This window comes from Mesorhizobium sp. BR1-1-3 (genome assembly GCF_020165455.1).
In the GTDB taxonomy this organism is placed as follows: Bacteria; Pseudomonadota; Alphaproteobacteria; order Rhizobiales; family Rhizobiaceae; genus Mesorhizobium; species Mesorhizobium ciceri.
Map to the genome: position 1 here is coordinate 170,051 of NZ_JAIUIC010000010.1, position 53,558 is coordinate 223,608.

63 protein-coding genes and 1 tRNA gene (2 of these 64 running past the window's edge) are annotated in these 53,558 nt (G+C 63.0%); 40 read left to right on the forward strand and 24 right to left on the reverse strand.

The genetic code is table 11. The features are described from left to right. From LB559_RS22150 to LB559_RS22175, 6 genes are all read left to right on the forward strand, one after another. Positions 1-143, forward strand: the 3' portion of a protein-coding gene (locus LB559_RS22150) for an ABC transporter permease (RefSeq protein WP_013530496.1). It extends 817 nt beyond the left edge of the window; 143 of the gene's 960 nt are visible here — the last part of the coding sequence; its start codon lies beyond the left edge, outside the window; it ends in the stop codon at positions 141-143. Then, the gene (locus LB559_RS22155) at positions 140-1,027 is read left to right on the forward strand and encodes an ABC transporter permease (protein WP_013530497.1); all 888 of its coding nucleotides are present in this window, start codon (positions 140-142) and stop codon (positions 1,025-1,027) included. The genes LB559_RS22150 and LB559_RS22155 overlap by 4 nt, the downstream gene beginning before the upstream one ends. A gap of 69 nt (positions 1,028-1,096) precedes the next feature. After that, on the forward strand, positions 1,097-2,119 hold the full coding sequence (locus tag LB559_RS22160; RefSeq protein ID WP_224675031.1) for an LLM class flavin-dependent oxidoreductase: 1,023 nt from the start codon (positions 1,097-1,099) through the stop codon (positions 2,117-2,119). Positions 2,120-2,160: 41 nt separating this feature from the next. Next, entirely contained in the window at positions 2,161-2,808 is a 648-nt protein-coding gene (locus LB559_RS22165; RefSeq protein WP_013530499.1) for a ThuA domain-containing protein, read from the forward strand. A 26-nt stretch (positions 2,809-2,834) separates the two neighbouring features. Then, the gene (locus tag LB559_RS22170) at positions 2,835-3,212 is read left to right on the forward strand and encodes a hypothetical protein (RefSeq protein ID WP_224674977.1); all 378 of its coding nucleotides are present in this window, start codon (positions 2,835-2,837) and stop codon (positions 3,210-3,212) included. Between the two features lie 94 nt (positions 3,213-3,306). After that, positions 3,307-3,639, forward strand: a complete 333-nt coding sequence (locus tag LB559_RS22175; protein ID WP_224674978.1) for a hypothetical protein — start codon at positions 3,307-3,309, stop codon at positions 3,637-3,639. A 92-nt stretch (positions 3,640-3,731) separates the two neighbouring features. Here the strand turns inward: LB559_RS22175 and LB559_RS22180 are convergent, their stop codons facing one another. Beyond that, the gene (locus LB559_RS22180; RefSeq protein WP_224674979.1) at positions 3,732-5,756 is read right to left on the reverse strand and encodes an amidase; all 2,025 of its coding nucleotides are present in this window, start codon (positions 5,754-5,756) and stop codon (positions 3,732-3,734) included. A 143-nt stretch (positions 5,757-5,899) separates the two neighbouring features. On the opposite strand from LB559_RS22180, the gene LB559_RS22185 reads away from it, so the two are divergent. Further along, positions 5,900-6,175, forward strand: a complete 276-nt coding sequence (locus LB559_RS22185; RefSeq protein WP_024503933.1) for a hypothetical protein — start codon at positions 5,900-5,902, stop codon at positions 6,173-6,175. A 128-nt stretch (positions 6,176-6,303) separates the two neighbouring features. Here the strand turns inward: LB559_RS22185 and LB559_RS22190 are convergent, their stop codons facing one another. Next, positions 6,304-7,212, reverse strand: coding sequence for a Gfo/Idh/MocA family protein (locus LB559_RS22190; protein WP_224674980.1), 909 nt, complete (start codon positions 7,210-7,212; stop codon positions 6,304-6,306). Positions 7,213-7,410: 198 nt separating this feature from the next. Here LB559_RS22190 and LB559_RS22195 point away from each other — a divergent pair, with 198 nt between their 5' ends. The 4 genes from LB559_RS22195 (at position 7,411) to LB559_RS22210 (ending at position 10,680) form a co-directional block, all read left to right on the forward strand. Continuing rightward, positions 7,411-7,644, forward strand: coding sequence for a hypothetical protein (locus tag LB559_RS22195; protein WP_224674981.1), 234 nt, complete (start codon positions 7,411-7,413; stop codon positions 7,642-7,644). Between the two features lie 120 nt (positions 7,645-7,764). Beyond that, the gene (locus tag LB559_RS22200) at positions 7,765-7,962 is read left to right on the forward strand and encodes a hypothetical protein (RefSeq protein WP_013530509.1); all 198 of its coding nucleotides are present in this window, start codon (positions 7,765-7,767) and stop codon (positions 7,960-7,962) included. A gap of 401 nt (positions 7,963-8,363) precedes the next feature. Continuing rightward, positions 8,364-9,107, forward strand: coding sequence for a hypothetical protein (locus tag LB559_RS22205; RefSeq protein ID WP_224674982.1), 744 nt, complete (start codon positions 8,364-8,366; stop codon positions 9,105-9,107). Further along, entirely contained in the window at positions 9,097-10,680 is a 1,584-nt protein-coding gene (locus tag LB559_RS22210; RefSeq protein ID WP_224674983.1) for a GH3 auxin-responsive promoter family protein, read from the forward strand. Before LB559_RS22205 ends, LB559_RS22210 begins: the two co-directional genes overlap by 11 nt. A 71-nt stretch (positions 10,681-10,751) precedes the next feature. Here the strand turns inward: LB559_RS22210 and LB559_RS22215 are convergent, their stop codons facing one another. Next, positions 10,752-11,954, reverse strand: coding sequence for a cytochrome P450 (locus tag LB559_RS22215; RefSeq protein ID WP_224674984.1), 1,203 nt, complete (start codon positions 11,952-11,954; stop codon positions 10,752-10,754). A gap of 74 nt (positions 11,955-12,028) precedes the next feature. Between LB559_RS22215 and LB559_RS22220 the strand changes: the two genes are divergently transcribed. The 3 genes from LB559_RS22220 to LB559_RS22230 all read left to right on the forward strand — a co-directional run bounded on the left by LB559_RS22220 (position 12,029) and on the right by LB559_RS22230 (position 15,005). Then, the gene (locus LB559_RS22220) at positions 12,029-13,090 is read left to right on the forward strand and encodes a hypothetical protein (RefSeq protein WP_224674985.1); all 1,062 of its coding nucleotides are present in this window, start codon (positions 12,029-12,031) and stop codon (positions 13,088-13,090) included. A gap of 206 nt (positions 13,091-13,296) precedes the next feature. Further along, a complete protein-coding gene (locus LB559_RS22225; RefSeq protein WP_224674986.1) occupies positions 13,297-14,055 on the forward strand; it encodes an SDR family NAD(P)-dependent oxidoreductase in 759 nt (252 codons plus the stop codon). Beyond that, on the forward strand, positions 14,052-15,005 hold the full coding sequence (locus LB559_RS22230) for a sigma-70 family RNA polymerase sigma factor (protein ID WP_411970101.1): 954 nt from the start codon (positions 14,052-14,054) through the stop codon (positions 15,003-15,005). Before LB559_RS22225 ends, LB559_RS22230 begins: the two co-directional genes overlap by 4 nt. A gap of 99 nt (positions 15,006-15,104) precedes the next feature. Here LB559_RS22230 and LB559_RS22235 read toward each other — a convergent pair whose 3' ends face one another. After that, positions 15,105-15,674 (reverse strand): TetR/AcrR family transcriptional regulator, encoded by a 570-nt coding sequence (locus LB559_RS22235; protein WP_013530512.1) that lies wholly within the window; start codon positions 15,672-15,674, stop codon positions 15,105-15,107. A 104-nt stretch (positions 15,675-15,778) separates the two neighbouring features. Here LB559_RS22235 and LB559_RS22240 point away from each other — a divergent pair, with 104 nt between their 5' ends. Further along, on the forward strand, positions 15,779-16,594 hold the full coding sequence (locus LB559_RS22240) for an oxidoreductase (protein ID WP_127368836.1): 816 nt from the start codon (positions 15,779-15,781) through the stop codon (positions 16,592-16,594). Positions 16,595-16,659: 65 nt separating this feature from the next. Further along, positions 16,660-17,661 (forward strand): NADP-dependent oxidoreductase, encoded by a 1,002-nt coding sequence (locus LB559_RS22245; RefSeq protein WP_224674987.1) that lies wholly within the window; start codon positions 16,660-16,662, stop codon positions 17,659-17,661. A gap of 20 nt (positions 17,662-17,681) precedes the next feature. Here the strand turns inward: LB559_RS22245 and LB559_RS22250 are convergent, their stop codons facing one another. The 3 genes from LB559_RS22250 to LB559_RS22260 all read right to left on the reverse strand — a co-directional run bounded on the left by LB559_RS22250 (position 17,682) and on the right by LB559_RS22260 (position 19,944). Beyond that, on the reverse strand, positions 17,682-18,155 hold the full coding sequence (locus tag LB559_RS22250) for a VOC family protein (protein ID WP_027160885.1): 474 nt from the start codon (positions 18,153-18,155) through the stop codon (positions 17,682-17,684). Between the two features lie 43 nt (positions 18,156-18,198). Further along, entirely contained in the window at positions 18,199-19,347 is a 1,149-nt protein-coding gene (locus LB559_RS22255) for an amidohydrolase (RefSeq protein ID WP_224674988.1), read from the reverse strand. Between the two features lie 153 nt (positions 19,348-19,500). After that, a complete protein-coding gene (locus LB559_RS22260; RefSeq protein ID WP_013530517.1) occupies positions 19,501-19,944 on the reverse strand; it encodes an SRPBCC family protein in 444 nt (147 codons plus the stop codon). A gap of 435 nt (positions 19,945-20,379) precedes the next feature. On the opposite strand from LB559_RS22260, the gene LB559_RS22265 reads away from it, so the two are divergent. Next, positions 20,380-20,523: a hypothetical protein gene (locus tag LB559_RS22265; protein WP_013530518.1), complete on the forward strand. Its 144-nt coding sequence runs from the start codon at positions 20,380-20,382 to the stop codon at positions 20,521-20,523. A gap of 97 nt (positions 20,524-20,620) precedes the next feature. Here LB559_RS22265 and LB559_RS22270 read toward each other — a convergent pair whose 3' ends face one another. Beyond that, entirely contained in the window at positions 20,621-21,313 is a 693-nt protein-coding gene (locus LB559_RS22270) for a DUF2270 domain-containing protein (RefSeq protein ID WP_063168672.1), read from the reverse strand. A gap of 476 nt (positions 21,314-21,789) precedes the next feature. Here LB559_RS22270 and LB559_RS22275 point away from each other — a divergent pair, with 476 nt between their 5' ends. The 3 genes from LB559_RS22275 (at position 21,790) to LB559_RS22285 (ending at position 24,520) form a co-directional block, all read left to right on the forward strand. Further along, positions 21,790-22,311, forward strand: a complete 522-nt coding sequence (locus LB559_RS22275) for an Hsp20/alpha crystallin family protein (RefSeq protein WP_013530520.1) — start codon at positions 21,790-21,792, stop codon at positions 22,309-22,311. A 126-nt stretch (positions 22,312-22,437) separates the two neighbouring features. Continuing rightward, complete coding sequence (locus LB559_RS22280) at positions 22,438-23,172, forward strand: gamma-glutamylcyclotransferase (protein ID WP_063172682.1); 735 nt, start codon at positions 22,438-22,440, stop codon at positions 23,170-23,172. Positions 23,173-23,368: 196 nt separating this feature from the next. Continuing rightward, complete coding sequence (locus tag LB559_RS22285; RefSeq protein WP_224674989.1) at positions 23,369-24,520, forward strand: acyltransferase family protein; 1,152 nt, start codon at positions 23,369-23,371, stop codon at positions 24,518-24,520. Here the strand turns inward: LB559_RS22285 and LB559_RS22290 are convergent. The 5 genes from LB559_RS22290 to LB559_RS22310 all read right to left on the reverse strand — a co-directional run bounded on the left by LB559_RS22290 (position 24,507) and on the right by LB559_RS22310 (position 30,910). Then, positions 24,507-26,486, reverse strand: a complete 1,980-nt coding sequence (locus LB559_RS22290) for a glycoside hydrolase family 127 protein (protein WP_013530523.1) — start codon at positions 26,484-26,486, stop codon at positions 24,507-24,509. The genes LB559_RS22285 and LB559_RS22290 overlap by 14 nt on opposite strands. Before the next feature lie 14 nt (positions 26,487-26,500). Next, positions 26,501-27,358: a carbohydrate ABC transporter permease gene (locus LB559_RS22295; protein WP_013530524.1), complete on the reverse strand. Its 858-nt coding sequence runs from the start codon at positions 27,356-27,358 to the stop codon at positions 26,501-26,503. Then, positions 27,358-28,281, reverse strand: a complete 924-nt coding sequence (locus LB559_RS22300) for a carbohydrate ABC transporter permease (RefSeq protein ID WP_224674990.1) — start codon at positions 28,279-28,281, stop codon at positions 27,358-27,360. Before LB559_RS22300 ends, LB559_RS22295 begins: the two co-directional genes overlap by 1 nt. A 274-nt stretch (positions 28,282-28,555) precedes the next feature. After that, complete coding sequence (locus tag LB559_RS22305) at positions 28,556-29,803, reverse strand: ABC transporter substrate-binding protein (protein WP_224674991.1); 1,248 nt, start codon at positions 29,801-29,803, stop codon at positions 28,556-28,558. 63 nt (positions 29,804-29,866) lie between these two features. Continuing rightward, a complete protein-coding gene (locus tag LB559_RS22310; protein WP_224674992.1) occupies positions 29,867-30,910 on the reverse strand; it encodes a LacI family DNA-binding transcriptional regulator in 1,044 nt (347 codons plus the stop codon). A 458-nt stretch (positions 30,911-31,368) separates the two neighbouring features. Between LB559_RS22310 and LB559_RS22315 the strand changes: the two genes are divergently transcribed. The 4 genes from LB559_RS22315 to LB559_RS22330 all read left to right on the forward strand — a co-directional run bounded on the left by LB559_RS22315 (position 31,369) and on the right by LB559_RS22330 (position 32,322). Then, positions 31,369-31,444, forward strand: a tRNA-Cys gene (locus LB559_RS22315). Positions 31,445-31,646: 202 nt separating this feature from the next. After that, on the forward strand, positions 31,647-31,850 hold the full coding sequence (locus LB559_RS22320) for a hypothetical protein (RefSeq protein WP_027160879.1): 204 nt from the start codon (positions 31,647-31,649) through the stop codon (positions 31,848-31,850). A 5-nt stretch (positions 31,851-31,855) separates the two neighbouring features. Continuing rightward, on the forward strand, positions 31,856-32,047 hold the full coding sequence (locus tag LB559_RS22325; RefSeq protein WP_027160878.1) for a hypothetical protein: 192 nt from the start codon (positions 31,856-31,858) through the stop codon (positions 32,045-32,047). Between the two features lie 53 nt (positions 32,048-32,100). Further along, complete coding sequence (locus tag LB559_RS22330; RefSeq protein WP_027160877.1) at positions 32,101-32,322, forward strand: DUF6500 family protein; 222 nt, start codon at positions 32,101-32,103, stop codon at positions 32,320-32,322. A 31-nt stretch (positions 32,323-32,353) separates the two neighbouring features. Here the strand turns inward: LB559_RS22330 and LB559_RS22335 are convergent, their stop codons facing one another. Both LB559_RS22335 and LB559_RS22340 read right to left on the reverse strand, forming a co-directional pair. After that, on the reverse strand, positions 32,354-32,620 hold the full coding sequence (locus LB559_RS22335) for a DUF1488 domain-containing protein (protein WP_224674993.1): 267 nt from the start codon (positions 32,618-32,620) through the stop codon (positions 32,354-32,356). Beyond that, positions 32,617-32,865, reverse strand: a complete 249-nt coding sequence (locus LB559_RS22340) for a hypothetical protein (RefSeq protein ID WP_013530532.1) — start codon at positions 32,863-32,865, stop codon at positions 32,617-32,619. The genes LB559_RS22335 and LB559_RS22340 overlap by 4 nt, the downstream gene beginning before the upstream one ends. 251 nt (positions 32,866-33,116) lie before the next feature. On the opposite strand from LB559_RS22340, the gene groES reads away from it, so the two are divergent. From groES to LB559_RS22355, 3 genes are all read left to right on the forward strand, one after another. After that, entirely contained in the window at positions 33,117-33,479 is a 363-nt protein-coding gene (gene groES / locus LB559_RS22345; RefSeq protein WP_224674994.1) for a co-chaperone GroES, read from the forward strand. 33 nt (positions 33,480-33,512) lie between these two features. After that, positions 33,513-35,144 carry a chaperonin GroEL gene (gene groL / locus LB559_RS22350; RefSeq protein ID WP_224674995.1) on the forward strand — a complete coding sequence of 544 codons (1,632 nt, stop codon included), beginning with the start codon at positions 33,513-33,515 and terminating at the stop codon, positions 35,142-35,144. Positions 35,145-35,394: 250 nt separating this feature from the next. Next, positions 35,395-35,892, forward strand: coding sequence for a GAF domain-containing protein (locus LB559_RS22355; protein WP_013530535.1), 498 nt, complete (start codon positions 35,395-35,397; stop codon positions 35,890-35,892). Here LB559_RS22355 and LB559_RS22360 read toward each other — a convergent pair whose 3' ends face one another. The 4 genes from LB559_RS22360 to LB559_RS22375 form a co-directional block, all read right to left on the reverse strand. Next, positions 35,893-36,951 carry a YeiH family protein gene (locus tag LB559_RS22360; protein WP_224674996.1) on the reverse strand — a complete coding sequence of 353 codons (1,059 nt, stop codon included), beginning with the start codon at positions 36,949-36,951 and terminating at the stop codon, positions 35,893-35,895. It lies immediately after the preceding gene. Between the two features lie 137 nt (positions 36,952-37,088). Next, a complete protein-coding gene (locus tag LB559_RS22365) occupies positions 37,089-37,466 on the reverse strand; it encodes an ester cyclase (RefSeq protein ID WP_024501791.1) in 378 nt (125 codons plus the stop codon). A gap of 109 nt (positions 37,467-37,575) precedes the next feature. Next, entirely contained in the window at positions 37,576-39,021 is a 1,446-nt protein-coding gene (locus LB559_RS22370) for a sensor histidine kinase (protein ID WP_013530540.1), read from the reverse strand. Positions 39,022-39,142: 121 nt separating this feature from the next. Further along, positions 39,143-40,042, reverse strand: a complete 900-nt coding sequence (locus tag LB559_RS22375; protein WP_224674997.1) for a LysR family transcriptional regulator — start codon at positions 40,040-40,042, stop codon at positions 39,143-39,145. A gap of 150 nt (positions 40,043-40,192) precedes the next feature. Between LB559_RS22375 and LB559_RS22380 the strand changes: the two genes are divergently transcribed. Both LB559_RS22380 and LB559_RS22385 read left to right on the forward strand, forming a co-directional pair. Next, a complete protein-coding gene (locus tag LB559_RS22380) occupies positions 40,193-40,588 on the forward strand; it encodes a cupin domain-containing protein (protein WP_027160872.1) in 396 nt (131 codons plus the stop codon). Positions 40,589-40,602: 14 nt separating this feature from the next. Then, the gene (locus LB559_RS22385; protein ID WP_063172672.1) at positions 40,603-40,887 is read left to right on the forward strand and encodes a hypothetical protein; all 285 of its coding nucleotides are present in this window, start codon (positions 40,603-40,605) and stop codon (positions 40,885-40,887) included. A 97-nt stretch (positions 40,888-40,984) separates the two neighbouring features. Here LB559_RS22385 and LB559_RS22390 read toward each other — a convergent pair whose 3' ends face one another. Further along, complete coding sequence (locus tag LB559_RS22390) at positions 40,985-41,575, reverse strand: cation transporter (protein WP_063172671.1); 591 nt, start codon at positions 41,573-41,575, stop codon at positions 40,985-40,987. A 317-nt stretch (positions 41,576-41,892) separates the two neighbouring features. On the opposite strand from LB559_RS22390, the gene LB559_RS22395 reads away from it, so the two are divergent. The 11 genes from LB559_RS22395 (at position 41,893) to arsK (ending at position 50,693) form a co-directional block, all read left to right on the forward strand. Then, on the forward strand, positions 41,893-42,372 hold the full coding sequence (locus tag LB559_RS22395) for a GNAT family N-acetyltransferase (protein ID WP_024501788.1): 480 nt from the start codon (positions 41,893-41,895) through the stop codon (positions 42,370-42,372). 15 nt (positions 42,373-42,387) lie between these two features. Next, positions 42,388-42,771 (forward strand): ACT domain-containing protein, encoded by a 384-nt coding sequence (locus tag LB559_RS22400; RefSeq protein ID WP_224674998.1) that lies wholly within the window; start codon positions 42,388-42,390, stop codon positions 42,769-42,771. A gap of 160 nt (positions 42,772-42,931) precedes the next feature. After that, positions 42,932-44,365 carry an aldehyde dehydrogenase family protein gene (locus LB559_RS22405; RefSeq protein WP_063173750.1) on the forward strand — a complete coding sequence of 478 codons (1,434 nt, stop codon included), beginning with the start codon at positions 42,932-42,934 and terminating at the stop codon, positions 44,363-44,365. A 144-nt stretch (positions 44,366-44,509) separates the two neighbouring features. Continuing rightward, entirely contained in the window at positions 44,510-44,932 is a 423-nt protein-coding gene (locus LB559_RS22410) for an MbcA/ParS/Xre antitoxin family protein (protein WP_013530547.1), read from the forward strand. Next, positions 44,926-45,627 (forward strand): RES family NAD+ phosphorylase, encoded by a 702-nt coding sequence (locus LB559_RS22415; protein ID WP_224674999.1) that lies wholly within the window; start codon positions 44,926-44,928, stop codon positions 45,625-45,627. The genes LB559_RS22410 and LB559_RS22415 overlap by 7 nt, the downstream gene beginning before the upstream one ends. A gap of 70 nt (positions 45,628-45,697) precedes the next feature. Then, positions 45,698-46,024 carry an ArsR/SmtB family transcription factor gene (locus LB559_RS22420; RefSeq protein ID WP_224675000.1) on the forward strand — a complete coding sequence of 109 codons (327 nt, stop codon included), beginning with the start codon at positions 45,698-45,700 and terminating at the stop codon, positions 46,022-46,024. 47 nt (positions 46,025-46,071) lie between these two features. After that, the gene (gene arsB, locus LB559_RS22425) at positions 46,072-47,181 is read left to right on the forward strand and encodes an ACR3 family arsenite efflux transporter (RefSeq protein WP_263499119.1); all 1,110 of its coding nucleotides are present in this window, start codon (positions 46,072-46,074) and stop codon (positions 47,179-47,181) included. Then, the gene (arsC, locus tag LB559_RS22430) at positions 47,178-47,600 is read left to right on the forward strand and encodes an arsenate reductase (glutaredoxin) (RefSeq protein ID WP_063172667.1); all 423 of its coding nucleotides are present in this window, start codon (positions 47,178-47,180) and stop codon (positions 47,598-47,600) included. Before arsB ends, arsC begins: the two co-directional genes overlap by 4 nt. Positions 47,601-47,663: 63 nt before the next feature. After that, on the forward strand, positions 47,664-47,984 hold the full coding sequence (locus LB559_RS22435) for an ArsR/SmtB family transcription factor (RefSeq protein ID WP_224675001.1): 321 nt from the start codon (positions 47,664-47,666) through the stop codon (positions 47,982-47,984). A 44-nt stretch (positions 47,985-48,028) separates the two neighbouring features. Continuing rightward, the gene (locus tag LB559_RS22440; protein WP_224675002.1) at positions 48,029-49,456 is read left to right on the forward strand and encodes an NAD(P)-binding domain-containing protein; all 1,428 of its coding nucleotides are present in this window, start codon (positions 48,029-48,031) and stop codon (positions 49,454-49,456) included. Further along, positions 49,449-50,693, forward strand: a complete 1,245-nt coding sequence (gene arsK / locus LB559_RS22445; RefSeq protein WP_224675003.1) for an arsenite efflux MFS transporter ArsK — start codon at positions 49,449-49,451, stop codon at positions 50,691-50,693. Before LB559_RS22440 ends, arsK begins: the two co-directional genes overlap by 8 nt. Positions 50,694-50,703: 10 nt before the next feature. Here arsK and LB559_RS22450 read toward each other — a convergent pair whose 3' ends face one another. The 4 genes from LB559_RS22450 to LB559_RS22465 form a co-directional block, all read right to left on the reverse strand. Next, on the reverse strand, positions 50,704-51,432 hold the full coding sequence (locus LB559_RS22450) for an amino acid ABC transporter ATP-binding protein (protein WP_031213610.1): 729 nt from the start codon (positions 51,430-51,432) through the stop codon (positions 50,704-50,706). A 56-nt stretch (positions 51,433-51,488) separates the two neighbouring features. After that, on the reverse strand, positions 51,489-52,163 hold the full coding sequence (locus LB559_RS22455; protein ID WP_127368920.1) for an amino acid ABC transporter permease: 675 nt from the start codon (positions 52,161-52,163) through the stop codon (positions 51,489-51,491). Next, a complete protein-coding gene (locus LB559_RS22460) occupies positions 52,160-52,831 on the reverse strand; it encodes an amino acid ABC transporter permease (RefSeq protein ID WP_013530557.1) in 672 nt (223 codons plus the stop codon). The genes LB559_RS22455 and LB559_RS22460 overlap by 4 nt, the downstream gene beginning before the upstream one ends. A gap of 105 nt (positions 52,832-52,936) precedes the next feature. Further along, on the reverse strand, positions 52,937-53,558 hold the 3' portion of the coding sequence (locus LB559_RS22465) for an ABC transporter substrate-binding protein (protein WP_013530558.1). The gene runs 185 nt beyond the window's last position; 622 of the gene's 807 nt are visible here — the last part of the coding sequence; the start codon falls outside the window, past its right edge — the gene reads right to left on this strand; it ends in the stop codon at positions 52,937-52,939.

Consider the following 53,558-nt stretch of genomic DNA (forward strand, 5'->3'; position numbering starts at 1 on the left):
TGAACGCGGCCAAGGCCCGTGATTTCCCGATGCTGGAGGCAGGCGTATTGGTGATGGCGGCCATCTTCGTGCTGTCGGCGGCGGCCGGCGACCTCTTGCTGGCGCTGCTCGATCCGCGGCAACGCCGCCGGACCTCGCCATGACGGATCTGGCCGAGTTTCCCGCACTGCAGCGCGCCGTGGCGGGCTTTTCGGCAGTGCGCCGGATTCGCAGTGCTTTCGCCGGATTGCCGCCGTCGGTCGTGGTCGGATTGCTGCTGCTTTTGTTCTGGGTCGCTTGCGCCATAGCAGGCAACCTCTTCGTTCCCTACGATCCCTATGCCGAGGATTTCCTGGCGACGCTGACGCCGCCCGATGCGCTGCACTGGTTCGGGACCGATCAGCTCGGCCGCGATGTGCTGTCCCGCATCATCGTCGGTTCGCGCGACATCCTGCTGGTTGCGCCGCTGGCGACGCTGGCCGGGGTTGCCGCCGGCAGCATCATCGGCCTGGTGCTCGGCTATTTCGAGGGCCTCACTGATGCCATCGGCGCGCGGCTGCTCGATACGCTGATGGCGTTTCCGTTCATCGTTCTCGTCACCATGACGCTGGTGGCGATCGGCCCGTCGAACCTGACCGTCATCCTGGTGATCGGCATCGCCTACGCGCCGCTGGTGGCGCGCACCGTTCGCGCCGCCGTGCGTGAGCAGAAGCAGCGCGACTATGTCAGCGCCGCGCGGCTTGGCGGTGAAGGCCCGCTCGCCATCATGTTCCTGGAGATCCTGCCCAACATCAGGGAAACGATCCTCATCGAACTCGTCACAAGGCTGGGCTACGCGTTCTTCTCGATCGCGACGCTGAGCTTTCTCGGCCTCGGCATTCAGCCGCCATCGGCCGACTGGGGACTGGCCGTCGCCGACGGCTATGGCTTCCTGACCGGCGGAAAATGGTGGGTCGTCGTCTTCAATTCCGGGGCAATCGTCTCGCTGGTGATGGCGACCAACCTGATCGCACAAGGCATTGGCGCCTTCGAGAATAGCGATGCATGAGCCTTGATCCGGGCGCCAAAAAATCTCTTTTGCATTGAAGCCTGACGCGCATCCTTATATCGCATGACTATGAAGAAAATCGGTTTCCTGTCGTTCGGGCACTGGACGCCCTCGTCGCAATCGCAAGTGCGCTCGGCTTCGGACGCGCTTTTGCAATCCATCGACCTCGCCGTCGCCGCCGAGCAACTGGGCGCGGATGGCGCCTATTTCCGCGTGCATCATTTCGCCCGCCAGCTCGCTTCGCCGTTCCCGCTGCTGGCGGCAGTCGGCGCCAAGACCAGCCGCATCGAGATCGGCACCGCGGTCATCGACATGCGCTACGAGAACCCGCTCTACATGGCCGAGGATGCCGGTGCCGCCGACATCATCGCCGGCGGGCGCCTGCAACTCGGCATCAGCCGTGGCTCGCCCGAGCAGGTGATCGATGGCTGGCGCCATTTCGGCTACGCGCCGCCGGAAGGCAAAAGCGACGCCGACATGGCGCGGCATCATGCCGAGGTCTTCCTCGAGACGCTGCGGGGCGAGGGGTTCGCCCAACCCAATCCGCGGCCGATGTTCCCCAATCCGCCCGGCCTCTTGCGCCTCGAGCCGCATTCGGAGGGTCTGCGCGAGCGGATCTGGTGGGGTGCGGCCACCAACGCCACGTCGGAATGGGCAGCCAGGCTCGGCATGAACCTGCAGAGCTCGACGCTCAAATTCGACGAGAGCGGCAAGCCGTTCCACATCCAGCAGGCCGAGCAGATCCGCATCTATCGCGAGGCCTGGAAGGCAGCCGGCCACAAGCGCGAGCCGCGCGTCTCGGTCAGCCGCAGCATCTTCGCGCTGGTCGACGATCGCGACCGCGCCTATTTCGGCCGCGGCAATGAGAGCCGCGACCAGATCGGCTTCATCGAGGAGAACACCAAGGCGATTTTCGGGCGCAGCTACGCGGCCGAGCCGGATGTGCTGATCAAGGAATTGGCGCAGGACGAGGCGATCGCCGAAGCCGATACGCTGCTGCTCACCGTTCCGAACCAGCTCGGCGTCGACTACAATGCGCATGTCATCGAGGCGATCCTGACCCATGTCGCTCCAGCGCTGGGCTGGCGCTGACGCCGGATCGATCAGGGCCGAGTTTTCCAGGGAGGTACACAATGCCAAAGAAGGCCTTGATCGCCTGGGGCGGCTGGGAGGGCCATACGCCGGAGCAGAGCGCGAAGCTCGTTCGCACCTTGCTTGAGCGAAACGGCTTCGACGTCACGCTCGGCGAAGGCACGGCGATGTTCGCTGGTCCGGAGCTTGCTTCCTTCGATCTCATCGTGCCCGTCATCACGATGTCGACGATCGAAAAGGCCGAGTTGCAGAACCTAACGCTTGCGGTTCGCGGGGGAAGCGGGCTCGGCGGTTTCCACGGGACGATGGGCGACAGTTTCCGCAATGAGCCCGACTATCAGTTCATGACCGGCGGCCAATGGGTGGCGCATCCCGGCAACATCATCGACTACACTGTCGCGATCACCCGGCCGGACGATCCGATCACAAAAGGCATCAGCGATTTCGCCTACCGGTCGGAGCAATATTACATGCATGTCGACCCAAGCAATGAGGTGCTGGCGACCACCACCTTCACCGACGCGCATTTTCCGGGGATAGGCGGCGTTGTCATGCCGGTCGTCTGGAAACGGCGCTATGGGGCGGGGAAGGTTTTCTACAGTTCCCTTGGTCACACGGCGGATGAGTTCGCGGTGCCGGAAATGGCGCTGATGGTGGAGCGGGGTTTGCTTTGGGCGGCGCGGGGGTAGAAGCAGGCGAAGTTCGTGAAAATCTGATGGAATTCACAGGAAATCTACGGAGATATCCAATGAATGATTCCAGTTGGTCCGCTTCCGAAAAGAAGCTCGCCCGCCACGCCTTCGATAAGGCTCTTGAGGCGGCCCTCGCAAAGACGATGGCCGAATTCAAGAGCAAGGCCAGTGCGGTGACGGTTCCCTCCCAGATGTGGGAGCTGGAAGCCTATTTGCGTGAACAGCGGCGGGATATCGATCGGACGTTCGACTACCGCTATTCGCAGCTCCTTTATGTCTTCACTCATCTCATCCGAGCAGGCTGCCTCGATGAAAAGCTGCTTGCCGGTCTGTCGCAAGACAAGCGGGATGTCATTCGGCGGGACCTTGCCTTTGCGGCGGGACGCTCGGCCAGCGGATGACGACGGCAGGGAGTGCGGCCGCGTCCCAATCCCTGCCATGCTGGAAAGCGGCCGTTGTCGTACTACCATCCCGTCACATGGCGAGGGGGATGAGATGGACCATCAGCGTACTGTTTTTCTGATCGGAGCAGGTTCCGTTGGTGACGACGAGCAAGCCGTGTTCACGCTGCACGTGAACGGCGCTGCATGCAATCTGAAATGCAGTTATCGGGACAAGGTGATCGAGGCAGAAGAGGAAGATTTTTTCGAGGGCTCTGTTCCAAATCCGTCAGGCACTCGAAGTCGATGGCCTGCTACCCTTCTGTTACGGAGCAAGCGCCAATGTTTATCCGGAAAATACCGTGATGGAGAAAAGTCGCGGATTGATAGCCTGCAAGGTGAAGACGGGGCAATTTCCGCAAGAGAGCGATCTGGTCGACATATTTGATGATGGCGTCGACGTGGTTCCGGTTTTCGTCCATATGCAGCAGGAATTTTGGGAAGAATGGCTGACTTCGCTGCCTTCCTAGCTGCTGGCGTTCATCCAATCCCGCCCGTAACCAGATAGGCGCCGGCGCTGCGCCCATCCTCCAGCCGCACAATAGCCGTCACGATCGAGCCATACGAGCCACGCCAGACGCTGTGGAACCGCTGGTGCTCTGCGGCCGGAACCAATGCCTGTCCACAGCAGCGCGCTCCGCTTCGCTGGATGGCGACAGGCTCGCCGTTGACATGCACCTTGACGCTGGCGTGTTCCGCCTCGGCGTCGATCGGCAGGTCGAGGGTGATGGTGATCTCGTCCTGATCGCCGGTCGTGCGCGTCTCGGCGGCAAGCGCGATGACGAGCGGAGGTGCCTTGCCGTTACCGGTTTGCGTGGGCCGGCGGGAAAATACATCTTCAGTCAGTTCCGGCGTGCGTGGGGGCAGGGTGCGGCGCCGGGTCGACAGTTCGTAGTCGCCGGCCATGCGCAGCAGCCTTTCGTCATCATAGGCCTTGCCGGCGAAAGTCAGGCCGACCGGCATGCCGATATCGGCCATGGTTCCCATCGGCACGGTGACGGTGGGGATGCCGAAATGGCGCCAGACCAGATTGCCGTTGGCGACCCAGGTGCCATTGCGCCAGGCAAGGACGGCGGACGCCTCGTCGATGTCTGCATCGGCCGGTCCGACATCGGCGGCGGCGGGCAGCACCACGGCGTCGATGCCATGGGCGTCCAGCCAGTCCTCGAAATCGATCCGCCTTGTTGCTTCGAGGCCCTTCAGTCCGTCTTCCAGCGTTGGAATGTCTGCGAACGGCGTGACGCCGGACCGCGCCCACTCGACATATTCCCTCAAGTCGAAGCCGCCTTCATATCGGTCGGGCAGCGTGCCGGGAGGTTGCGGGAAGATCTTTGGGCCGTCGACCGAGACGAGATCGGGCACGGCCGGGTCGGCATTGGCGCGCAAAAAGTCGTCCCAGCCCCAGATGCTGAGATCCCAGAGTTCGCGCTCGGCGAAGTCCTGCGGCACCAGCCCGCGCTCGACCATGGTGCGCGCCCCGGGGCGGTCGCGCTCGTAGTTGGAGACGACGGGGAAATCGACCTCGATCACCTCGGCGCCAAGCCGCTTGAGATCGGCCGCTGCCTGCTCCCACAGGGCAAGCACCGAGGCGCGGGTTTCGATCGGCGCATCGGCCTCGCTGTCGCGGCCGATATACATTCTGGGCACGCCCAGGCGCTTGCCTTTCAACGACCCCGCCAGTGCGAGATCGGTATAACGGGGCGGCCGCACATCGGAGCTTTTCGGCAGCTTGACCCAAGGCTGCGCGCGCCAGAAATCGCCTCGCGCCTCGGGATCGTCGGCGACGATCACATCGAGCAGTTCGAGCATGTCGGGCACGCTGCGCGTATGCGGCACGACGACATCCATGGTCGGCACCAGGGGCCAGTTGCCGCGCACAGAAATGACGCCGCGCGACGGCGTGTAGGCGACCAGCGCATTGTTGGTGGCCGGCGCGCGGCCGGACGACCAGGTTTCCTCGCCAAGCCCGAAGGCGCAGAAGCTGGCCGCTGTCGCCGTGCCGGAGCCATTGGACGAACCCGATGCGAAGGCGGCGGTGAGATAATCGCCATTGTACGGACTTTCGGCGCGGCCATAGACGCCGCGCTGCATGCCCCCATTGGCCATTGGCGGCATGTTGGTCAGCCCGATCAGCACCGCACCGCCGGCGCGCAGCCGGGCTATGGTGAAGGCATCCTCATTGGCAATGAGATGCTCGAAGGCCGGCGAGCCGGCGGCCACCGTCAGGCCTGCAACCTTGTAGCTGTCCTTGGCGGTGTAGGGGATGCCGTCGAGCGGTCCGAGCACGGCGCCGTTGCGGCGGCGCTGGTCGGAGGCCGCCGCCTGCTCAAACATGTCAGGGTTGAGCACTGGGACGGCATTGAGGCTGATGCCGTGCCGGTCGAAATGCGCGATACGCCTGAGATACGCCCCGACCAGTTCGACGCTGGTGACGGTGCCGTCATCGAGCGCGCGGCGCAGTTGGTCGATCGTCGCTTCGACGAGGTGAAGGCTGGCGTCGGTCATCACGGATCCCACATTTCCACGCACCATGGATGAGCGAGGCCGCAGGCTTCGGCAAGAGCCTATCGGGGTCTTCTCGGAACTTTTGTCCGGCTGGCGGTTTTGGATGTATGGTGCGATTCCGGAATGGCCAGAAGGGTGTGCCGATGACCACGAAATGCGTTGCGATCCTAGCTCTCGCGGTTGCTACGGGCGCGAGTCTTTGCGCCCCGGCCTTGGCTGGCGACCGGCATTACGACCGCCGGGTCCACTCCGAACGCTACGTTCCCGCCGAAGGCGATCTCATCGATATCCTGTTCGGCGGTCCGCACTACTACGATCAGCAGTTGGTGACGACGGCGGCTGGCGCGTGCTCCTACCATCGCGTTGGACCCGACGCGAATGCATTGAACAAGATCAACGATCATCACTGCGGGAAATAGGGCAGTAGGGCAGTAGGGCAGTAGGGCAGTAGGGCAGTAGGGCGCGCCTCAACGCTGGCCGCTCTCCTTCATACGCTCGATGATTTCGGCCATCAGCGCCAGGTCGCGGCGGGAATCGGCGAGGTCGGTCAGCGGCTTTGTTCCTTCGGCGATGTGGCGGTGGAAAATCTCGAGTTCATTCGAGAAAGCATCGCCGTAGAGAGGGCCGAAGGCTTCGTCACCGGGCCGAGCGGGCCGGCATCGGTGACCTCCAGCCGCGTCGGCAGGTTGCGGATGTAGGGCGTGTCGTAGATGATGCGCACGCGCCTGGTGTTGGAGCGCACCTCGATCATTGCGTCGAACAGGCCGAGATCGTCGACCACCGCGTCGTAGAGACAAGCGAAATGGCCGTAGTCGAAGGTGACCGATATGTTGGCGCCGCCATTGGTGCGGTGCGCGGCCAGCACGCGCGCCGGCTCGCCGATCAGCCCGCGCATCGCTGAAATGTGGTGCGAGGAAAGCGCCGTCAGCCCGCGATAGGCGCGCACCAGGTCGGCCGGCGCGTCGGCACCGACGACTTCGCGGATCAGCGCGTCGCGCTCCTTGGCGCCACGCGCCAGCAGGGCCGGGTCTATGTCGTTGGGATAGAGGACGTTCTGGCTCTTCTTGAGGAAATGCCGGCCCTCCGAGATCAGGTCGAAGATGCGGACATGGGTGATGTCGGCGAAGGCCGGCAGCTCGTCCCTGGCGGCCAGATATGCCGGCGCGTAGCGGCGCATATAGCCGACGAACAGGGTCTTGTCGTAGTCCGGCATCAGCGCCAGCAGATCGTCGATCTCGCGCACCGTCAGACAGGCGGGCTTTTCCAGCAGGATGTGCTTGTTGGCGGCAATCGCCGCGTGCACGAAGCGGCTGTGGGTGTCGTCGGATGACAGCACGAACACCGCGTCGATGTCGGGTGACGCTATTAGCGCCTCGGCCGTCTCGAAGGTTCTTGCCGTCGGGTGTTGCGAGGTGCACAGCGCCACCAGGCTGGGCGACACGTCGTACACGCCCATGCCGGAATTTGCGCATGTTTATAAAAAATTGACACGCGTCAAGATTTAAAATGTGCATAGCGATTTTTGATTGCGCGCCCTGCGGGCATGACTGTCCTGCCGGCATGCGCTACAACCAAGGCGCGAAAAAACTGCCGGCCTAGGGAACCACTAGGGGATGTCCGCGTTGGTCGCTACTTTTGTGCAGAGAGGTTTAGGGTGCGGCGTTTCGAAATCGTGGAAGAGCCAACGGGTACGTTTTCGATTTTCGACACCGTCACGGAATTGCCGGCAACGGCCAAAGGGGGCGTGTGCATTGGGCTTTATCGGCACGAAGTGCCGCTGGCACTGCTTGCAGCGGTTGAAACGGTCCAGCCCGGCCATTTTTCGCTGCTGCCCTCATTGTCGGTGTTGAACGACTGGCGGGCTCATCGAGACGATCTGCTGGCATGAGCAAAGCTGCCCGATGTCGCATCAAAAATCATACGGTATGGGAAATCACGCCCTGTTGTCGAAAGCGGTGGTGAGGCATGGAAAGCAAGGGGAGGTTGCAGTGCGTTGGGAGGTGAAGCAATGTCTGATCAGGACGACCTGATCCGAGCTGCCATCGGACGGCTGCTCGCCGAGAAGACAGGCGCCGCCGTCATATCGATGAGAGAGAGCGTCACCGAGCTTCTGGCGCTGACCGGTGCCGCACTGGACGAAAGACTCCAAGACCTGCTGCTGGAAATGGCCGAAGTCCGCGGCATGATGGTCGCTCTCGACTTCTGAACATATCCGGCTGGGATGCCGCTGCATGCACCGGCAGCGCTTTCATCGCCGGCAGCCTCTAACCTTGCTGCGTCCAATATCGGGCATCGCATTTTAGGCCGAAAGCGGACAGGCAGCTTTGGACTTCCTATGAAGATAGCTGACCAAAGCCGAGAGTAGCGGTCGAACAATTCGCGGGCGACCGGCAGTGTGATCGCCGACCGCTGTCCAACGCACTATGCCATGGCGGCCGAATGCGGCCGCTTTGACCGACAGTGTCGGGTGAGACGGCGAACTCGCAAGGTCCATTGCCCGCAATGCCGAGACAAATGCTCATAAAGATTCGGGTTGGTGCGGGTTGAATTATCGAGCCCATGACTGATATTCGGTTTGTTGGGGTCTGACATGGGCGGCAAGATTGCGTGCAAAGTACTGCGGATGAGATCGGTTCCATTGGCTCGACAATCACGCCGGTGCGGGAACTGACGCCTGCCGAGCGCGACCGGATGTTTGCCTTGTATGAGACCTACTACGAGGCAGTCGATCGCAATGTTTTCGAACGCGATCTCGCCGAAAAGGATGCTGTCGTGATCATCCGGTGCGACCGGGAGATTATCGGCTTTTCGACTTATCTTGTCAGGCCACTGACCGTGGGCGGCCAGACTGTCCACTATCTCTTCTCCGGCGATACCGTCCTCCATTCCGCGCGTTGGGGCGACCCCGTGTTGCTGCGCGGTTTCTTTCGCGCGGCCGGCGCCGCCAAGGCCGGGGTGGCGGGCCGGTTGTTCTGGTTCTCCATCATCGGAGGGCATAGGACGTTCCGCATTCTCCCCAATTTTTTCTGCGACTTCGTTCCAGCCGTCGATGGTCCGGTTTCGGCCCGCCTGCAGACGATCCGCGATGCCATCGCAACTGCCCGATACGGGCGTCAATTCGAGCCGTCGACCGGACTGATAGACTTCGGCCTGTCGCAAGGCCACTTGCGGGAACAGTGGGCAGATGTCGAGGAAACAGCATTCCGCAACCGTTTTGCCGCCTTCTTTCTCCAGGCCAATCCCTTCTACTTCCGAGGTGTCGAACTTGCCTGCCTCGCGGAATTCGAACTCGGCAATCTGAAGCGCTACGCCGCCGCGAGTTTCGCCGAAGGGCTGCAAGATGGGCGCTGAAGCCTGGGCACGGATTGCCGGCGCGACCGCTGCCGGGGATGCCGGTTTTCGGGCGCGGCTCGATCAACTTGAGGCCACGCAGCGCTCCCTCTTGCGGCGGCTCCTAGAAGCCAATCCTGCGACTGTGTTTGGTGGTGACCACAACTTCGCCAACGTCGCTTCGGCCGAGTCCTTTCGCGATCTCGTGCCGATCCGCGGCTACGAGGCCTTGTCGCCATACATCAATCGTGTCGTCGCCGGAGAGGAAAATGTGCTGACTGCCGAGCCGGTCCGGTTTATCGAGCAAACCGGCGGCAGTTCCGGTGGCGCGAAATACATCCCTTATACCGACACGGGCCTGCAGGCCTACACCGATTGTCTCTATCCCTGGATGTCGGAACTGATACGGCGCCGGCCGGGCGTTGCGCAAGGGCACAGCTATTTCGCGCTAAGCCCGGTAGGCCGCGGCGCAAGCGAGCGCGTCGGTGCGCGCAGGTTGGGCAGTCCCGTTCCTTTTGCTTATTTCGGCGCCTTGCGCGATAGCCTGATCCAAGTTTCGGCGGTGCCGATGGATTTGAGGCTGCTCAGCGATTTCGCCGAGTGGCAAAGGCAGACCTGCCTGCACCTGCTGGCGGCCGAGGATCTGAGCCTGATCTGGGTCTGGAGCCCGACCTATCTCACCGAAATCCTGCGCGCGATGCAGCGCGATGCCGAGAGCCTGTTGCCGGAGCTCGCGGACAGGCTGGGCGCCGTGCGGCCGGCGGACGTGGTGCGCCGCCGCATTGCTGCGCTGGAGGGCGCGCTTGGAAGTTCGCAGCTGTCGGCGATCTGGCCTCGCCTCGACACGATCAGCTGCTGGACAGACGCTTCCAGCAGTGGCTTTGCCGCCGCATTGCAGGCGCAATTTCGGCATGTCTTCATCCAGTCCAAAGGGCTGATGTCTACCGAAGCTGCCGTTTCATTTCCCTATGGCGACGGGTCCGGGTGCATCCTGGCATCGCAAAGCGGGTTTTTTGAATTTGTCGATGACAGCGGTGCCAACTATTTCGCGTGGCAGTTGGAGGCAGGCCTGACCTACCGGCTTATCGTGACCACCGGCTCCGGCCTCTATCGCTACGATACGCAAGACATGGTCGAAGTCACCGGGTTCACCGGCGACACGCCGCGCCTGCGTTTCAGCGGGCGTATCGGCGTGGTGTCCGATCTCTGTGGCGAAAAGCTCACGGAAGCCTTTGTCGTGCGGTCGCTGGCCGAGGCCGGTCTCGATCATCGTACCTATTCGCTGCTGGTGGCGGTCGCGACGCCGCACCCGCACTACCGGCTTTTCGTCGAGACCGGTCCGGGGCCGGCCGTTGAGGTGCTTGGCGGTGGCCTCGACCATGCGCTCAAGGCCAACCCGCAATATGAGTATGCCCGCCGCATCGGCCAGTTGGGGCCGCTGCGGACGACCGGCGTGGACGACCTCTATGGCAGGCTGAAGCGCCACCGCATGAAGGGCGGCACGAGCATTGCCGGAATGAAGGCGCCGGTTCTGCTCACTCGATCGGACGCAGCGCTTCTCGCGGCGCTCGGGGCGGACAAGGAGGACGCTTAGGATGATGCGGCATCCCGTGTCGCGGAAATGGGTCGCGCAAAGGCATGAAAACCGGACAAGCGACCATCCGGTCAGGCTGTCAGCCGCAACGCCAGCGCATCCAGGCCGCGGATCGAGGAATTGTCCATCCAACGTGCAGCAACAGGCTCGATGGTTCTCCAGTGGGTGAGTGCGGCTTCCAGCACCGCGACACCTTCCATTTCGGCCAGCGCCCTGCCGATGCAGACATGCGCGCCCCGGCCGAAGGCCAGGCTCTGCCTGCCGGCCCGGCCGAGGTCGAAACGCGATGCGTCGGCAAACTGGGCCGGGTCGCGGTTGGCAGCGCCGACAAGCAGCACCATCAGCCGGTTCTTTTCGATTTCCTGGCCGCCGATGATTACAGGCTCGAGCGGCCAGCGGCAGATCTTCTGCACCGGGCTTTCCAGCCGCAGAGTTTCGGCAACGGCACTGGCAGCAAGCCGGCGGTCGGCCCGCAGGGCCGCCCACTGGGCGGGCTGGTGAGCAAGATGGAACAGCATGTTGCCGATGAGGTGCACCGTGGTCTCGTGGCCGGCGAAGGCCAGGAAGGCGATGTTGCGACCGGCAGCCGTCAGCCCCAACGCATCGACGAGGCCGGCCAGCCCGGTCAGCAGCGGCGGCATTCGCCCAGCGGCAAGCAGATGGCGCAGATGCTCGACGAAGTAGCAGGACATCTCGTCGGCGGAGTTGGCGCCGCCGAACGCATCATCGAAACCAGTATCGAGAAGGGCGCGGATCGAACCCGACCATGCCCGGACCATCGGCATGTCCTGGTCCGGTACGCCAAGCAGGCGGCAGATGACACGTTCGGGCACGGCGCGCGTGAAGGCGGCCACGACTTCGGTCGTCCCGGACAAGCCGGAATCGCCCATGAGGTCTTCGATCGTTTCAGCTACAATGAGACGCAAAGCCGGCATGCCCTTGCCGACAAAGGGCTGCTGCAGGGCCTGGCGCAGGGCGGCGTGAGCGCTGCCCTCCTGATAGATCAGCCAGTCGCGGATCGCGGAATCCGAATCCGCCATTACATCGGCCGGCGGCACGTGCGAAAGCTTGCGATTTGCGAGGCTGCTCGAAACGAGATCGTAGCCGGTGAGATAGACATCGCCCCACGGCGCCTGCCAGACCGGAGCGTGCCGTCGCATTTCATCGTGGATAGCATAGGTGTCCGTGGCACCTTCGAAAGCACCGGCGCGAATCACTTGCCAGGGATGCCGGCCGGATTTGAACAGAGCATTGGAGGGGAATTCGGTATGCATTGCGTTGGGGGAAGTCCAATCTTGTCGGCTAAGACAGTCGTGTGTCATGCATGCCAGGATATCGACGCCCGGCCATGACCAACAATCAGGGGCCGATCTACTATTTCTGCACACGCCAACACGCTTACACGATGGGCGTACTGCTTGGCTATTACCAGCATGGGCTTGGTGATCTTGTTCGGATCATTCCCTACGAGCTGGCCGCGAGGCTCGGGCCCCTCTCTCCGGGCACCTTCGTCTTTACGGATTTTGAACGGCTGGCGCCGGCGCAATTGCAGGCGGCGGTCTCTCTTCATGAGCGCATCGCCTCGCTCAATCCAGGCCTGTTGCTGCTCAACGATCCAGCAATCGTGCCAAGTCGCTTTGACTTGCTGAAACGCCTGAAGGCCGCGGGCCTCAACCATTTCGATGTGCATCGGCTGGGTGAGCGCAAGTCCGTACGCCGCTTTCCAGTTTTCGTGCGCTGGGAAAGCCAGCATGAGCCGCCGCTGACCGGGCTGATCGACGCCGCGGATGCGCTGGAAGCAGCGATTGCCCGTCTGCCGGGTCATGTCCGTCAAGACCCGGACCTGATGATCGTCGAATACGGCGCGGCTCCCTCGGCCGATGGGCGGTTCCGCAAATACTCGGCTTACAAGGTCGGCCCAACCGTCTATCCGCAGCACTGCTTCATCAATGAGAACTGGTACATCAAGTTTCCGAGCACCCGCTTCACCGAAGCCGATAGGGCCGAAAGCCGCGCTTACGTGGACGACAATCCGCATGCCGAGCAGATCGGGCGTGTCTTCGCCCTGGCCGGCATCGACTATGGGCGCATCGATTACGGCATCGTCGACGGCCAGGTCCAGACCTTCGAAATCAATAATAACCCGTCCGTTCTGACGCGGCCGCCTGGCTGGGACGCGGGGGTGGATTACAGCCGCTACGCCGAGATGCACGAGCGGGCTCTGCGTGGCATCATGCGCCCGGTCTCGGGCCCCAACCTTTTACTCGGCAACGGTACCATGAGCGTCGATGCCATCCACGCCGATGCCATGCATGCGGTGCGGCAGAGGATTGCGGGATTCTCCCGGCGTCGGCGCCTGTCCCTGCGACCGCTCAAGAAGCGGCTGGCGCGGCTGTTTGGCTGGGGGTGACATGAGCGCAATTGGGCTTCACATTTAATGCAATGCAGCCCCTAATCGCTCCACTGCCCACGCGGCGGCATCATGCTTCTTCCGCCCTATCGCCAACATTGCCGGCATGTCGCGGATCGTCGCCGCGACAGCGCGCCTCGCCAAACCTTGGCTCTTTTTCCGACCCTCAAACGTCTTAGCTACAGTGAAGCTAAGGAGCAGGGTCGATGAGCCTCAGGAACAAAGAAATCGTGGTCACCGGTGGCAGCCGTGGGCTTGGCCTCGGATTGGTCGAGGCGCTGGTCGAACAGGGGGCCAGCGTGACCGTCGTTGCCCGTGGCGTCGAGGCGCTGGATGCGGTCGGTGCGCGGCTTGGGGTCGCCACTATCCGCGCCGACGTTGCGGAGGAGGGCGCGGCCTATCGCATTCTTAGCGAGATTCGTCCTGACGTCGTGGTCCTGAATGCTGGTGCCACGCCCCGGATGGGCCGGTTGGACCAACTGAGCTGGGAAGATTTTTCAATCGCCTGGGAAACCGACGTCAAGGCCGGGCTATACTGGCTGCAGGCGGCGCTCAACCTGCCGCTCAAGCCGGGCAGCCGTGTTCTGGTGGGATCGAGCGGTGCCGCCGTCACCGGGTCGCAGATGTCGGGGGGCTATGGCGGCGCCAAGCGCATGCTGTGGTTCATGGCGAAGTACGCCAATGGCGTTTCGCTGGAGAAGAAGCTCGGCATCCGCTTTCAGGTGATCGTGCCGCGGCTGATGATCCTCGGCACCGGAACAGGCGATGCGGCGGCCGGCGCCTATTCCGGATCCATGGGCATCACGCCCGAACAATTCGTCACCCGCTTCGGTGCGCCGATGCCGCCCCGGACCTTCGGCGACAGGGTGGTTTCCGTGCTGGAAGACCCGCAATATGCGGAGGGCATCGTCTTCGGCCTCAATGGCGACGCGGGCGTAACCGTGATGGAGGGGGCTGCGGCTTGAGCGAACGAGATCCTGCCGTGGACCGCGACCGACGGGAAGGGCTGCTTGCCCTTGCCGCCGCGATGCGGCCAGAGCTGCACCGCTATTGCGCGCGCCTGATGGGCTCGGTCATCGACGGGGAGGATGTCGTGCAGGACACGTTTGCGCGAGCCTTCGTTGCGCTGAATGAGCTGGGCGAGGTGCCGCAGCTCAGGCCCTGGCTGTTCCGCGTCGCCCACAACCGTGCGCTGGACCTGCTGCGCAGCCGCGCGATCCGCGCGGCTGAGCCTATCGAGGCGGCGCTTGAAATTGCCGACGACACCAAAGCCGACCCGGTGGAGATGCTGATGCGCAGGCAAGCTATACAGACCGCAGTGTCGCGCTTCGCGGAGCTTCCGCTGCTCCAGCGCAGCGTCGTCATCCTCAGAGATGTGCTCGACGAGCCGCTGGCCGAGATCGCTGCTTTGCTCGGCATCACCGTCGATGCGGTGAAAGGGCACTTGGCGCGCGGCCGCGCCCGGCTTAGGGAAGTCAGTGCGCAGGCCAGTTCGGCTCCCGATGCGCGTATCGCGTCGGCCGCCGTGGTCCGTTATGCGACCCTGTTCAACCAGCGGGATTGGGACGGCTTGCGCGCCCTGCTTGCCGACGACGTCAGGCTTCATCAGTCCCTGCATGCGCCGCGCTCGGGTGCGGCGGAGGTCGGCATGTTCTTCACGATCTACGCCAAAAGCGACCGCGTGTGGCTGACGCCGGCCTGGCTCGACGGCCGCGAGGTGATCGCTGTGTTCGAAAGCCATGCCGACCAGAAACCGCATCATTTCATGTGGCTGGAGTGGCGGGAAGGTCAGATCAGCTTCATCCGCGACTATCGCTATGTCAGCTATGTTACCGACGATGCCGAGCTGGTGCTGGCCAAGGACGCCAGGTCCTTCGGTCGCGCACCGGGCACTGAAGAGCGGGCGCGCATCTGACCATCATACGGGCGGTGCTGTTCCTGCCAAGGGGCCGATGCGGGGCTGGGCGTCATACCGCATGAGAATGACTTTGACGTGCCCACGCGTGGTACGCCCTTAACTCTGCTCGATCAGCGCGCGCGCCGCAGCTTTCCCTGCCGCAAGGATACGATCCGACAATTCCGTTCCCTCCACGGCACGGGCCAGCTGAAGCGTGCCAATGAGGGTCGCAAAGATAGCGAACGCAACGCCCTCCGGATCAGGAGTTTGCGGCGGCAGCTCTACCGACACCTGGTGCACCTGGGTCAGCAAACGCTCGGTATAAAGCTGACGCGTTTCGGGTGGCTCACGGGCGATTTCCGCCAGCAAGGCGGCAGAGGCGCAGCCCTTCCCGGGGTTATCCCGATGCGCCGCCGACAGATATGTGTCTATGGCCATTGCCAAGCCGCCGGAGGCCAATGCTTGCCGTATCTCGTCGGACTGATCCTCGAGAGCTGCAGCGACCGTTTCACGGACAAGCGCCGCCTTTGATTGAAAGTGGGGATAGAAAGCCCCGTTCGTCAGCCCGGCGTCGCCCATGATGGTTGCCAGTCCGGACGCCGCTATGCCGTTTTTCCGAAAGCGTTCCGCGGCGACCTCCAGGATCCGGCCGCGCGAGGCGTCCTTCCTGCCCTTTTCGTAGCGCATGGCTGCTATTCCTTTCTGCTATTGCATTATGGTCATAATCTGATATTACGACTGTAATTTAACGGATGAAAAAAAGCTAGCCCCCCATGAGTTTGGAGCACGAAATGAAAACGAATGCCGGAAAAACCGCTGTTGTGACCGGAGCCTCTTCGGGCATCGGCCGCGCCAGTGCCGAAGCCCTTGCGCGGGCCGGGTTCACCGTCTTCGGAACCAGCCGGCGCAAGGCCGGCAACGATCCGGACGGGGTGACCATGCTGATCTGCGACGTGACCGACAGTGAGGCCGTTGCCGCACTCGTTTCGACGGTGCTCTCGCAGACCGGCCGGATCGACCTCTTGGTCAATAATGCTGGGGTCGGCCAGCTTGGAGGCGCCGAGGAATTCTCAATTGCCCAGGTGCAGGCTCTGTTCGACGTCAATCTGTTCGGCGTCATCCGCATGACCAATGCGGTGCTGCCGTCGATGCGGCAGCGTGGCGAGGGGCACATCATCAATATCGGCTCTGTGCTGGGACTGGTGCCGGCGCCGTATTCAGCGCATTATTCGGCGGTCAAGCACGCGCTCGAGGGCTATTCGGAATCGCTCGACCACGAGGTTCGCGCCTTCAATATCCGCGTTTCGGTCATCGAGCCGGCATTCGTTCGTACTGTCTTCGACCAGAACGGGATCCAGCCGGATTCGCCGTTGCAGGAATACGATCAAGCCCGAGCTACGCTGGAAGCGCTGCTTCGCGACGTGATGCCTGTCGCCGACCGGCCGGAAGTGGTGGCGCAAGTGGTCGTCAAGGCAGCGACCGATGCCCGTCCGCAACGGCGCTACACCGCCGGCAAGGCTGCGCGCCAGGTCAGCCTGCTGCGTCGCTTTGCTCCCGCGGGGATATTCGACAAGAGCCTGCGGAAACAATTCCGCCTGCCCGTTTGAACGCAGCGAGCAGAGGATTTCACGCACATGCGACACACCAAAATCACTCTCAGAAAGTCACTGCCATGAAGGCATTCGTCGTCGACAAGTACAGCAAGAACGGCACTCTGCGGCTAGCCGAAATGCCGGAGCCGAAACTCGGGGACAGCGATGTCCTGGTCGAGGTCCACGCGGCGGCGGTGAACCTGCTCGATTCCAAGGTCAAAACCGGAGAGTTCAAGCTGATCCTGCCCTATCGCCGGCCCTTCATCCTGGGTCACGACGTGGCCGGGAGGGTTGTGCGCGTGGGATCGAAAGTCCGCAAATTCAAACTCGGCGACGACGTCTATGCGCGGCCGCGCGATGGCCGGATCGGGACGTTCGCCGAGTTCATAGCCATGGATGAAGCCGACGTGGCCCTGAAACCCGGGAACCTCAGCATGGAGGAGGCGGCCTCGATCCCGCTGGTCGGCCTGACCGCCTGGCAGGCGCTCGTCGAAAGGGCCAAGCTGAAGAAGGGACAGAAGGTCTTCATTCAAGCCGGTTCCGGCGGCGTGGGGACATTCGCCATCCAACTGGCAAAGCATCTCGGCGCGACCATTGCGACCACCGCCAGCGCGGCGAGTGCCGGTCTGGTCAAGGGGCTCGGCGCCGATATCGTCGTCGACTACAGGAAAGACGATTTCGAGAAAGTCCTTTCGGGCTACGACGTCGTCTTGAACAGCCAGGACGCCAAGACACTTGAAAAATCACTGAATGTGCTGAAACCGGGTGGCAAGCTCATCTCCATCTCCGGCCCACCGGATCCGGAATTTGCCAGGGAAAAGGGACTGAACGTGGTGCTGAGGCTGGTGCTTCGCCTGCTGAGCCGCGGTATTCGAGCGAAAGCCAGGCGCCGTGGCGTGACGTTCTCGTTCCTTTTCATGTGGGCGCAGGGCGAGCAGCTGAGCAAGATCGCATCGCTCATCGAATCCGGCGCGATCCGCCCGGTCGTCGACCGGATATTTCCCTTCGAGGCGACCAATGAGGCGCTGGCCTATGTCGAAACAGGACGCGCCAAGGGCAAGGTCGTCATCAAGGTCAGATAGCAACTCAGCCCCGATCGAGGTCAGCCGCGCCGGGCTGCGTCGATCGCCGCGACGTCGATCTTTGTCATCTCCATCATCGCATCAAAGGCGCGTTTGGCTTCCTCGCCGCCGGCCGCCATGGCCTCGGTCAGCGTGCGCGGCGTGATTTGCCAGGACACGCCCCATTTGTCCTTGCACCAGCCGCACACGCTCTCCTGGCCGCCATTGCCGACGATGGCATTCCAGTAGCGGTCGGTTTCCTGCTGATCGTCGGTGGCGATCTGGAACGAGAAGGCCTCGTTCTGCTTGAATGTGGAGCCGCCGTTCAATCCGATGCAGGGAATGCCGGCGACGGTAAATTCGACCGTCAACACGTCGCCTTTCTTGCCGGACGGAAAATCGCTCGGCGCACGGTGAACGGCGCCCACGCTGGTGTCGGGAAAGGTCTCTGCGTAGAAGCGCGCCGCAGCCTCGGCGTCCTTGTCGAACCAAAGGCAAATCGTGTTCTTCGGTATCTTTGGCATTGCATGTTCCTTTCGGCGTTGGAGTTGGCGGAGGTCAGCCCAGGAGATTGCGTGCCGTGCGCATGAAGATCCTCGACCCGATCGGGATCAGGTCGTCGGGAAAGTCATAGTCGGGATTGTGCAAGGCGGGGTGCCGCTCGCCCGCACCGAGGAAGAACATCGCCGACTTGGCACTATGGCCGAACAGGCCGAAATCTTCCGAGGCGCGCATCGGCAGGGCCTCTTCGCCGTGCGATACGCCCTCTTCATCGAGCGCGCGCCGCAGATGCTCCACCGCGTCCGGCGCGTTGACGCTGGCGACGAAGATCTCGTGATAGTCCCAGCGGGCGGTAAGGCGATGCTCGCCGGCGATCCTGGCGACCAGTGCTTCGGCAGCAGCACAAAGGTTCGCCATGCGCTCGTCACGCCGGGTGCGCAGCGTTGCCCAGACCTGCGCATGAGCCGGCGCGATGCCGAACACGGCCTCGCCCATCGCGGCATGGGTGACGGTCAGCATGGAGAAGTCGTCGTCGGCGAAGGTTCCGCGCCCGAGCGCCGGCAGCGCCGGCATCAGCTCACTGATCGCCAGCATCGGCGAGGTGCCGGTCTCCGGCATGGATGAATGGGCGGTCTTGCCCTCCAGCACGATGCGCATGCCGCGTGACGCACAGTTGACCACGCCGGGCTTGAGCCGCACCTCGCCGAACGGCACGCCAGGCAGGTTGTGCAGCGAGAAAGCGAAATCCGGCGCGATCTCGCCGAAGCGGGGATCGGCAACGACGCCGGCTGCGCCATTGCCGGTTTCCTCCGCCGGCTGGAACATCAGCACGACGCGGCCACTTGCAGGCCGCTCGCGCCCCAACTGCCGGCCGAGGGATGCCAGGATGGCGGTGTGTCCGTCATGGCCGCACATATGCGACTTGCCCGGCACGCGCGACGCATGCGGCACGCCTGAAAGTTCTTCGATAGGCAAGGCATCGAGTTCCGAACGGAACAGCACCGTCGGCCCTGCTTTGCCGCTGTCATATGTGACCGCGACGCCGTGCCCGCCGAGCTGTGTCAGCACCTTGTCCGGCCCCGTATCGGCGAGGAAGGCGACGACCTCCTTTGCCGTCTTCTCCTCTTCATTCGAGATTTCCGGGGCCTGGTGCAGCTGGCGCCGCCACGCCGTCAACTCGACGATGTCTCGGTTGGTCAGAGTCATGCTTTTTCAACCTCCGCTGCATTCTTCATCGACACGTCCAGGCACAGGGGTGCCGCAATGATGAATTGCTAGCGACAAAGGGCAGTTCCCGCCACAGTCCAAGTTTCAGGCTTCGGCAGGCCAGAAACGGCCGTTCTCCCGGCCATCCGCAGCCTACTGATTGATCTCGGGCTCGACGAGCTTTGCCAGATTTCTGAGCGATTCCTGCCAGCCGAGATAGCAGGCCTCGACCGGAATGACGTCCGGAATGCCGGCCTGGGTGATGTCGATTTCAGTGCCGACCGACACTTTTTTCAAGACCACGGTCACCCGTATCTCGCCGGGCAGGTTGGGATCGTCGAACCTGTCGGTGTAGAGCAGGCGCTCGCCCGGAACGAGTTCAAGGTATTCGCCGCCGAAGGCGTGGCTGTCGCCGGTGGTGAAATTGCGGAACGACATCTTGAACGTGCCTCCGACCTTTGCCTCGAAATTATGGACCGTGCAGGTGAAGCCGTTTGGCGGAAGCCACTTGGCCAGCGCGTCCGCTTCAACGAAGGCGCGATAGACCTTTTCCGGGCTGGTCGTCAGAACGCGGTGCAAACGTACGGTGCCGGGCATTGCTGGATCCTTTCATGAATGCCTGTTCGATACCCCAAGGACGGACGAAGCCTAGCCAGTCCGACATTGGTTTGCGAATTTTTTGACGGGAGGCGGCCTGCCTACGCCGCGGACATGCGTTCGACCCCGAGCTATCAACACGAAGCTCGGGCGAGGCGGCGGATGAACTGCACCGGCTTCGGAGCTGGCGCTCACCTGCTAAATCGAGCTCCTGAGCCATCTTGTTGTTCGGGCGTGTTTTTGTCGATTGCCGCGAACGGCCGCGCGTCCCCGTCAATGCTTCGAACGCCGCCAAATAGGGCAGCGCGTCTTTGCCGTCCATGTGCCGATCATTAGAATTTGCATCTGATCAGAGTTGATTTCCTATCAAGCCGTTAATGCGGCCATGCTGTTAATCAGCATTTGCTAATGAGTCTTTCGAACCTGAGGCAAGCAATGACCAAGAATCTCGGCAATGCACGTCATACGCCGGCGAAGGACCCGCAGGTCTCCCTTCTGGGCAAAGCCGCGCCGGCGCTGTTTCCGCTGGTCGTGGCGGCACTGGGTTACATGGTTGGCAAGCAGTTCTTCGGCATCTAGGCGCGAAGTTCCGTTCCCTCAAACGTCTCGGCGGACCGACCATCTCAGCGCGCGGGCCGCCGTTTGCGTTGCAGCGGCGTGTTGCCGGGTATCAACGTCAAACATGCACGTCGCCAAAGGACAGTTCGCCGTCGTTATCGGCCGTGAAAAAGACGATGGCAAGCAACCCGACATAGAATGCGGCCACGACAACCACGATCGCCACACCGGGAACGGGGCCAAGGGCGGCGCTGTCTACGGCTTCGCGAAGCGAACCGGCAAAGCCGGTCCTGACGCCCACGGTTTGAAGGCTGGGCGTGGATATCTTGAGCACCCAGGCCAGCAAGAGGATCAGGAACAGGTAGATGTAATTTCGCCGCAGCCGACGGGCTAGCGCGACGCGCTGCGACAGCAGGAACTTCGGCGCGCGTAGGCCTTCCCCGACGATGAGCAGCCAGTCCGAGGCAAAGTCGGGCTGTGGGGAAAAGATCTGCGCGAAATAGTGGCGCTCGAACTGGCGTACGCGCGCCCTATAGAAATCGAAGAACCGATATCGGCGGGCCTCGATCCATAGCAGCAGCAGGATCAGCAACATGGCGAACAGCAGAACGCCGTGATGCGCACTGGCCGTCGACAGCGATACCGAAAGCAGCGCCGCCACCACCGTGATTGCCCAGTTGGTTGTCCTGTCCAGCCGGTCGCGCCATCCCGCCATGCGAGCGATCTCGGCGCGGTGAAAATGCGACAGCGTGTTGACGCGCTCCGCCGATGAAAGGACGGGGCCAGCGGGCTTTGCCGACGCGTCGTTCATGGCATCCTCCGGCAAGGAACAGAACGGCCTGCCAGCGGCATTGTTCCCTGTCCTCGAGACCGCCGATCCAGCCGACCAGCCGCGCGTTGAGGTCGAGGCGGCTCCGGTCCAGCAGACACCAAGCTGGCGGTTGACCACTGTTTCGCGAAGTGCCGATCGAAGGGCACGACTGATGTGGACAGCACCGGTGACGCAGGCACCTGCATGCACCAATCACATTACATTACGAGGTCTTGACCCACCCGCGACGGAGTCCAAAATCCTCCGCACCAGTGCCGACGAGTCGCCGGCTTCACGGGCGCCGCGCGGGTCAGGGGCGGTGGCCTTCGGGCAGGCTCAGGTGCGCGAGCCCCCGCCACTGATCCAGGCGTTTCCAACTGGACCGGAGCGCCAATGGCGCAGACGCGCATCGTCCGAGCATGGCAACCAGAGCATGCAAACGAACGATAGACAGGATCAAGAAAGGAGCAAATGCAATGACCATTCGTGATCTGATGCCATGGGGTCGCGATCCGAACCAGGTTCAGACCCTCTCAGGCGACCGCGATCAGGACCCATTCATGAGCCTGCATCGCGAGATGAACCGCCTTGTTGACGACATGTTCCGCGGTTTCGGTTCACGTCTTCCATCCTTGGGCAGGCTCTCTTCGGCGGGCGGTGGCTGGCCTAGCGTGGAAATCTCGGAAACGGACAAGGAAATCCGCGTGACCGCCGAGATACCCGGCATGGAGGAAAAGGACATCGAGGTGTTGCTCGATGACGGCGTCCTGACGTTGCGCGGTGAAAAACACGCCGAAACCGACGACAAGGAACGTCAGTTCTCCGAGCGATTCTACGGCCGCTTCGAACGTCGCATTCCGATCGGCTTCGAAGTCGAAGAAGACAAGGTCGCTGCCGATTTCCGCAACGGCGTGCTGTTCGTCACCTTGCCGAAATCCGAGAAGGCACAGAACAAGATGAGGCGCATCCCCATCGGCGGCAAGAGCACCAAGCACTAGAATGATTGGATGCCGGGCGGGAGGGTCACCCGCCCGGCATCGCCCGTTGAATTTTGCGCCGGTCACATGGACCCTTGAGAATCCCTCTGCCTTCGGCAACATGACGGCGACGGTAGAGGGTATGAAATGAACCAGCCGATTTCTGCCATATCGCCGCGCAAGTCCGTGCCGCGCAACACGCCGATGGCGCTGACCGAGGCGTTGGTCGCGCGCACTATGCGTGCTGTCGAGGATGCCGGGCCGACGCCGGGCATGGTTCACATGACCGATGCCGACTATGCGCGCATCCGCGACGAGGTGCTGGCCGGCGCTCCGGCCGGGCCGCTGAAACTATTTGCCTATGGCTCGCTGCTGTGGAAGCCCGCCGGCGAGGTGAGGGGCGGAGAACGCGCGGTGGCCAGCGGCTGGCATCGTTCGTTCTGCTTCACGGTGCAGCGTTTTCGCGGCACGGTCGAGCAGCCCGGCTTGATGATGGCGCTCGATCGCGGCGGCCAGTGCCAGGGCGTGGTGTTCGAGATCGCGGAACCGGTGGCGGCCAACCTCGAAGCGCTGCTGCGCCGCGAAATGACCATCCTGCCCGCCGTCAACGTGCCGCGATGGCTGCAGGTCAGGACCGAAGGCGGCCCATGTCGCGCGCTTGGCTTCGTCGTCGATCCCGCCAATCCGCGTTATGCCGGCAAGCTCGACAAGCAGGCGATCGCGGCGACGCTGGTGACAGCCGTCGGTCATTGGGGCTCGGGCGCGCAATATCTATTCGAGACGATCCGCCACCTCGAAGCCTGCGGCATCCGCGACCGCAATCTGTGGCGGCTGCAGGAACTGGTGGCGGAAGAGATCGGGCTGACCGTCGCCCAGAAGTGATCCGCCCAGAAGTGATCCGCTCAGACGCGGCACGCTTCAGTCGTGTTTGGCTCCGGATGCTTGCAGGCCACAGCACCTTGCGAAGCAAATCTCTGATTTCGGAAGTCTCCGCAGTGAAGGTTTAATGAATTGAAAACAGTTCTGGGCCAACGATGACCTGAACACCGGTGCAGGACACGGTGCGCGTGGGCCAATCATGAAATCCTCGACCGGAGAGCACTACCCAGCGCTGGATCATGTTCGTGGCCTGGCGGCCTTTCTTGTCTTTACCTGGCATTTCCTTCATGCTTCTCCTGAAGGCCCCGTGCCTTATGATTTCGTGCCGGCTCTTCCTATCTTCAGCGTTCTGGATGAAGGGCATACTGGCGTTTCCCTGTTCATGGCGCTTTCCGGCTACCTGTTCGCCAAGCTGCTCGATGGAAAGCAGATCAACTATCTGCCCTTCTTTGCCAACAGGGCCCTCAGGCTGCTTCCGCTTCTCCTGGTCGTGCTATGCATCGAGGCCTGCCGCAGGTACGTGGCCGGCCAGTCCCTCGACGGGTATTTCACGGGCGTCGGATTGGGGCTTCTTTTTCCCACCCTCCCGAATGGCGGCTGGTCGATAACGATCGAAGCGCACTTCTACCTGTTGCTGCCGTTCTTGCTGATGGTATCCAGGCGGTTTGTGTTCGCGCCCTTGCTGTTCATCGCGGCAGCCATTGTGCTGAGGTCCGTCCTGTATGTGCAGATCGGCGAAGTGCAGTCGGCGGCGTCCGCAACCATCATAGGCCATGCGGATCAGTTCCTGGCCGGCATTCTTGCCTTTCACCTGCGTGCCCACGCGAAGAACCAACACTGGCTGGCGCTGGCCGTTCTCATGGCTTTTTCGGGGTTCTTCTGGTGGTTCGATGCAGCCGGCGGATTTTACCAACTGGGCCGCTATCCGTCGCCTCATTGGATATGGATCATCCTGCCGACCCTGGAGGCGGCAGCCTATTCATTCGGCATCGCCTACTACGACACGAGCTTTTCGAGAAAGCGAACAAGCCCGCCGTTCAGGGTACTGGAGAAGGCTGGGGCCTACAGCTATTCGATCTATCTTCTGCACCTGTTCTTCGTCATGCAATTGGCAGCGTTCATAGACACGAATGTCATGAGCATCAGCAATTTCTACGTCGCATGCCTCTGGTCCGCATTGTGCTTCGTGGCGACGATCCCGATCGGCTATCTCAGCTATACCTGCGTCGAGGCGCCATTCCTGCGCCTGCGTCTGCGCTATATGGACCAAAAGCCCGAAACCGCGGCATCGACCGCGGCTGAGCTTGGATCGGTCATCGCCGATACACCGACCTCGTTCAGCCGTCCCTGAGCCATACCAGCATCTCGCCGGGCTCGCGGTTGTCCCAGGCGAAATAGGGAATGGCGGTCAGGCGCGTCTCGGCGGTGGCCGGCGGCTCGGGCCTGTAGAGCCCGTCCTGCCAGCCGTCGGAGACATCGGCAAGTGCCGCGGTCGACAGCGTCACCACGCCGCCGAGAAGTTCCGGCCGGTGCTGCGCTTCGATGGTGGCCGTCCGCGGCAGCGTCAGGCGATGCGGCTGGCTGTCATTGTCTGATGCCTCGACGCAATAGATCAGCGGGCCGCGTGACAGCGCGACGCGGCCAGCATCCTGGCGCACCTGCGGGTTGGCATAAAGCCGCTCGATCGGCATTTCGAGATCGAGCCGGACATTGTCGCCCTTTTTCCATGTCCGCTTGATCGCGGCGTAGCCGTCGCTGGTGATATCCGCCAGCCTGATGGCTTCGCCGTTTATCTTCAACCCGGCACTGGCGCTCCAGGCGGGAATGCGCAGGTGCAAAGTGAACTCGACCGGCGCCCGCGGTTCGAGCATGATGTCGACGGCGCCGTCCCAGGGATAGCTGCTGACCTGCGTCAGGCTCACCGGGACGCCCGATATATCGAAGCGCGCGGTCGAGTCGCCATAGAGGTGGACGGCCAGCGCATCGTCGGCCAGGCTGTAGAAATAGCTGCCGATCGAGGCGACCATGCGCCCGATATTGGGCGGGCAGCACGGGCAGCGGTGCCACTTCCACCTGTTGTGCTTGCCCCGGCTTTCCAATGGATTCTCGTAGAAAAACAGCGAGCCGTCGAGCGACAGGCCCGAGATCGAACCGTTGTAGAGGGCGCGTTCCATCATGTCGGCGTAGCGCGCGTTCGGGCCCATGCCGAGCATGCGGCTGGCCCAGAACACCAGGCCGACCGCCGCACAGGTCTCGGCATAGGCGCTTTCGTTGGGCAGGTCGTAGTCGCTGGTGAAGCCCTCATTGTGCGCCGACGGCCCCAGTCCGCCAGTGATGTAGAGACTCTTGGTGGTGAGATCGTCCCACAGAAGGTCGAGTGCTGCTCGCAGCGTATCATCGCCATATTCGGTCGCGATATCGGCCATGCCGGAATAGAGGTACATCGCCCTGACAGCATGGCCGACGACCTTGTTCTGTTCTCGCACCGGGATATGCGACTGGCTGTATTCATAGGTCTTGAAATGATAGGCCTTCGGGTCGGCGCCGCGGGCGCGGGCCTCCTCGTCGAAATAATGCGGCTGCTGACCGCGCTGGTCGATGAAGTATCTGGCCAACTCCATATATTTCCGCTCGCCGGTCACCCGTGCCAGCTTGACCAGCGCCAGCTCGATCTCCTCGTGGCCGCAATAGCCCTTCTTCTTGCCGGGCTCCGGGCCGAGTACCGACGCGATGTGGTCGGCATAGCGGCACATGATATCGAGCAGCTTGCGTTTTCCCGTCGCCTGGTAGTAGGCGACCGCGCCCTCGATCAGATGGCCGGCGCAATAGAGCTCGTGGCAGTCGCGCAGATTGGTCCAGCGCTTGCCGGGCTGGATGCGTTGGTACCAGCTGGAGAGATAGCCGTCCTCCTGCTGCAGCCTGCCATACATGTCGATGACGGCGTCGATCTTCTTCTCCAGTTCGGGATTTTTGCGCCGGTACAGCGAATAGGCCGCGGTCTCGATCGTCTTGCCGAGATCGGAATCCCAGAACATCTGCGTGGTCACCGTCGATCCGGTGAATTCCGCGCCCTGGCGGTCGGCTTCGTCGGGAGAGGGCGAGTGGAAGGGGATGACTATGCCGGGCGAGGGACGGTCCGGATCGATCTGCTCCAGCATGCGGGCCTCCACGCAGCGCTCGTAAAGGATATCGGCGGTGCGGGCGGCGACAGCGTCGGCGCGATCGCCCCAGAAGCCGTGCACGTCGACCTGCGGCACCGGCAGCGGGCGGAAGGCGAGCTTCGGTTTCCCGGTTTTTGCGGATGGCGATGCGGTCATGAATTTACTCCATTCTATTTGACGGCCCCGGCCATCAGGCCGCGGATGTAGAAGCGCTGCAGCGCCAGGAACAGGATGAGGCACGGCACCATCATCACGGTGACGCCCGCCTGCACCGCGCCCCAGTCGATGGCGCCGAAGCGGCCCGACTGCAGTGCGGTCATCATCACGGGCAGCGTGAATTTGGATTGATCGGTCATCAGCACGAGGGCGGCGAGGAATTCGTTCCAGGCGCCGAGGAAGGCAAACAGGGCGATGGTGACGACGCCCGGCCAGACCAGCGGCAGCATCACCTTCCAAAGCATGGTGAGATTGCCGGCACCGTCCATGCGGGCGGCTTCCTCGATCTCGCGCGGCACCGCGTCGAAGGCGTTGCGCATCATGAAGATCGAGAACGGCAGTTGCAGCGTCACATAAACGCCGACCAGGCCGGTCAGCGTGTTGTGCAGGCCAAGCTTGGTCAGCACCAGGAAGATCGGCGTCAGGATCGACTGGAACGGGATCATGATCGTCGACAGGATGAGGATGAAGAACAGGTCCTTGAACGGAAACCGGAACCGCGAAAAGCCGTAGCCGGCCAGCACGCTGACGGCGACCGACAGCACGACGGTCATCACCGAGACGTAGATGCTGTTTTGCGCCGAGACCCACAGCCCGTCGCCGAAGCTGTTGAGCGTGGCGTAGTTCTCCAGCGAGAAGCCTGATGTCGGCCAGGGCGGCAGCGGCGGCAGGCGCGCTTCGGCCGCCGGCTTGAACGCCGACAGCACCGCCCACACGATCGGCGCGGCAAACAGCACCGAGGCGACGATGCCGGTCGAATGCTCGCCGATGCGGCTCAAGAGCCGGCGGTTGCGGGAAGCGGCCTGCGCCATCAGTCGAGCCCCTCCGGCTTGCGCAGCAGCCACAGCTGGACGAGGCTGAGCGCCACCAGGATCACCAGCAGCACCATCGACAAAGCCGCGCCGTAGCCGAGCTTGAACGACACGAAGGACTGGTTGAAGATCCAGTAGACCGCCGTCAGCGTCTGGTTGCGTGGGCCGCCGCGCAGGATGATGTAGAACTGGTCGAAGGCGAGGATCGAGCCGGCGACCGACAGGATCAGGGCCAGCGCCAGCGTGCGGCGCATCAGCGGCAAAGTGATCGCCCTGAACCTGGCGAACGGACCGGCGCCGTCGATGACGGCCGCCTCCTGCAGATCCTGCGGGATCGATTGCAGGCCGGCCATCAGAATGATCATGGTGAAGCCGGCGACCTTCCAGACGACCATGGCGATGATCGACCAGAAGGCCGGCTGGAAGGTGGCCAAAAGGTTGAACTTCCTGTCGATCAGGCCAAGGTCGTAGGCGGCCGGGCTGAACAGGCCGGAATCGACGTTCAACAGCCATGACCAGAGCAGGCTGGCCGAGGCAAAGCCGACAACCGCCGGCATGAAGAACATCGTCCGGTAAAGATTGGTCACCGGCCGCGGCCGCTCGACGAACAGCGCCAGCGGAAACGCCACCACGAAGATCGCGATGGTGACGATCACGGTGTAGTAGGCGGTGAAGCGCAGCGCGTTCCAGAACCGGGTGTCGCGCAGGATGGCGACATAGTTGCCGAGGCCGATAAAGCTGTGCTCGCCCATCAGGGGCCAGTTGTGCAGCGACATCCACGCCGTCATGCCGAGCGGGATCAGGAAAAAGACGACGACCAGCGCGACAGCCGGCGCGACATAGAGCAGGCCGATCCATTGGTGGCGGCTGGCGACCTTGCGGGCGCGGGGCGGGGCAGGGGTTGCTGCGGTGATGACGGTCATGGCTGCGCGCTCGATGCTATTGGGACATTGGCAAAGAACCCCCTCACCCGGATTGCCAAACCAATTGAAGAGAGCAATTCGGGGCAATCCGACCTCTCCCCGAGGGGAGAGGAGGTTGCCGGGGATGGTGCCAGCCTCTTCTCCCCGGCGGGGAGAAGGTGGCCGCGAAGCGGCCGGATGAGGGGGTCTTTTCTCAACGCGATAGCCCTGCCGTTGGCGATGCGGTATCCGGCCACCCGCCCAGGGAGACAGGCGGGCGGCCGGCAGGCGTCCGCTACTTCTGCGGCGCCTGGTCGATGATCGACTGCATCGTTTCCTGCGCATTGGCTATCGCGCCATCGACATCGTCGCCGAAGAAGACCTCGTTGATCATCTGCGTCCACGGGCCGTTGGCGGAGTTGATCAGGTCGTTGAACACCACCGAATAGGGCGTCTTGCCCATGGCCATGGCTTCGGCGGCGATCTGGTAGCGCGGATCGAGATCCTTCAACGCGTCCTTGGCGATGTCGCCGCGCACCGGCAGGCTTCCGTATTTGGCAAGGATGGTCTGGCCCTCGAGCGAATAGGCGAAGTCGAGGAACTCCTTCACCACGGGCAGTTTCGTGGTGCCCTTGGTGACGACGAAATTGTCGCCGCCCGCAAAGGACGACCAGCCGCTGTCCTTGCCCGGCAGGAAGGTGACGCCGTAATCGATGTCGGGATACTGGGTGTTGAGCGCGCCGATGGCAAAGGCGCCGGACGGCGAGATGCCGATATTGCCGGCGGCGAAGGCGGCAAAGAAATTGGCGCCGGTGTCGGTCTGTGCGCCTGCCGGTACCAGATCCTTCTTGACCATCGAGCGGTAGAGATCGATGGCGCCGCGCAGCTGCGGGCTGTCCAGCGTCGCCTTCGAGCCGTCTTCGCTCAGGATGTCGCCACCAGACGCCCAGATCAGGGGCGTGAAGGTGAAGATGTTGCAGCCGCCGCAATTGCCGGAGAAGTAGAAGCCCTTGATGTTGCCGCCGAGCGCGTTGACCTTCTCGGCATCGGCCGCGATCTCGGCCCAGTTGGCCGGGCCTTTTTCGGGATCGAGGCCGGCCTGCTTGAACAGCTTCTTGTTCCAGATCAGCACCGAGGCGTCGGCGGAGAAGGGCAGGCCGTAAATGTGGTCCTTGTAGGTGCCGGTCTTCACATGCGCCGGCGACAGGCTGGCAAAATAGGGCAGGGACTTTGCCCAGTCGGTGATGTCCTCCAATTGGCCGGCTGCGGCGAAGGAGGGCGTGTAGATCAGGTCGAGCGACAGCGCGTCGGGCGCTGTGCCGCCGGCGGCCGCGGCACCGTATTTGGGGATGATCTCGGCATTGGGGATGATATCGAGCTTGACCTGGTTGGTGTGCGCCTTGTTGTAGGCATCGACGATCCTCGGCATGAAATTCGAACCGTCGGCGCGCACCCATATGTTGGCCGTCTCGGCGGCGGCAGTGCCGAGACCGCCGCCCAGAACGGCAGCGGCCAGGGCCAGTTTGGCAATCAGGTTCCTCATGTTCTCCTCCTCCAAGGTTGGCCGCGGTCCGCGGCTTGGCGCCGATTGCGCGGCGCTTCGTTTTCAGCCACCCGGCGGATGGCCGCATGACTGCCGCACCACCAGCCGGCACGGCAGTTTTCGAATGCCGGGCGCGGCGGGCTTGCCGCCGACCAGCGAAAGCAGGGTCAACCCGGCCTCACGCCCGAGCGCGACCAGGTTCATGTCGACAGAGGTCAGCGGCGGGCGCGTCGCCTCGGCCACGATCTCCCAATTGTCGAAACCGATGACGCCGACATCCCTGGGTACGTCGAGGCCGCGTTCGCGCAGAGCATCGATGACGCCGCGCGCGATCTGGTCGTTGCCGCAGAAGACCGCGTCGGGCCTTTCGCTTTTGCCGTCGAACAGTTGCGCAACCGCCTGGTGACCCCAGGCTTCCGACCAGGAGCCGAGCAGCGGCTCGCTGACCGTCAGGCCGTTTTCGGCGAGCACGTCGCGGTAAGCCTGAACGCGCGCGTGTACCACGGCAAAGCTCGCCGGCCCGGTGACGTGGGCGATGCGCTTGCGGCCAAGCCGGCAAAAATGCTCGACGGCCAGCCGGGCGCCGCCAACATCGTCCGAGACGAAGGCGACGGCGTCGGGGTCAGGCTGCGTGAAGGCATAGATCACCGGGACGCGCAGATTGGAGAGGTCGACGGGCAGATGGCGATCGATGCGCTTGCCAGTGGCGATGATGCCGTCAACGCGCTTGTCGAGCATGGCGTCGACATGCATCTGGCCCAGCCGCGGATCCTCCTCGACATTGCACAGGAACACCGAGACGCCATTGTCGACCAGCGCGTCCGAAATGCCCGACATCAGCGGCAGCGAGAAGCGGCCATAGGTATCGTTGGTGAGCAGGCCGACGGTGAAGCTGCGGCGTCGGAGCAGGCTTTGCGCCAGGCTGTTGGGCCGGAAGCCAAGCCGCCGGGCGGTCTCGCGAATGCGTTCGCGCGTCTCGGCTGTCATCCGGCCCTGGCTGTTGAGCGCCTTGGATGCGGTAGCGACGCTGACTCCGGCCTGCGCGGCCACGTCACGCAAGGTGACTGGCTTGGAAAAGGCCGGAACAGGCAGATCGTCCGATGGCATCGCGCCGAGAGTCCTTAGTTGGAAAAAGGTTTTCTCTTACCGATCTGAAAGAGGCCCGGCAGGTGGCCGAGCCCGACTGAAATTGTTTGAGAAAACCTTTTCTCAGCTGAGGCTAGACCAGATTGGATCGCCGTTCAAGGGAAAAGCTGGTTGGGCCTCTGCTCTCTTCCTTCGAATGCAAACGCGGGTTAAAGCAGCGCCGGCAGCACTTAGCTCAGGGGAAGAGCGCCAGTCGCAGTGCTGGAGGCCCTCGGTCGAGACGGGGCGGGCTGCCGCTTGAGGCGTGAAGGATCGCAGCGTGCGCGGGATGCGAGGTCCGGCAAAGGGTTGGCGCTGCCGGGCAGCAAATCTGGCCGCAATATGTGCTGGCGGACGGTCTGAAGATCGTGCCGAAAATTCTGAACAGTCCCTCGGGATTAACCTTTCCGTAAATATTTGGCCGCTACTTCAACAGCCATGGCCTCGTGGCGGAGCGGCTACGCTGGAGACGGCAAATCTCTGAAGCCTCGGTTCGATTCCGAGGCGAGGCCTCCAAAATTTCGCGTCGAACAGCAATCCCAATCTGCCCCAAGGGCAGTCAGTCCCCACGAATAGATTTGTGCGTTACGAAGGCGGTGCGGACCGGACGTTAAAGCAGTCCTGTCTTGCATTTGGCATGCCGGCACGCGCGAAAAGAGTGGTATGGAAGGGAGCCGAGCGTTCTTGCTTCGCTTTTTCCTGACATTCGAGGCCTTTCGTGCGTGAACCGTCGCTGCTGCCCGTCTTTGGAAAACTTGGCCTCAAGGCTCCTGCCGCCCTGGCGGCGGCACCGGCCTCGTCGGCAGGTGTGTCGCACCTGCGGAAGCTTCTGGCCGTGCATGGCGGCATGGTGCTGAAACTGTCGGTCGTCGCCTGGACGGTGCTGATCCTGGGCGCCGTGTTTTTCACGATGCAAGGCTGACCGGCATGGCCAACCGCTACACGCTGCGTATGGAGCTTCCTCAGAGCTGGAGCATCATCGATGTCTTCACCGGCCAGCCTGCGGTGGTCCGGCAAAAGGTGATGGTCGGGATGGGGCCGCGCGAGGCCGAGGACATGGTCGTGCAGATGAATGTCCGCGATGTCAAACGCCGCGAACGGGCCGAGCGCAAGGCCTGATCCGTAGCGGCCCGCCGGCGGAAGCCTGCCGCACCGCAAATCAAGGGATTCCCGTGAGAGCCAGCCTGAAGCAGAAGATACTGGAGATTTGCGACCGCAAGATCTCCGAGAAGGGGGCCGGCGTCGGCGTGTCGTTCTATGCGTTTTTCGCCAACAGAAACGACAACCCCGAACTCCTGATGGAAGCCGCCGAATGGTGGATCAGAACCCACCGCCTCGACCATTTCGAAAAGGCTGCGAAGATACGCGCGATGGTCGAGGGGATGGATCTTTAATCGTCGTTTTGAGCGACATGCAATGGACTGATCAGCCGAAATCGGACGCCGTCAGCACATACATGCTCTTGTGGCTGCGGTCGTAGGCCTTCGACGCCACTTCGCGGATGGCGCTGCTCTCGGTGTCGAATGTCTGGAGATAACCGGCTTCATCGGCCGCGGTTCCCGGCCGCATCTTGGCCATGGCGTCGGCGGCGACGGAGAACGAGATCTGGAACATGCCGTCATGGCCGACGAAACGGATGCGCTGGCCCGCTTCGTCATAGCTGCGGCTGCGGTTGGGGAAGGTGAGGCTCATGTCTTGGCCTCCGTGACTTTCTTGGTCACCCGCTTCTTCTTCGGCGTCGGGTTGAGGGCCTCGGCGACACGATCGGCCTCTTCCTTGGCCAGCCGAAGCTCCCTCAGCCTTGCCGTCTTGATCTCCCTGGCTCTTGCCTCGGACATATATTCGGCGGTCGCCTTGTTTTTCTCCGCTGTCTTCTTCTGCTTGTCGACAAAGCGGGCTTCAGCTTTTTCCATGATCGTCTGATTGCCTTCGGCCATCGAAGAAATCTCCCTTGTGCCTGAAACCGTGAAAGTGAACTTGTCCGATAAATAGGCACTCGATCGGCAAAATTCAATCTTTTGAATTATTTGATATTCTGCGGATATCACGAAACGGCCAGCCGAAATAATACTTTTGAATATTTAATGTGGCCCGCGAATAATTTTTGGCACTCCTATCTATCGAGTGCCAACGCGTCTATAGAGGAGGGGCGTGGCCGCCTGTGCCGGCCCCCAGAAAGAAAGTTCCCATGAAATTTCGGCCACTCCACGACCGCGTCGTCATTCGTCGCGCCGAAGGCGATATCAAATCCAAGGGCGGGATCATCATCCCCGACACTGCCAAGGAAAAGCCGCAGGAGGGCGAAGTCATCGCCGTCGGACCTGGCGCACGCGACGAAAACGGCGTGCTTGTTCCGCTCGACGTCAAGGCCGGCGACTTCATCCTGTTCGGCAAATGGTCGGGCACCGAGGTCAAGATCGACGGCGAGGACCTTCTGATCATGAAGGAAGCCGACATTATGGGCGTCATCGACAAGGACGAGACTGGCATCATCGACAAGGGCGAGACCGCTGCAACCGACAAGACCGTGGCCGCCAAGAAAGCTGCCTGACCTTATTTTCTCCGAACGTACTGGATAAAAATCATGTCTGCCAAGGAAATCAAATTCTCCACCGACGCGCGCGACCGCATGCTGCGCGGCGTCGAGATCCTCACCAATGCTGTGAAGGTCACGCTCGGCCCCAAAGGCCGCCACGTCATCATCGACAAGGCCTACGGCGCGCCGCGCATCACCAAGGACGGCGTCACCGTCGCCAAGGAAATCGAGCTTGCCGACAAGTTCGAGAACATGGGCGCCCAGATGGTGCGCGAAGTGGCCTCGAAGACCAACGACCTCGCCGGTGACGGCACCACCACCGCCACGGTGCTGGCCGCCTCGATCCTGCGCGAAGGCGCCAAGCTGGTCGCCGCCGGCATGAATCCCATGGATTTGAAGCGCGGCATCGACCAGGCGGTTTCCGCCGTGGTCAAGGAAATCCAGGCGCGCGCCAAGAAGGTCAAGTCGTCGGCCGAGATCGCGCAGGTCGGCACCATCGCCGCCAATGGCGATGCCAGCGTCGGCGAGATGATCGCCAAGGCTATGGACAAGGTCGGCAATGACGGCGTCATCACCGTCGAGGAAGCCAAGACCGCAGAGACCGAACTCGACGTCGTCGAAGGCATGCAGTTCGACCGCGGCTATCTCTCGCCCTATTTCGTCACCAATGCCGACAAGATGCGCGTCGAGCTGGAAGAACCCTACATCCTCATCCACGAGAAGAAGCTCGGCAATCTGCAGGCGATGCTGCCGATCCTCGAAGCGGTGGTGCAGAGCGGCAGGCCGCTGCTGATCATCTCCGAGGACGTCGAGGGCGAGGCTCTGGCGACGCTGGTCGTCAACAAGCTGCGCGGCGGCCTCAAGGTCGCGGCCGTCAAGGCGCCTGGCTTCGGCGATCGCCGCAAGGCGATGCTGGAAGACATCGCCGTGCTGACATCAGGCCAGATGATCTCGGAAGATCTCGGCATCAAGCTTGAAAACGTCACCATCGAGATGCTCGGCCGCGCCAAGCGCGTGCTGATCGAGAAGGACACCACCACGATCATCGACGGTGCCGGCACCAAGGCGACCATCCAGGCGCGCGTCGCCCAGATCAAGGGCCAGATCGAGGAGACGACGTCAGACTACGACAAGGAAAAGCTGCAGGAGCGGCTGGCCAAGCTCGCCGGCGGCGTAGCCGTCATCCGCGTCGGCGGCGTCACCGAGTCGGAAGTCAAGGAAAAGAAGGACCGCATCGACGATGCGCTGAACGCCACCCGCGCGGCGGTCGAGGAAGGCATCGTGCCCGGCGGCGGCGTCGCTCTGCTGCGTGCCCGCTCGGCGCTTGGCGGCCTGACCGGCGCCAATGCCGATGTCACGGCCGGCATCACGATCGTGCTGCGGGCGCTCGAAGCGCCGATCCGCCAGATCGCCGAGAATTCCGGCGTCGAAGGCTCAATCGTCGTCGGCAAGCTCACCGACAGCAAGGACCACAATCAGGGTTTTGACGCCCAGAACGAGGTCTATGTCGACATGATCAAGGCAGGCATCGTCGATCCGGCGAAAGTGGTGCGCACCGCACTCCAGGATGCCGGCTCGATCGCAGCCCTTCTGATCACCGCCGAAGCGATGATCACCGACATTCCGGCCAAGGATGCAGCACCTGCGGGTGGCGGCGGTGGCGGCATGGGCGGCTACTAAAACCCAGGATTTGTCCGATCTGTTGGAGATGTGAATGGCGGCCCCGATCGGGGCCCCCACGATTCTCAAGATGATCATCGCAAAGTTTACGCAGTCGCCCGGCTCAGTCCCGGGAGGCAATCATGATCTTGCGGCTTTCGAAGGGGACGCAATCCACGCTAGACTGTCCAGGCGGCCGTCTGGTTGCGGAGCTCGCCGGACTTTGGCAAGCGATCGGACGAACCGCCATTCCCGACACGGAGACACGTTCATGTTTGCGGCCAAGGCCATCGACACCTCAGACAAGCCCACGTTCTACCGCGACCTCGCCACCCAATTGAAGGCGCTGCTCGAGGGTGAGCGCGATTCGATCGCCAACGCTGCCAACACCGCAGCACTCATCTTCCAGATGGTGCCGGACCTCAACTGGGCCGGTTTCTATTTCCTGCAGTCGGACGAGGAAATGGTGCTCGGGCCGTTCCAGGGCAAGCCGGCCTGTGTGCGCATCGCCGTCGGCAAGGGCGTGTGCGGAACGGCGGTCGAACTCGGTACCTCGATGCTGATCAAGGACGTGCATGATTTTCCCGGCCACATCGCCTGCGATGCCGATTCGCGCTCGGAACTGGTGGTGCTGCTCGAGGACGATGAAGGCGTCTTCGGCGTGCTCGATCTCGACAGCCCGCTGCCCGGCCGCTTCGACAAGGCCGACCAGGCCGGCATCGAGACGCTGGCGGCGATCTATGCCGCGGCGAGTTCGTTCGAGGACTGATCAGCCTACGAACTTCACCAGCATCAGGCTGAAGCAGCCGATGAACAGGAAGGCCGAGAAGGCGAGCGCCAGCGGGCGCAGACCGCGCGAGCGCAACTGAGAGATGTCGGCCTGCAGGCCCATGGCGGCCAGGCCCATGGTCAGCATGATGGTGGTGGCGAGCGCCATTGCCGATTTCACCTCGGTGGGCACCGTGACCAAGCTGTTCAACGCCACGACAGCGACGAAGACGGCGACGAACCACGGCATGGGCGGCCGCGCCGCCACCTCACTGCTGCTCCTGCCGCGCGCCATCAGGCCGAGCGCGACGACCGTCGGCGCCAGCATGGCGACGCGGGTCAGCTTGGCGACGGTGGCGATCTCGCCGGACTGGGTGCCGTTCTGAAAGCCGGCGCCGATGACTTGCGCCACCTCGTGGATCGAGGCGCCGGCCCACAGGCCGAAAGCGTGCTGGTCGAGGCCGAGCATGGGCGCCATGAGCGGGAAGCCGAGCATGGCGACGGTGCCGAACAAGGTGATCGAGGCGACGGCGTAGGTGACGTCCTCGTCGCGCGCATCGGTGACGATGTTGGTGGCGACGATGGCCGAAGCGCCGCAGATCGAGGTGCCGGCGGCGATCAACTGCGCCAGCTTGGCGTCGACGCCGATCAGCCGGCCAAGCGTGATGGTGAAAACGAAGGTGGCGCCAAGCGTCGCCGCGACAATGCCGACGCCGCCAGCGCCGATCGAGACCACCTGGCCGAGCGTCAGCTGGAAGCCGAGCAGCACGATGGCGAAGCGCAACAGGCGCTTTTGCGAGAATGCGATACCGGCTTTGGCGTGCACGGGCGTGCCGAGCACGTTGGAGTAGATCATGCCGGCGACGACAGCGAGGATCATTGGACTGAACAGCGCGAAGCCGGAAACATTGCGCGCCGAGAAGGCGACGGCAGTGATCATCGTGACCAGCACGATGCCGGGGACGATGCCATTCCAGCTAAGGGATTTTCGCCCTTGCGCGACATCGGCAGGAAACGCGCTTTTTGGAATATCGTTCGCGAAGTGGGAAACGGAGGACAATGCAATGCTCCAGGCGAGTATGCCGGGAGAATGCCATTCCTAAACCAATCTTTCCAACGAATTATTTTCGTTAGAATGATCGATTTTTACGAACGATCCACGGACGCTGCCGCGCAGACGTCGCTTTCTGGCCTGGATTAGAGCTGCGCCTCGATCGCGGCCTTGTCGATCACCGACCAGACGTTCCTGATCCGGTCGTCGAGGAATTCATAGAAGACGTTCTCGCTGAAGGACACCTTCCTGCCGTTTATAGGGAGCCCGAAGAAGGTTCCCTTCGGCGTGCAGTTGAACTGAAGCCGGCTGGCTAGGAACGGCGGTTCGGCGATCAGCAACTGGATATCGAAATAGAGGTCTGGGATTTCCCGAAAATCGCGCTCCAGCATGTCCTGGTAACCCGACAGTCCGACGCGGTCGCCATTGTAGTGCACCTCGTCATGAACGAAGCGATGCAGCTTCTGCCAGTCCTGATTGTTGAGGCAGGCGATGTAGCCTCGATAGAGGTCGGTCACGGTCACGGCGATGGCTCCGGTGCTGATGCCCGCCATATTGCGACAGGGCTGAAGGCCAGGACGTACAATAAAAGCAACACATAGCGGGCCGTAGTCCTGTTGCCAGTGCCCAAGTTCAGGGAACAATTCCGAATTCGTGTCCGCTCATCACCTGGTCCAATGCACGCTGATCAACGTGCTCGCTGTCAACCGAGGCCTCAAGTTGGGTCAACGGTGCTTGCAGCGTCCAGGTGACACCGTGGCTATCATGCTCGAGAACACCGGTGCCGCTCACCGCGGCTGGAGCGACGCGCCGCAGCACCACGCTGCCGAAACCACCATGGCCGATCGTCTGTACTTCAGGACCATCTCTCTCTTTCCAGATCAGCTGGAACTGTTTCTGGCCGACCAGTCCGGTTACCTTCCATTGCACCGTTATCGTTCCCTCTGCGGCCGAAAGGACGCCGTATTTAGCGGAATTGGTCGCGAGTTCATGAAACGCTATGCCGAGGTACTGGACGGCATTGGGGCTCAGCGTCAGGGAAGGGCCCGACATTGAGATCCGCTCCTCGTTGCCGAACGGTTTGGCCTGCGCAAGCAGCAGTTCGAAGATCGTGGCGCCCTTCCAGTCGCCGGAAACCAGAAGGTCATGCGAGAGCGACAACGCCATGATGCGCTCGCGCACCTGACGTTCGAACTGGGCCGGCGTCGATGACCGCTTGCTGGTCTCCCGGATCATCGAGATGATGACGGAATACTGGTTCTTCACCCGGTGGTTGACCTCGCGCATCAGCATGCGGATGCGATATTCGTTCTCCTTGGCTACTGATATGTCGCGGGCGATCTTCGAGGCGCCGACGATCTGCCCGACGGCGTTGCGCACCGGCGAGATTGTCAGGGATACGGGCACAAGGCTGCCGTCCTTGCGGCGGCGGATGGTTTCGTAGGTCTCGACCTGCTCGCCTTTGCGGATGCGCTCCAATATGCGCGGCTCTTCGTCCAAATGGTCGTCCGGTATCAGCATAGTTACCGACCTTCCGATTGCTTCGTCGGCGGTGTAACCGAACAGACGTTGGGCGGCTGAGTTCCAGCTCCTGATGACCCCGTTCAAATCCTTGCTGACGATGGCATCGAAGGAAGACTCCACGATGGCTGACAGATGATGCCTGGCCTCGTCGGCATGATGGCGGTCAGTGAGATCGAACAGCATATTGACGGCGCCGACCAGTCTGCCCTGCTCGTCATGAAGCGGTGTGGGATAGGGAAGGAACGGCACACGCGTGCCGTCCGGGCGTTGGGAGATAGCCGACTGGTTTCTGACCGGCCGGTTCTCCTTTAGCGCGACAGCCATCGGGCATTGGTCATGCGGCAACACTTCACCGTCGGTCGTGAACAGCTTGTGCGTCACACACCATTGGTCTTTTCCGAGCTCGGGTTCGCGCCCAGCGAAATCTGCCGCGGCCCGATTGAAATAGGTGATCTTGCCTTCGGTGTCGGTGGTGTAGATTGCTACGGGAAGATTATCGAGGATTTGGTGGGGCAGATCAAAGGTCGAGCTCGAGGTTTTCGTCACTTGCGCCACGTATAGGAGTTCCAGTTAACCGCAGTGAACGCGGTGCCGCGGAAATGGTTCCGCGACCATTTCCGGGGATAGTCACCGCAGGCGGCGGCGAGTCAAAGCCGGGTGGAAGCTGCTCACCGACTTACTCCTTGCCCCGGTAGCGCAGCGCGTCGACCAGCAGCGAGAAGGCCGGCGTGGCTTGCCGGCGGCTGGGGTAATAGAGATGGTAGCCGGGGAAGGGCCCGCACCAGTCGGCGAGCACACGCACCAGCCGGCCGTTGGCCAGATGGGCCGTCACCTGCTCCTCAGGCAGATAGGCAAGGCCGAGGCCGGCGAGCACCGCGTTCATGCGCAGAGCGGCCGTGTTGAACACAAGCTGGCCTTCGACCCGAACCTTCAGCTCGCGTCCGGCCTTCTCGAACTCCCAGGCATAGAGCCCGCCATAGGTGGGCAGCCGCAGATTGATGCAATTGTGGGTGGTCAGGTCCTGCGGCGTGCGCGGCTTTGGTCGGGTAGCGAAATAGGTTGGCGAGCCGACCACCGCCATGCGCATGTCGGGGCCGATGCGCACCGCGATCATGTCGCGCGCCACCTGTTCGCCCAGCCGCACGCCGGCGTCGAAGCGCTCGGCGACGATGTCGGTCAGTCCATAGTCGACGATGATCTCGACCTTGATGTCGGGATAGTCGGGCAGCAGCGGGGCGATCGCCGGCCACAGGACCGCATCGGCGGCGTGCTCACCGGCGCTGATGCGGATGGTGCCGGCGGGTTTTTCCCGCAATGCGCTCAAGGCAATGAGCTCGGTCTCGATCTCGTCCAGCCGCGGCCCGACGGTGCGAAGCAGCCGCTCCCCGGCTTCGGTGGGCGACACGCTGCGCGTGGTGCGGGTCAGGAGCCGTACACCCAGCCGCTCCTCCAGCGCCCGCACCGTGTGGCTGAGCGCCGATTGGGAAACCCCGAGCTTGGCCGCCGCCCTGGTGAAGCTTTCCTCGCGCGCCACAGCGAGGAAAGCGGTTAGCTCGTTCAGGTTGTCACGTGGCATTCATGAGCCCCCTTCATAAGATCATGCTGGATATAGCACCTAATCGGCACCAATCGCAGACCCTAGATAGGCGTTATCACACCGGGCACCTCCGGCCGTCTCTAAAGCCGGGCGGTCGTGTCATGGCTGTTGCCAGGAAGGGACAAAACCATGGACATCACGCGAAACGGCTCTCAGGCCTCGGCCAAGGGATCGGCCGACTATTTCACCGGTGCGGTGCGCATCGACGCGCCGTTCAAGGGCAGCGAGCCCGCCCGGGTCGGCGGCGCCACCGTGACTTTCGAGCCCGGCGCGCGCACCGCCTGGCACACGCATCCGCTCGGCCAGACGCTGATCGTCCTCTCGGGCGCCGGCCTGGCGCAGCGCGAGGGCGGCCCGATCGAATCGATCCAGCCCGGCGACATCGTCTGGTTCGCGCCCGGAGAGAAGCATTGGCATGGCGCCGCGCCGACCACGGCGATGAGCCACATCGCTATCGCCGAAGCGCTCGACGGCAAGGTCGTCGACTGGTTGGAGCATGTCAGCGACGAACAATACGGGATTTGACCAGGTATCGGCGCGTGGCGCCGAGTTCAACGCCCGAACTCTACGAAGGAGACCACCATGACCGATGTTCCAAGGCTGAAAAGCCCATTCTCCGATATCGCTCCCGCGCTTGGCAGATACAGCCCTGGATCGTTCCGATCCCCGGCACCACCAAGCTCAATCGCCTCGAAGAGAACATCGGATCGGTCACTGTCGCGCTGACGGCGAACGATCTTGCCGACATCGAGGACGCGGTCTCGGCGATCGCCGTACAGGGAGCGCGCTATTCTCCGCAACAGGAAGCAAGGATCGATCGCTAGAGCCAGGCGCAGGCTGAGGGCACTCGACGACCGGGTAGCCATTCCGGCCGACGGCGCAGGAGTTGAGGGGATCGTGCGCGGATCGGGCGGCAGCGTTTCAGTTTGAAATTTGGCCTTCTGCGAACTCGCGTCTTGCGGCCGTGAAAACCTCGCGGGCAGCATCCGCATTCATGATGGCGATTGCCAGCCCAATGACAATATCTGGCCAGGCCGAATTCCACACAAATGCCGTGACCAGGCCGGCGACAATGATTGCCACATTGGCCAGGACGTCGTTGCGCGCCGACAGGAAGGCGGCGCGGGTGAGGCTGCCGCTGTGATGGCGATAGCGAGCGAGCATGAGCGCGCACGACAGGTTGACGAGCATCGCGCCAGCCGCTGTGAGCGTTAGCGGAACGGGAGCTGGCGGAATTGGAATGTTGAATTTCTCCCAGGCTGTCCAAAGGGTCGCCAAAGCGGGGATCAGAAGTATCCCGGCCAGCGCCATTCCGAGCCGCGCTCGATTGCGGACGGTCCAGCCCAACGCGACCATGATCAGGAGATTGACGGATGCGTCCTCCAGAAAATCGATGCTGTCCGCGAACAGCGATACCGATCCGATCCAAACGGCTACGGCAAATTCGATCCCGAAATAGGCCAGGTTCAGGATGGCCACCATCCGCACCGCTTTGTTCAGCGTCCCGGTCATAGTTCGCCCATCGATCAGCTGCCGTTGGCACAAAGCATATAGCGATTCTATGCCCTGCGGGCGCGAGGACCAGAACCTTGTCGCCATGCGAGACACTGTCGATCGAGCGGTCGCCTTGACATCGCCGCGCTTCCTGTTCCAACTTGGCGCCATGTTCGTTTTCGCGCCTGCCAACACCAAGCGACGTCGCCCCTGCACAGTGCGGAGCGGCAAGCTGATTGCGCGACGACAAAGACCGGCAGGATAGACCCGGTTCTTTCGTTTCCAGCCCCGCCCGCGAAACCGCCGGCGGGATTTTTCATGTCTGGAGCAGTTTGATGACCAACAATTCTTCCATCCGGCTTCGGCCGGCCGCGCCCGCTGACGCCGCCGCGATCCGGGATATCGTGCGCGCCGCCTATGCCAAATGGGTAGCGGTGATCGGCCGCGAGCCTCTGCCGATGCGCGCCGACTACGAGAAGGCTGTTGCCGAGCATCCGTTCGATCTCGCCGTCGAGGATGATCGGATCGTGGGAATGATTGAAACCATGCTGGCCGAGGATCACCTGTGGATCGAGAATGTCTGTGTCGCACCGGATGCGCAGGGCAGGGGGATTGGCCGGCTGTTGCTGGAGTGGGCCGAGCGCAAGGCGATCGAGTCGGGCCGCGACGAGCTTCGCCTGCTGACCAATGGCGCGTTCGAGGCGAACGTATCGCTCTACAAGAGGCAGGGCTATATCGTGGATCGGGACGAGCCGTTCATGGGCGGCATGACGGTCTATATGAGCAAGAGGCTAGCGGGATCACCGGCGATCTGAGGAAGGATTTCGATAATGGCTGCCAAGGTCAGGCTTAAGCAACTCCCGGGGTCTTACGCGGTTTCCCGGCTGGCGGCGGGCGAGACCATTCCCGGTTGGGCGGACGGACCAGGCTTCGTCAGCATCACAAGGACCGACGACGAGCTTTCGATCGTTTGCCTGCAGGACCGCGTGCCGCATGCCGTCAAGCAGGATATCGACTGGGTGGCCTTCAAGCTCCTGGGCCCGTTCGCCTTCGACGAAACCGGTATCGTGCTGTCGGTCATCAGGCCGTTGTCGGAAAACGGGTTGGGCATCTTCGTGGTGTCCAGTTTCGATGGCGACCATCTCCTGGTGAAAGCCACGGATCAGGCCGCGGCGAGGCGGTTTCTGGTCGAGGCCGGGCATACCTTGCTGTAGTCCATCCTCACCAAGCCGGTTGCTGCCCAACCGCTCTGGCTCAATCACTGCCGCACTGGCTCAACCACTTCGGGGGTTGTGTTTGACAGCGGCGTTTGTGCATCGTTATCTCCAGCCAGATATGACGGCCCGGCGCGACCATGCGGCCAAGGAGAAAACCATGTCACACAATCTGCAGTTCTACATCGATGGCGCGTGGGTCGATCCTGTTGTGCCCAACACATTGGACGTCATCGATCCCTCGAATGAGGACGCTTTTGCGCAGATTTCGCTCGGCTCAAAGGCCGATGTCGACAAGGCGGTGGCTGCCGCCAAGCGCGCCTTCAACAGCTTTGGTTTCACCGAAGTTAGCGAGCGGCTCGACCTGTTGAATCGCATCATCGCGGTCTACAAGAAGCGCAGTGGCGATCTTGCGGTTGCCGTGTCGCGCGAGATGGGCGCGCCGCGCCAGATGGCGTTGGACAGCCAGGTCGGCATTGGGCTGGCGCATCTGACCAAAATGGCCGAGACGCTGAAGGCTTTCGAATTCCGCCACGTGAAGGGCAATCATCTCGTGGTCAAGGAGCCGATCGGTGTCGTCGGGCTGATCACGCCGTGGAACTGGCCGCTCAACCAGATCACCTGCAAGGTGGGTCCGGCGCTCGCCGCCGGCTGCACCATGGTGCTCAAGCCATCCGAGATCGCGCCGCTCGACGCCATCATCTTCGCCGAGATCCTCGACGAGGCCGGCGTGCCGAAGGGCGTCTTCAACCTCGTCAATGGCGACGGACCGGGCGTCGGCCAGGCGTTGTCCAGCCATCCTGACATCGACATGATGTCGTTCACCGGTTCGACCCGCGCCGGCATCCTGGTGGCCAAGGCCGCCGCCGACACGGTCAAGCGCGTGCATCAGGAGCTTGGTGGCAAGTCGGCCAACATTCTGTTCCCCGACGTCGACCTCGCAAGCGCGGTCAGCAAGGGCGTGGCCGGTTGCTTCAGCAACAGCGGCCAGTCCTGCAACGCGCCAACGCGCATGTTCGTGCCGCGCGAGCGCCATGACGAGGCGGCCGGCTATGCCAAGGTTGCGGCGGAAAAATTCACCGTCGGTCCGGCCGACGCTGCCGGCACCAAGCTCGGCCCGGTCGTCAGCCAGGTTCAGTTCGACAAGATCCAGGACCTGATCCAGGCCGGCATCGACGAGGGTGCGACGTTGGTCGCCGGCGGCCCCGGCCGTCCGGCCGAACTCAACCGCGGCTACTATGTCAGGCCGACAGTGTTCGCCGACGTTACCCACGACATGCGCATCGCGCGCGAGGAGATCTTTGGGCCGGTACTGGCGATCATGCCCTATGACAGCGTCGACGAGGTGGTCGAGACCGCCAACGACACCGTCTATGGCCTCGCCTCCTACATCCAGGCCAAGGATATGAAGAAGGCGCGCGAAGTCGCGGCGCGCATGCGCACCGGCAATGTCTACATCAACTATCCCCAGTGGGACGCCGGCCTGCCGTTCGGCGGCTACAAGCAGTCGGGCAATGGCCGCGAATATGCCGAATACGGACTTGAGGATTTCCTCGAGATCAAGGGCATCGCGGGGTATGAGGCGGCGGAGTAGGCACCGTACAGTGTGATGCAATAAAGGGCGCGGCCTGCGGTGTGGGCCGCGCCCTTTCATTTTGCAGCCAAGCCTTGCCATCTCCGCATTCTTGCCAATTGGCAAATACATGCTATATATCTGCCAATCAGCAAGGTGAACGCAATGCAGCTTCAGTCCATCGTCACCACGCCGGCCACGTTCGGAGCCGCTATCTCGGATGAAGAAGCGGGCGCGCTGGCGCGCACCACGGTCAATCTGTTCAAGGCCTGGAACCTCACCGACCTGGAGGCCTGCATCCTGCTTGGCGGTATGTCGGCGCGCACCTGGGCACGCTGGAAGACTGGGGCGAAGGAAGGTGGCATCGGCAGGATCGACCGCGACCTGCGCACCCGCATGGCGCATCTGATGGGCATCCACAAGGGCCTGCGCTACCTCTTCACGGAGCCGGCGCGCGGCTATGCCTGGATCCGCAAGCCCAATGCCACCTTTGGCGGCCAGTCGGCGCTCGACCTGATGCTGCGCGGCGAAATCTCCGATCTCTCGGCGATGCGCGAATGGCTCGATGCGGAGCGTGGTGCATGGTGAGTGGGCTTGCGGTCCGTCGCCGCGTCGACTGGCACCAGACCTTCCGCATCATCCGTTCCATCCACCCACCGATCGACCTGTTCGAAGACATTGCCGACCCGCGCGACTGGGAGGCGCTTGCCGCCGTCGAGGCGAAGACAAACCCACGCATAAGGTTCGAGATTGGCGATCTCGGCAAGGTTTCGGCCGCAAGGCGGGTTTCCGGCCCCGGCGCCAGCTTCGTGATGGCGCCTTTCGTGCACTGTTCGACGCTGCGGCCGGGACGCTTCTCGGATGGCAGCTACGGCATCTACTATGCCGGCGACAGCGAGGACGTCGCGCTTGCCGAGACCATCCACCACCATCAGAAATTCATGCGCGCCACAAACGAAGGGCCGGGCTGGACGGCGGATTTCCGCGTGCTGATCGGCAACGTCGACCGCGATCTCGATGACGTCAACGCCGTGCCCGGCGTGCTCGACCCGGACGACTATTCCGCCTCGCAGGCGGAAGGGCGGGCGCTGCGGGCAGCAGGCAGCGACGGGCTGGTGTGGAACAGCGTGCGCATGCCGGGCGGCGGCTGCATCGGCATCTTCTGGCCCGACGTCATTGCCGTTCCAGTGCAGGGCCGCCACTACAGCTACCACTGGGACGGTGCCCGGGTGGACTTCGTGCGCCAGCACGATACGGGAAAGGTGCTTGCCGTCACATCATAGCGGCGGACATCCTTTACAGATCGTGGGGGAGTCGATATTCACGAATCCATAAATCCAAGGATTCGGATATATGAAGGGCACTTTGAACGCGCTGGCCGCACTTGGCCAGGAGACGCGGCTGGATGTCTTCCGGCTGCTCGTGCGTGCCGGCCCGGAAGGCATTCCAGCCGGCGAGATCGCAACGAGGCTGGACACGATCCAGAACACCATGTCGGCGCATCTGAAGGTGCTCGCCCATGCCGGGCTGATCCGTCCCGAACGCGACGGAAGGACCGTGCGCTATGTCGCCGACATGACCGGCTTGCGCGACCTGCTGGCCTATCTGATGGAAGATTGCTGCAATGGCGCGCCGGAGCTCTGCCGCCCGGTCATCAATGCCGTGACCTGTGACTGCTGAGGGGCTTGTGACTGTCCGCCGCGCGCCGTTCGAACAAGGAAGCCATCATGACCGATCATGCTCTGAACGCAGCTGAGGCGGTGCGGCCCGGCATCGGCTTCGTCGAGAAATATCTGACGGTGTGGGTGGCACTGTGCATCGTCGCGGGCATCGCGCTTGGCCATCTGCTGCCGGGCGTGTTCGGCGCCATCGCGTCGGCCGAGATCGCCAGGGTCAACATTCCTGTCGCCGTACTGATCTGGCTGATGATCGTGCCGATGCTCTTGCGCGTCGATTTCGCCTCGCTGGCCAAGGTCGGCACCTATTGGCGCGGCATCGGCGTGACGCTGTTCATCAACTGGGCGGTGAAGCCGTTCTCGATGGCGCTGCTGGGCTGGCTGTTCATCGGCTGGTTGTTCCGGCCGTGGCTGCCCGCCGTGCAGATCGATTCCTACATTGCCGGGCTGATCATCCTTGCCGCGGCGCCCTGCACGGCGATGGTGTTCGTCTGGTCGAACCTGACGCGCGGCGAGCCGAATTTCACGCTGTCGCAGGTGGCGCTCAACGACGCGATCATGATCGTTGCTTTCGCGCCAATCGTCGGCCTGCTGCTCGGCCTGTCGGCGATCACCGTGCCATGGGGCACGCTGATGCTGTCGGTCGCACTCTACATCGTCGCGCCGGTGATCGTCGCGCAGTTGGTTCGTGGCCGGCTGCTGGCAGCGAGGGGACAGGCCGGGCTTGAGGCCCTGCTTGCCACGCTGCAGCCTCTGTCGCTGGTTGCCTTGCTGGCGACGCTGGTGCTGCTGTTCGGCTTCCAGGGCGAGCAGATCATTGCGCAGCCGTTGGTGATCGTGCTGCTGGCAGTGCCGATCCTGATCCAGGTCTACTTCAACTCCGGTCTTGCCTATCTGCTCAACCGCCTCAGCGGCGAACGGCACTGCGTGGCTGGACCATCGGCGCTGATCGGCGCGTCGAACTTCTTCGAGCTGGCGGTGGCCGCCGCGATCGCGCTGTTCGGGCTGAATTCTGGCGCGGCCCTTGCCACTGTGGTCGGGGTGCTCATCGAGGTTCCGGTCATGCTGTCGGTGGTGTGGATCGTGAACCGCAGCAAGGGCTGGTACGAGATGAGCGGCGCCGTCCGGAATACCATGTCGGCTGAGAGGACCTCGAAATGACCATCACCATCTACCACAATCCCGATTGCGGCACGTCGCGCAACACGTTGGCCATGATCCGCCAGTCGGGCGAGGAGCCGGAGGTGATCGAATATCTGAAGACGCCGCCATCGCGCGAAAGGTTGGTCGACCTGATCGCGGCGATGGGCATTACACCGCGCGCCCTGCTGCGCGAGAAGGGCACACCCTATGCCGAACTCGGCCTTGCCGACCCGAAATGGTCCGACCAGCAGATCCTCGATTTCATGCTGGCACATCCGATCCTGATCAACCGGCCGATCGTGGTCAGTCCGCTCGGCGTTGTGCTGGCGCGGCCGTCGGAAAAGGTGCTGGACATTCTGCCCAATCCGGACATCGGCACGTTCACCAAGGAGGATGGCGAGGTGGTCATTTACGCCTCGGGCAAGCGCGCCGGCTGACGCTATTTCCATAATTTTCGAAATTGGGTTGACGGCGCGAAAAGTGCTGCGTAGCTTATTTCCATGAGACTCGAAAAAGCAGCAGCCCAACTCGAAGCGCTCGGCAATCCGACGCGGCTTCAGCTCTATCGCATCCTGGTGCGGGCCGGTGATGACGGGCTTGCCGTCGGCAGCGTCCAGGGCAGGCTCGACATTCCGTCCTCCACGCTGTCGCATCACCTCAAACGGCTGGTCGATACCGGGCTTGTCACGCAGGAACGGCAAGCGACGACGCTGATCTGCCGCGCCAACTATCCCGGCATGAATGCGCTGATCGGCTATCTCGCCGACGAGTGCTGCGCGGATGCTGTCTGCGCGCCCGCCGTCGGCAAAGCACTGGCCTGATTTTTTTGCGCTTATAATTCGAACATACCGGAAGGATCGAATCTATGGACATGATGGCAGATCTTCCCGTCGCGGTAATTGGCGCCGGCCCGGTCGGCCTTGCCGCCGCGGCGCATCTGGTCGAGCGCGGCATCCGTCCACTCATCCTGGAGCGCGGCGAAAGTGTTGGGGCCGCACTGCTCGAATGGGGCCATGTGCGGGTGTTCTCGCCTTGGGAATACAACATCGACGCGGCGGCGCGGGCGCTGCTCGACCGCTCCGGCTGGACGGCGCCGGACAGCCAGGGCCTGCCGACCGGCGGCGAGATCGTGCGCGACTATCTGGCGCCGCTTGGCCGGCTTCCGGCGATCGCCGCCAATCTGAAGCTCGGCGCCGAGGTCACCGCGATCACCCGTCAGGGGCACGACAAGGTCGCCAATGAGGGCCGCAAGGACGCGCCCTTCGTCATCCGCTACCGCGATGGCGGCGGTGAGCACCGCTTTCTCGCACGCGCCGTCATCGACGCATCCGGAACATGGTGGCGGCCAAACCCGATCGGCATCGACGGGCTGCCGGTTGCCGGCGAAGGCAAGGCGTCGGCACGCATCGCCTATGGCATTCCCGACGTGGTCGGCAAGGCGAGAGAAGACTATGCGGGCAAGCGCATCCTGGTCATCGGCGGCGGGCACTCGGCCATCAACGTCGCGCTGGCGCTGATGGAGTTGCAGGATGGCGCGCCTGGCACCGAGATCTTCTGGGCGCTGCGGCACGCCAGCATCGAGAGATTGCTCGGCGGCGGGCTGAACGACCAATTGCCGGAACGTGGTGCGCTTGGGCTGGCCGCCAGGCAGGCGATGGCGGACGGCAGGCTGAACATGCTGACGGGCTTCGCCGTCGACCGCATCGAGACGCAAGGCGAGAAGCTTGCCGTCGACGCCCACCTCGCCGGAAAGCCGTTCAGCATGGCCGTGGACCGCATCGTCGTCACCACCGGCTTCAGGCCAGACCTGTCGTTCCTCGGCGAAATCCGCATCGCGCTTGATCCCGTCGTCGAAGCGCCGCCGGCACTGGCGCCGCTGATCGATCCGAACTTCCACTCATGCGGCACGGTTCCCGCGCATGGCATTGCGGAACTCGCGCAGCCCGAACCCGGTTTCACCATCGTCGGCTCGAAATCCTACGGCCGTGCCCCGACCTTCCTGATGGCGACCGGCTACGAGCAGGTCCGCTCGGTGGTGGCCGATATTGCCGGAGACCATGCCGCGGCCCGCGAGGTGCGGCTGGTGCTGCCGGAGACCGGCGTGTGCAGTGCCGTCGGTGTCGCGACGGTATCGGAAAGCGCCGGCTGCTGTGGCGGGCCTGCTCCCGCCGCTGTCGATGCCTGCTGCGTCAGGGATGCGGACGCCAAGGCAACCGGCGCATCGGGTTGCGGCTGCGCAACCGCGCCGGCCACCGAGACGCGAGAGAATATGGCGGCCGGCGTCGATGCCTGAACGATCCGTCCTGCGCAAGGCGATCTGGGCGCTTGGGCTGACCCAGATCATCGGCTACGGCACGCTCTATTACAGCTTCTCGATCCTGGCGCCGGCAATGGCACGCGAGTTCGGGCTCACGGAAGGCTGGGTATTCGCAGCCCTGTCGGCCTCGCTGTTTGCCGGCAGCCTGTTCGCGCCGACTGCCGGGCGGTGGGCCGACCGCTTCGGCGCCGGCCGCATCATGACCGTCGGCTCGGTCGCGGCGGCTGTGGCGCTGGCGCTGTGCGCCGTTGCACCCGGCCGCGTGAGCTTCGTTCTGGGATTGCTGGCGATGGAACTGGCCTCCAGCTTCGTCCTCTACAGCGCCGCCTTCGTGGCGATCGTGCAGGTCGGGGTTCCCCGGCCGCAACGCAGCATCACCCATCTGACGCTGATCGCCGGGTTTGCCTCTACCCTGTTCTGGCCGCTGACCTCGGCGCTGCATGCGCACCTCACATGGCGCGAGGTCTACCTTTTGTTCGCCGCTCTCAATCTCGGCCTATGCCTGCCGATCCACGCCTGGCTGATGCGCCTGTCGCGTCGCCACGCAACGGTCACGCCGCATGAGCGCGGTTCCGCCCCCGATGAAGCGGGAATGCCGCTCGATGCGCGGCGCGGCCGGGCCGCATTCCTGCTGATGCTGGCGGGGTTCGCCACCGAGGGCTTCGTGCTGTCGGCGATCCTCATCCACATGGTGCCGCTGACGGCGGCCCTTGGGCTCGGCACCGCAGGCCTCTTCGTCTCGACCCTGTTCGGGCCGGCGCAGGTCGCCAGCCGGTTGATCAACATGCTGTTTGGCGGGCGGCTGCAGCAGACGCACCTTGCCGTCATTGCCGCGTCACTGCTCACGGCCGGGCTGTGTGCGCTGTTGCTGATCACGCCATGGCTGCCCGGCGCCTTCGTGTTCGTGTTCCTGTTCGGCCTCGGCTCCGGCCTCACCAGCATCGTCGGCGGCACCTTGCCGCTCGAACTCTTCGGCCGCGAAGGCTATGGCGCGCGGCTGGGATGGGCGAGCGCTGCCCGCCAGTTCACTTCGGCCTTCGCGCCGTTCGCGCTCGCCTTCATGATGGCGCGGACATCTGTCGCCAATTCCTTGTGGGTGCTGGTGGTCGTCGCCGCGAGCGGGGTCATCGCCTTCCTCGCCATCGCGCTGCTCAGGCGGCGCGGCGGCCCGGCAGCGTTTGCGATTGGCGGCAGCGCGGAAGAGGCGACCTGACCGCCCGCCGTCAGTGCCTGAGAATCTTGCTCAGGAAAGCGCGGCTGCGGTCGGTCTTGGGGTGTGAGAAGAACTCGTCGGGCGTGCCGCTTTCGACGATGGCGCCGGCGTCCATGAACACCACGCGCTGGGCGACCTTGCGGGCAAAGCCCATCTCGTGCGTCACCACCATCATGGTCATGCCTTCCTCGGCGACCGCGACCATGACGTCGAGCACTTCGGAAATCATCTCGGGATCGAGCGCCGAGGTCGGCTCGTCGAACAGCATGATTTTGGGCCGCATGCCGAGGCAACGCGCGATCGCCACGCGCTGCTGCTGGCCGCCGGAGAGCTGTGCTGGATAGGCATTGACCTTGTCGGCGAGGCCTACCTTGGCCAGCAATTCGCGGCCGGCCTTTTCGGCTTCGGCACGCGGGATCTTGCGGACATGGATGGGGGCGAGCGTGACGTTTTCGAGTGCCGTCTTATGCGGGTAGAGGTTGAACGACTGGAAGACGAAGCCGATCTCGGTGCGCAGCTGGGTCATGTTGGTGGCGGGGTCGCCCAGGCGCTGGCCGTCGACGACGAGGTCGCCGTTCTTGATCGCCTCCAGGCCGTTGACGCAGCGGATCAGAGTGCTTTTGCCCGAGCCGCTCGGGCCGCAGACGACGACCACTTCGCGCGGTTCGACGCTGAGCGTGATGTCCTTGAGCACGTTGAGCGAGCCGAACCATTTGTTGACGCCGCGAAAGTCGATCATGCCGGTTTTGGCAAGGCCCGTTTTGGTCATGTTTTCTGGACCTTTGAGGTTGGAAGTCACAACTGCACCTCGCCATGCGCCGCGCCCATGCGCTGCTCCAGCCGGCGGGCCAGCATGATCAGCGGATAGCAGACGATGAAATAGCCGGCGCCGACAAGGAAGAAGACCAGCAGGCCGTTGGGCACACGCTGCACCACCAGCCAGCCGACGCGGGTGAGGTCGGTGAGGCCGATGGCCGAGACGACGGAAGAATCCTTGATCAGCAGCACATATTGCCCGACCAGCGGCGGCAGCACGATGCGCATGGCCTGCGGCAGCACCACCTGGCGCATGCGCTGCCAGCGCGACAGGCCGGACGCCAGTGCCGCCTCGACCTGGCCGGTCGGTACCGAGCGGATGCCGGCGACGACGATCTCGCAGATGAAGCAGGCAGCCAGATTGGTCAGCGCGATGATGCCGGCGGTGAAGGCGTCGAGCTCGATGCCGAACTCCGGCAGGATGAAGAAGATCAGGAAGATCTGCACCAGGAACGGCGTGCCGCGGATCAGGTCGACCCAGGCGCCGATCAAGCCCGAGATCAGCCGGTTGCCGCCGGTGCGCAGGATGCCGAGGCCGAAGCCGAGCAGCGTGCCGAGCACCAGGCTGATCAGCGACAGCAACACGGTCATGCCGAGGCCGCGCAGGGCCAGTGGATAGGAGCCGGCGAGGCTTTGCAGTTGTTGCCAGATCATGTCCGCGCCCCCGCTGTGCCGAGCCAGCGGCTGGAGAGCCCAGCCAGTCCTTTCAGGCCGTAATAGAGCAGCAGATAGAAGGCGGCGATGGTGAGGAAACCTTCCGCCGGCATGAAGCGGTCGGAGGCGAGCAATTGACCGGCGCGCGTCAGTTCCGAAACCGAGATCAGCGACAAAAGGGCGGAATCCTTGACCAGCACGATCGCCTGGCCGAGCAGCGGCGGGATCGTCACCTTGAAGGCTTGCGGCAGGACGACAAGGCGCATGCGCTGGACATAGGTCATGCCCGAAGCGACGCTGGCCTCGACCTGGCCGCGCGGGATCGACAGGATGCCGGCGCGAATGATTTCAGCGATATAGGCGCCGCTGTTCAGCGACAACGCGAGGATGCCGACGACGAGTTCCGGCAGAACGAAGCCGAGCCGGGGCAGGCCGAAATAAAGAAAATAGAGCTGCGCCAGCAAGGGCGTGGCACGCACCGCATCGATATAGGCCTTGGCTGGGGCGCGAAACAGCCAGCCGCGCTGCAGATTCATGGCGCACAGCACGATGCCGACGATGAGCGCGCCGACAAAGGACAGCGCCGACAGCCAAACGGTCGTGACCAGGCCCTGTCCGAACAACGGCAGGTATTCGACGATGGTGCGGAAACTGAAATTTTCGAGCATCGTTGGGTGAAATCCCCAGAGCGCAGGCAACGACAGATGAAACGAAATTCCGGGCGGCTTCGCGGCGTTTAAGATGCGCGCGAAACCGCCTGGATTTATCGCTGCTTAGTGATCCTTCTTCCAGGCGTCGGAATTGACCCAGTAGTCGAGGTTCTTCTGCAGTCGGCCGTCGATAGTGACCTGGTTGAGGAACAGGTTCATCCAGATCAACAGGTCCGGCTCATCATAGCGGGTGGCGAAGGCAAGCGGCTCCTTCGACAGAAGGTCCGGCATGATGGTGAAGGTGCCGGCCGGATAGGCGGTCGACTGGCCCTTGACCGCCGAGACGTCGTTGACGCCGCAGTCGGCCTGGCCGTTGTTGACGGCATCGAGCAGCAGCGGACCGCCGCCCTTGTAGCTCTTGATGTCGGCATCGGGGAAGGCGTTCTTGGCTTCCTTCTCGCCGGTGGCGCCGAGCAGCACGGCGATCTTGGTGCCCTTGGCCTTGCAGTCCTCGGTGGTCTTGAACTTGCTGTCGGCCTTGGTGAAGACGGTGCTGCCCGTGTACATGTAAGGCGTGGTGAACGCGACCTTCATGCCGCGCGCCAGCGTCGGTGTCATGTCGGCGACCAGCAGGTCGGCCTTGCCCGACAACAGCGCCGGGATCAAACCATCCCAGTCGAAGTCGAGGAAGGTGATTTTCACACCCATTTCCTTGGCCATCAGTTCGGCCAGTTCGACCGAACTG

Bases quoted from the DNA above. Each gene is read 5' to 3' on its own strand.
- LB559_RS22295 (WP_013530524.1), bottom strand. From the start codon at position 27,358: ATGGCGCAGGCCGCTTCCCGCAACCGCCGGCTCTTGAGCCGCATCGGC.
- LB559_RS22400 (WP_224674998.1), top strand. From the start codon at position 42,388: ATGGCTGCCAAGGTCAGGCTTAAGCAACTCCCGGGGTCTTACGCGGTT.
- LB559_RS22245 (WP_224674987.1), top strand. From the start codon at position 16,660: ATGAAGGCATTCGTCGTCGACAAGTACAGCAAGAACGGCACTCTGCGG.
- LB559_RS22460 (WP_013530557.1), bottom strand. From the start codon at position 52,831: ATGCTCGAAAATTTCAGTTTCCGCACCATCGTCGAATACCTGCCGTTG.
- LB559_RS22440 (WP_224675002.1), top strand. From the start codon at position 48,029: ATGGACATGATGGCAGATCTTCCCGTCGCGGTAATTGGCGCCGGCCCG.
- arsB (WP_263499119.1), top strand. From the start codon at position 46,072: ATGACCGATCATGCTCTGAACGCAGCTGAGGCGGTGCGGCCCGGCATC.
- LB559_RS22180 (WP_224674979.1), bottom strand. From the start codon at position 5,756: ATGACCGACGCCAGCCTTCACCTCGTCGAAGCGACGATCGACCAACTG.
- LB559_RS22270 (WP_063168672.1), bottom strand. From the start codon at position 21,313: ATGAACGACGCGTCGGCAAAGCCCGCTGGCCCCGTCCTTTCATCGGCG.
- LB559_RS22175 (WP_224674978.1), top strand. From the start codon at position 3,307: ATGGACCATCAGCGTACTGTTTTTCTGATCGGAGCAGGTTCCGTTGGT.
- LB559_RS22375 (WP_224674997.1), bottom strand. From the start codon at position 40,042: ATGCCACGTGACAACCTGAACGAGCTAACCGCTTTCCTCGCTGTGGCG.
- LB559_RS22305 (WP_224674991.1), bottom strand. From the start codon at position 29,803: ATGAGGAACCTGATTGCCAAACTGGCCCTGGCCGCTGCCGTTCTGGGC.
- LB559_RS22275 (WP_013530520.1), top strand. From the start codon at position 21,790: ATGACCATTCGTGATCTGATGCCATGGGGTCGCGATCCGAACCAGGTT.
- LB559_RS22290 (WP_013530523.1), bottom strand. From the start codon at position 26,486: ATGACCGCATCGCCATCCGCAAAAACCGGGAAACCGAAGCTCGCCTTC.
- LB559_RS22310 (WP_224674992.1), bottom strand. From the start codon at position 30,910: ATGCCATCGGACGATCTGCCTGTTCCGGCCTTTTCCAAGCCAGTCACC.
- LB559_RS22450 (WP_031213610.1), bottom strand. From the start codon at position 51,432: ATGATCGACTTTCGCGGCGTCAACAAATGGTTCGGCTCGCTCAACGTG.
- LB559_RS22170 (WP_224674977.1), top strand. From the start codon at position 2,835: ATGGAATTCACAGGAAATCTACGGAGATATCCAATGAATGATTCCAGT.
- LB559_RS22210 (WP_224674983.1), top strand. From the start codon at position 9,097: ATGGGCGCTGAAGCCTGGGCACGGATTGCCGGCGCGACCGCTGCCGGG.
- LB559_RS22300 (WP_224674990.1), bottom strand. From the start codon at position 28,281: ATGACCGTCATCACCGCAGCAACCCCTGCCCCGCCCCGCGCCCGCAAG.
- LB559_RS22190 (WP_224674980.1), bottom strand. From the start codon at position 7,212: ATGGGCGTGTACGACGTGTCGCCCAGCCTGGTGGCGCTGTGCACCTCG.
- LB559_RS22240 (WP_127368836.1), top strand. From the start codon at position 15,779: ATGAAAACGAATGCCGGAAAAACCGCTGTTGTGACCGGAGCCTCTTCG.
- groL (WP_224674995.1), top strand. From the start codon at position 33,513: ATGTCTGCCAAGGAAATCAAATTCTCCACCGACGCGCGCGACCGCATG.
- LB559_RS22340 (WP_013530532.1), bottom strand. From the start codon at position 32,865: ATGGCCGAAGGCAATCAGACGATCATGGAAAAAGCTGAAGCCCGCTTT.
- LB559_RS22235 (WP_013530512.1), bottom strand. From the start codon at position 15,674: ATGCGCTACGAAAAGGGCAGGAAGGACGCCTCGCGCGGCCGGATCCTG.
- LB559_RS22280 (WP_063172682.1), top strand. From the start codon at position 22,438: ATGAACCAGCCGATTTCTGCCATATCGCCGCGCAAGTCCGTGCCGCGC.
- LB559_RS22435 (WP_224675001.1), top strand. From the start codon at position 47,664: ATGAGACTCGAAAAAGCAGCAGCCCAACTCGAAGCGCTCGGCAATCCG.
- LB559_RS22415 (WP_224674999.1), top strand. From the start codon at position 44,926: ATGGTGAGTGGGCTTGCGGTCCGTCGCCGCGTCGACTGGCACCAGACC.
- LB559_RS22160 (WP_224675031.1), top strand. From the start codon at position 1,097: ATGAAGAAAATCGGTTTCCTGTCGTTCGGGCACTGGACGCCCTCGTCG.
- LB559_RS22380 (WP_027160872.1), top strand. From the start codon at position 40,193: ATGGACATCACGCGAAACGGCTCTCAGGCCTCGGCCAAGGGATCGGCC.
- LB559_RS22155 (WP_013530497.1), top strand. From the start codon at position 140: ATGACGGATCTGGCCGAGTTTCCCGCACTGCAGCGCGCCGTGGCGGGC.
- LB559_RS22410 (WP_013530547.1), top strand. From the start codon at position 44,510: ATGCAGCTTCAGTCCATCGTCACCACGCCGGCCACGTTCGGAGCCGCT.
- LB559_RS22185 (WP_024503933.1), top strand. From the start codon at position 5,900: ATGACCACGAAATGCGTTGCGATCCTAGCTCTCGCGGTTGCTACGGGC.
- LB559_RS22225 (WP_224674986.1), top strand. From the start codon at position 13,297: ATGAGCCTCAGGAACAAAGAAATCGTGGTCACCGGTGGCAGCCGTGGG.
- LB559_RS22265 (WP_013530518.1), top strand. From the start codon at position 20,380: ATGACCAAGAATCTCGGCAATGCACGTCATACGCCGGCGAAGGACCCG.
- LB559_RS22255 (WP_224674988.1), bottom strand. From the start codon at position 19,347: ATGACTCTGACCAACCGAGACATCGTCGAGTTGACGGCGTGGCGGCGC.
- LB559_RS22420 (WP_224675000.1), top strand. From the start codon at position 45,698: ATGAAGGGCACTTTGAACGCGCTGGCCGCACTTGGCCAGGAGACGCGG.
- LB559_RS22455 (WP_127368920.1), bottom strand. From the start codon at position 52,163: ATGATCTGGCAACAACTGCAAAGCCTCGCCGGCTCCTATCCACTGGCC.
- LB559_RS22390 (WP_063172671.1), bottom strand. From the start codon at position 41,575: ATGACCGGGACGCTGAACAAAGCGGTGCGGATGGTGGCCATCCTGAAC.
- LB559_RS22335 (WP_224674993.1), bottom strand. From the start codon at position 32,620: ATGAGCCTCACCTTCCCCAACCGCAGCCGCAGCTATGACGAAGCGGGC.
- LB559_RS22395 (WP_024501788.1), top strand. From the start codon at position 41,893: ATGACCAACAATTCTTCCATCCGGCTTCGGCCGGCCGCGCCCGCTGAC.
- arsK (WP_224675003.1), top strand. From the start codon at position 49,449: ATGCCTGAACGATCCGTCCTGCGCAAGGCGATCTGGGCGCTTGGGCTG.
- LB559_RS22165 (WP_013530499.1), top strand. From the start codon at position 2,161: ATGCCAAAGAAGGCCTTGATCGCCTGGGGCGGCTGGGAGGGCCATACG.
- LB559_RS22220 (WP_224674985.1), top strand. From the start codon at position 12,029: ATGACCAACAATCAGGGGCCGATCTACTATTTCTGCACACGCCAACAC.
- groES (WP_224674994.1), top strand. From the start codon at position 33,117: ATGAAATTTCGGCCACTCCACGACCGCGTCGTCATTCGTCGCGCCGAA.
- LB559_RS22355 (WP_013530535.1), top strand. From the start codon at position 35,395: ATGTTTGCGGCCAAGGCCATCGACACCTCAGACAAGCCCACGTTCTAC.
- LB559_RS22200 (WP_013530509.1), top strand. From the start codon at position 7,765: ATGTCTGATCAGGACGACCTGATCCGAGCTGCCATCGGACGGCTGCTC.
- arsC (WP_063172667.1), top strand. From the start codon at position 47,178: ATGACCATCACCATCTACCACAATCCCGATTGCGGCACGTCGCGCAAC.
- LB559_RS22285 (WP_224674989.1), top strand. From the start codon at position 23,369: ATGAAATCCTCGACCGGAGAGCACTACCCAGCGCTGGATCATGTTCGT.
- LB559_RS22260 (WP_013530517.1), bottom strand. From the start codon at position 19,944: ATGCCCGGCACCGTACGTTTGCACCGCGTTCTGACGACCAGCCCGGAA.
- LB559_RS22215 (WP_224674984.1), bottom strand. From the start codon at position 11,954: ATGCATACCGAATTCCCCTCCAATGCTCTGTTCAAATCCGGCCGGCAT.
- LB559_RS22405 (WP_063173750.1), top strand. From the start codon at position 42,932: ATGTCACACAATCTGCAGTTCTACATCGATGGCGCGTGGGTCGATCCT.
- LB559_RS22325 (WP_027160878.1), top strand. From the start codon at position 31,856: ATGGCCAACCGCTACACGCTGCGTATGGAGCTTCCTCAGAGCTGGAGC.